Consider the following 57,671-nt stretch of genomic DNA (forward strand, 5'->3'; position numbering starts at 1 on the left):
CCGGACAACTCGCGCAGGTCACGGGTCCCGGCGCCGTGGTCGATGACGCCGACGACCAGGAACAGCGCCGCCTTGAACAGGGCGTGCGCCAGCAGCATCGCCGTGCCGGCCAGCGCGGCGTCCGGTGTACCCGAGCCGGTCACCGCGACCAGCAGGCCCAACTGGCTGACCGTTCCGTACGCGAGCAGCAGCTTGAGGTCGTTCTGTCGCAGCGCCGCCCAACCGGCGACGAGCATGGTCGCCACCCCGGCGATGAGGACCAGCGGTCGCCACGGACCCACCGTGGCGAGCACCGGCGCGAGCAGCCCGACCAGGTAGACGCCGGCCTTGACCATGGCCGCCGCGTGCAGGTACGCGCTGACCGGGGTGGGCGCCGCCATCGCGACCGGCAGCCAGGAGCTGAACGGGAGCACCGCCGACTTGGACAGCGCCCCGGCCAGGATCAGCAGCACCGCCGTGACGAGGTAGCCACCTCCGGGCAGCGGGTGGGCGGCGATCTCGGACCAGCGGTAACTCCCGGCGTGCTCGCCCAGCAGGATGAACCCGACCAGCATGGCGAGCCCGCCCAGCGTGGTGACGGTCAGCGCCTGCGCCGCCGCCCAGCGGCTGGCCCGGCGTTCGGTGCTGTGCCCGATCAGCAGGTACGAGAAGATCGTGGTCAACTCCCAGCCGACGTAGAGCAGCAGCAGATCGTCGGCGAACACCAGGACGAGCATCGCGCCGGCGAAGGCCACCAGGACGGCGGCGACCTGGGCCATCCCGGGGGAGCCGGCGTCGAAGTACCGGGCGCTGTAGACCAGCACGAGCGCGCCGACGCCGCCGACCAGCAGGGTCATGAGCCACGACAGCGTGGTGACGCGCAGCGCGATGTCGAGGCCCAACTGCCCGATCCACGGGTACGTCTCGACGACCGCGCCGCCGTGCGCGACGGCCGGGGTACGGGCCAGCGCCCAGCCGAACGCGGCGGCCGGCGCGAGCGCCAGCGGATAGCACGCGCGCGGACCCCACCACCGGACGAGAAGCGGCGCGACGAGGGCCGCCACGAGGTGGAGGATGAGCAGTACCAGCACTCGCGCTCCCGATCGAGGTGGCCGACACCCGTACAGCGGTGGTGTCTTCAGCGATCAGACGCCAGATCCCCGAGCCTCGGGCGGTTTTACCGGAATTGCCCCGCCATAGGGCTCAATGTGCGATCAACGGCGAGCGCCAGCGGCGGCGGTCAGCGCAGCAGAGCGTCGCCGACCGGCAGCGCGTCGTCGAGATCCTGGTGACCTCGGCGCAGGTCGGCCAGCAGGTCGACGCGACCGAGTTGGCGGGCGACCTTGGCGACGACCCGCTCCGCGACGGCGAGGGACCGCATCGAGAGCAGGCGGCCCCGGCTCTCCCGGCGCAGCACGAAGTAGTGCACCGCGACGCGGACCTGCCCCCGGTCGGCGGCGCTGGCCTGGGCGGTGGAGACGACCAGCTCCCGCAGGCAGCCGGCGAGACGCTCGGCGAGCTCCAGCTCGGGCCCGTGCAGACCGCCGCGGAGCGTGGCGAGGTGACTGTCGACCTTGCGGATCAGCACATCGGTGCCGGGCTCGACGTGTCGCGGCTCGCCGGTCATCCGATCCCTCCCACCCGATTCGCGTTGCGGGTGAAGTTACTTTATGTTGCTCCTTACAAGCAAGCAGTTAAGTGAGACTTAACGTATTAAAGGTGCATCACGCGCAATTTCCACACAGCGCGGCACGATCCGCCGTGGGTCGTTCGTTGTTGTCGTACCGACGGGGCACGATGGACCGGTGAGCGGGGCAGACACGGGCAAGGGCGAGGTGTTGGACGGGTTCGGTCCCGCCACTCGCGCCTGGTTCGACGCCGCCTTCGCCGCGCCCACCGCCGCCCAGACCGGCGCCTGGAAGTCGGTCTCGGCCGGCCGTAACGCCCTGGTCGTGGCGCCCACCGGCTCCGGCAAGACGCTCGCGGCCTTCCTCTGGTCGCTGGACCGGCTGGCCCGCGAGCCCGCGCCGACCGAGGCTCGCCAGCGGTGCCGCGTGCTCTACGTCAGCCCGCTCAAGGCCCTCGCCGTCGACGTCGAACGCAACCTACGCGCGCCGCTGGCCGGCATCCGGCAGGCGGCCACCCGGCTCGGCGTCCCACCACCCGACATCACCGTCGGGATGCGCACCGGTGACACGCCGGCCGACGAGCGACGGGCCTTCGCCCGCACCCCACCCGACATCCTCATCACCACACCCGAGTCACTGTTCCTGCTGCTCACCTCGGCCGCTCGGGATTCGCTGCGCGGCGTCCAGACGGTGATCGTCGACGAGGTCCACGCGGTGGCCGGCAGCAAGCGCGGGGCCCACCTCGCCCTCTCCCTGGAACGCCTCGACGAGCTGCTGCCCACGCCGGCACAACGGATCGGCCTCTCCGCCACCGTCCGGCCGATCGACGCCTGCGCTCGGTTCCTCGGCGGCGCCCGGCCGGTCGACGTCGTGCAGCCGCGCACGGCGAAGACGATCGAGGTCAGCGTGCAGGTGCCGGTGGAGGACATGACCCGCCTCGACGAGCAGGAGCAGCCTCCCGAGGACTCCCTCGGCGGGCCTGGGCCACGCCGCGCCTCGATCTGGCCGGCCGTCGAGGAGCGGGTCTTCTCGCTGATCGGGCAGCACCGCTCCACCATCGTCTTCACCAACTCCCGCCGCAGCGCCGAGCGCCTGTGCGCACGGCTCAACGAGCTGGCCGCCGAGGAGGTGGCCACCGCCGCGATCGCCTCCGCGTCGGGCGAGGGCGCGATCGTCGTACCCCCGGGGTCGTCGTCGGGCGATAAGCCGGCGGCCGACGACGGCCCGGCGAGCGGCGCGCAGCGGTGGGGTGGCCCCGCCGGCCCGGGCAGCAGTCGCGCGCCGGCCGAGGTGATGGCCCAGTCCGGCGCGGCGGCCGGGGCAGCGCCGGTGATCGCCCGCGCGCACCACGGCAGCGTCTCGCGGGAGGAGCGCAAGCACATCGAGGAGGCGCTCAAGTCCGGCCAGCTCCCGGCGGTGGTGGCGACCTCCAGCCTGGAGCTGGGCATCGACATGGGCGCGGTCGACCTCGTGGTGCAGATCGAGGCCCCGCCGAGCGTCGCCGCCGGCCTGCAACGCGTCGGGCGGGCCGGGCACCAGGTGGGCGCGGTCTCCCGGGGCGTGGTCTTCCCCAAGCACCGGGGCGACCTGCTGTCCTGCGCGGTTGTCGCCGAGCGGATGACCGACGGCGCGATCGAGGAGTTGCACTACCCGCGTAACCCGCTGGACGTCCTGGCCCAGCAGATCGTCGCGATGGTGGCCCTGGAGCCGTGGCAGGTCGGCGACCTGGCGGTGCTGGTCCGGCGGGCGGCGCCCTTCGCGGAGCTTCCCGATTCGGCCCTGCACGCCGTGCTGGACATGCTCTCCGGCCGCTACCCGTCCACGGCATTCGCCGAGTTGCGTCCCCGACTGGTCTGGGATCGGGCCAGCGACCAGCTCACCGGCCGTCCCGGCGCGCAACGGTTGGCGGTGACCAGCGGCGGCACGATCCCGGACCGGGGTCTGTTCGGGGTCTTCCTGGCCGGTGCGGAGCGGGCCGCCCGGGTCGGCGAGCTGGACGAGGAGATGGTCTACGAGTCGCGCGTCGGCGACGTCTTCCTGCTCGGCTCGTCCTCGTGGCGCATCGAGGAGATCACCCCCGACCGGGTGCTGGTCTCCCCCGCGCCGGGTCAGGCCGCGCGGATGCCGTTCTGGAAGGGCGACCAGCTCGGCCGCCCGGTGGAGCTGGGCCGGGCCATCGGCGCGCGGGTCCGCGCCCTGCTGCGCCAGAGCGACGAGGCGGCGCTGGCCACGCTGCGCGAGGGCGGCCTGGACGACTGGGCCGCCACCAACCTGATGGCCTACCTGCGCGACCAGCGGGCGGCCACCCGCTCCCTGCCCGACGACCGGACCGTCGTCGTCGAGCGCTTCCGTGACGAGCTGGGCGACTGGCGACTCGCCGTGCACAGCGTCCTCGGCGCGCGGGTCAACGGGCCCTGGGCTCTCGCCGTGGGTCGCCGGCTGGCCGAGCGGTACGGGGTGGACGCCCAGGTCATGCCCTCCGACGACGGGATCGTGGTACGCCTCCCGGACACCGCCGACGAGCCACCCGGCGCCGACGTGGTCGTCTTCGAACCCGACGAGATCGCCCAGCTCGTGCAGGAGTCGGTCGGCACCTCGGCGCTCTTCGCCGCCCGCTTCCGGGAGTGCGCCGCCCGGTCGCTGCTGCTGCCCCGCCGCGACCCGCGCCGCCGCCAGCCGCTCTGGCAGCAGCGGCAACGCGCCGCGCAACTGCTCGACGTCGCCCGCGAGTACGCCGACTTCCCGGTCACCCTGGAGGCCGCCCGGGAGTGCCTACAGGACGTCTTCGACCAACCGGCGCTGGCCGAGCTGATGCGCGACCTCGCGGCTCGCAAGGTCCGCCTCGTCGAGGTGGAGACCAGCGCGCCGTCGCCGTTCGCCCGGTCGCTGCTCTTCGGCTACGTGGGCGCGTTCCTCTACGAGGGCGACGCCCCGCTCGCCGAGCGCCGGGCCGCCGCCCTGGCCCTGGACTCCACGCTCCTCGGTGAGCTGCTCGGCCGGGTCGACCTGCGCGAGCTGCTGGATCCGGAGGTGCTCGCCGAGACCGACCGGCAACTGCGCTGGCTGACCGAGCAGCGCCGCCCGCGCGACGCGGAGGACGTGGTCGAGCTGCTGCGGGTGCTGGGCGACCTCAGCGACGTCGAGTTGACCGAGCGGGGCGTGCCGGAGGGCTGGCTGAGCGAGCTGGAGGCCGCCCGCCGGGTGCTGCGGGTACGGATCGCCGGCGAGCAGCGCTGGGTCGGCATCGAGGACGCCGCCCGACTGCGCGACGCGCTCGGCGTGGCGCTGCCCGTCGGGGTGGCCGAGGCGTACCTCGCGCCGGTGGCCGACCCGCTGGGCGACCTGGTGGCCCGGTACGCCCGCACCCACGGCCCGTTCGCCGCCGCGACCTGCGCGGCTCGCTTCGGGCTCGGCGTCTTCGTGGTCGAGCAGACGCTGCGCAGCCTGGCCGCCACCGGCCGCGTCGTCTCCGGCGAGTTCACGCCCGACACGGCCGGCGCGCAGTGGTGCGACGCCGAGGTGTTGCGGATGCTGCGCCGCCGCTCGCTCGCGGCGCTGCGCCGGGAGATCGAGCCGGTGCCACCGCGGGCCCTCGCCACGTTCCTGCCCCGCTGGCAGCAGGTCGGCTCGTCCGCCCGGGGTGTGGAGGCGCTCGCCGCCACGGTGGAGCAGTTGCAGGGCGCTGCCGTGCCCGCGTCCGCGCTGGAACGGCTGGTGTTGCCCGGCCGGGTCGCCGACTACTCCCCCGCCCAGCTCGACGAGCTGTGTGCCAGCGGGGAGGTGCTCTGGGCCGGTTCCGGGGCGATCTCCGGAGGCGACGGCTGGGTCACCCTGGCGTACGCGGACGCCGCGCCGCTGCTGCTTCCGCCGCCTGATGAGGCGTTGACGCGTACCCCGCTGCACGACGCGGTGCTCGACGCCCTCGGCGACGGGCAGGCGCTGTTCTTCCGCGCGCTCGCCGACCGGGTCGGCGCCACCGACGATGCCGCGCTGACCGGTGTCATCTGGGATCTGGTCTGGGCCGGGCACCTCACCAACGACACCCTCGCCCCGCTGCGGGCGGTGCTCGGCGCGGGTGGAGCGCACCGGTCGCGCCCGTCCGCGCCGCGCACCCGCTACCGGCGGCCCGGCCGGGTGGCGCTGCCCACCCGCAGCGGCCCACCGACCGTCGCCGGCCGCTGGTCGCGGCTTCCGGATCGGGATCTCGACCCGACCAGGCGGGCCGCCGCCCTCGCCGACGTCCTGCTGGAACGGCACGGGGTCGTCACCCGGGGCGCGGTCATGGCCGAGCAGGTCGTCGGTGGGTTCTCGGCGGTCTACCCGGTGCTGTCGGCGCTGGAGGAGCGTGGCGCGGCTCGCCGGGGTTACTTCGTCGAAGGTCTCGGCGCGGCACAGTTCGCGGTTCCCGGCGCGGTGGACCGGCTACGCGCCCTGGCGGAGCCCGCCGACGGCGCCCGGGGTCGGGGCGGGCCGGCCACCGTCCTGGCGGCCACCGATCCGGCCAACCCGTACGGTGCGGCACTCCCCTGGCCGGACCGCGTCGTCGACTCCGGCGACGGGGCCACCGCCGCGACCGGGCACCGGGCGGGCCGTAAGGCCGGTGCCCTGGTGGTGCAGGTCGGCGGCGACCTCGTGCTGTACGTGGAACGCGGTGGCCGAACCCTGCTCTCCTTCACCGACGACACCGAGACGCTCGCGGCGGCCGGTAAGGCGCTGGCCGACGCCGTCCACTCCGGAGCGTTGGGCGCGATGTCGGTCGAACGGGCCGACGGCGAGGCGGTGCACTCGTCGCCACTGCGTGACGCGCTGACCGCCGCCGGCTTCCGGGCCACCCCGCGCGGCCTACGCCTACGCGGCTGACCCGACCCGCGCGGCCTACGTCTGCCGGTCGCTCAACCCGTGGAAGCGTCCGCCTGCGCACGCGTGGCTCAGCCCCTGCCTGCGCGCCTGGCCGACCGCGCGTCCGGCCTCCGAAGGTGTCGCGGGCTGTCCTGCGTGACGACCACTGGTGGGGCCGATCCGCCCTCGCGCGGTATCCACACGCGATCTGGTAGCTCTCCCGTGCCAGGCACCGTCGACCACCTCTGCGACGTTGATGCCTGTGAGTCATCTTGATGACTCACAGGCATCACAGCCAAAGGTTGTGCCCCGGCCGCCACCTGATGGACAACGCGGCCGCGAGGCAGCGGGAGCAGCGGGAGCAGCCTCAGCGGAGGCCGTTGAGAACCTTCTCGTAGCGCACGCGGTCGGCTGCCGGGGTCTTCGCGTCGAGGTAGTTGAGCACCACTGCCCCACGCCGGTACGACTGGCCGCCCCACGTCTCGGCGATGTCGCCGGCGCTGGTCTCGTCGGGGAACACGAAGACGGTGACGCCGTCCGTGGTGACGATCTCGGAGCAGCCCAGCCCAAGACCGTCCGGACCACAGTCGACCGAGCGGTCCTTCGGGTGCGTGACCCGCAGACCGGCGGCCCGGAACGCGTCGATGACCTGCCGGGCGCTGGGAGCGCCCGCCGGACGCTGGGGCAGTATCACCGGCGGCGGACTTGCCGGCCGGCGTTCGACCGGTCCCTGCGGGGGCGCCGACGGCACGGTGGACGGCGCGACGGACCGTGGTGGCGGCGGTGCAGCGCCGTCGGTGCGGGACGGGCCCGCCGAGGTGCTCGGCACGCTCGGCAGATCCGTGGCCTGGACGGTCGAGGACGTAACACCGGGGACGGCACTCGACGGCGCGGGATCGTCACCACGGCCGCAGCCGGCGACGACGGCAGCGGCGACCAGCAGGACCCCGACGGCGGGCAGGCTCCGAAGTGTCACAGGCGAAGTCTGCCCAACCACGCTGGGTGGCGGGAGGGGCCGGTCGGCCAGCACGCTGTCCGCTATCTGCCAGCAGGGTCAGCCGGGTTGCCAGTCGCCCGCACCGATACGGCCCGATCCGACCACCACCCGCGGGACGCGCGGGGGGCGTTGGGCGCGGGACGCGCGGGGGGCGGGGGCGCTAGCCTGCGGGGGTGTCCGGCACACCGTGGATCTCGTTGACCACCGACTACGGCCTCGACGACGGCTTCGTGGCCGCCTGCCACGGGGTGATCGCCCGGATCGCTCCCGCCGCCCGGGTCATCGACGTGACGCACCTGGTGCCGCCGGCGGACGTCCGGCGCGGTGCCGCCGTGCTGGCGCAGACCGTGCCGTACCTGCCGGTGGGCGTGCACGTGGCCGTGGTCGATCCGGGGGTCGGCACCGCCCGACGGGGCATCGCGCTGGCCACCCCGGGAGGGCTGCTGGTCGGCCCGGACAACGGGTTGCTGCTCGACGCGGCCACCGCGCTCGGCGGGGTCAGCGCCGCCGTGGAGCTGACCGCGCCACGATGGCTGGCGGCCCGGGTGTCCGGCACGTTCCACGGCCGGGACGTCTTCGCCCCGGTGGCGGCACGCCTGGCGCTCGGGGCGTCACTCGCCGAAGCCGGTCCAGCCGTAGACCCGGGCGAACTGGTCCGGCTGCCAGCACCGGTCATGACCCGTGACGCCGACGGCTTCACCGCCGAGGTGCTGACCGTCGACCACTTCGGCAACGTGCAGCTGGCCGCGCCCGGCGAGGTGCTCGGCGCGCTCGCGGCCACCGTCCGGGTCGGCCCGCCCGGGCCGACGCCGTCCCACGCGGCGGTACACGGACGGACGTTCGGCGACGCGCCGCAGCAGGCCCTGGTGGTGTACGTGGACTCGGCCGACCTGGTGGCGGTTGCGGTCAACGGCGGTCGGGCCGTGGACGTCCTCGGCGTACGCCCGGGTGACCTCCTGCGGGTGGCCGGGTGACATTCGACTGTGGAATGCTGCCCCGGTGGGTGAACCGGTGGGTGAACACGTAGTTCCCGTGGGCTGTCCCTGTTGTGCCTCCCGGACCGGCGGCGGGACCTGTCCGGTCTGCTTCTGGACGGACGACGGCCAGAGCGACGCCGACGCGGACGCGGTGCGGGGCGGCGCCAACGGCGACCTGAGCCTGTCGCACGCCCGGCTCAACTACGCCGTCTACGGGGCCAGCCACCCGCGTTACCAGGACATGGTGCGTCCCGCCCGCCCCGACGAGCGCCCCTGACGCGGCGCCCGCCGAAGCGAGGTCGTCTCAGCAGACCGGTACGGTACCGCCGTAGACGGTGGCGACGTACGCGTGGCTGACGTACTGCCCGGTGGCCAGGCGGTTCCACCTGGTGGTGGTGCGGTACGGGCCGGCGACCGACTGGCCGGTGACGTAGCACTGGACCGGCACGTTGGCGAACCGCGCGGCGAGGCCACGGATCGCGTACGACGTGCCGGGCCCGCTGCGGATGTTGAGCGGGCCGTCGCCCACCACGGCGCGCGGACCGCCGCCGGTCCACAGGTACGCGACGTCCACCCAGGCGTTGGTGGTGAGTTGCAGACCGTCCCAGAAGGTGCCGTCGGCCAGGTCGATGCCGGCCGGGTTGAGCACGGTACGCCCAAACTGGTCCCGCCCACCGTTGTAGCCGGACTGGTAGGCGGCCTGCGCCTCGGGCCGACCCTGCGGCAGGTTCTTCCAGTTCTCGCGTACGGCGGACGGGTTCCAGTAGTCGTCCCGGGTGTTCCAGGGCCCGACGTCCCAGACCGGGGCGTACTCGCAGCGCGCGCCCGTCGTGGTGCAGACCCGCACGGTGTAGTCGCCGCTGTTGAGTGGCGAGAGGCCCCGGCGCGACGGTAGGGCCACGAAGTGGTCGCGCGGCTGTACGGTGCGGCCGTTGGCGGTCAGTTCGCCGACCAGTCCGATCCGGGTGGCGTACACCCGGTAGGTGAGGCCGGGTGTGGCGGCGGAGACGGCGGCGGTCGCGTCGGCGGTGAGCTGGACGGCGCGTACCGTCGCGGTGGCCCCGCCGGCCCGCGCGGTCAGCACCACCCGGGTCTGTACGCGGCTGACCGGGCGGTCGAAGGTCGCGCCGGCGGTCGCGGCCCGCCACTCGGTCCAGCCGTTGAGCCGCCATCCGCGCACCTGCGCCTCCGCGCTCGCGCCGGCGGGGACGTCCGCGTCGATCTCGGCGCGGACCCGGGTGGCCGGGCGGGCGAGGGTGCGTGGGGCGCTGAGGAGCATGCCTTCGGCGAGCGCGCTGTGCGGGCTGCGAGGGCTGCGTCCGCCCGCGCGGGCCTCGCGCAGCCGCAGTCCGGCGGCGGTACGGCGGACGTTGACATCGTCCCGGTCGACGACCGACAGGTCGGCGCTCCACCGTTCCCCGGCCGGTGCGGCGGCGGTCAGGGTGAGCGATCCCGCGGTCGCGGGGACGGTGGTCCGGGCGGCGCTGGTGACGGGCACCAGGGCTGCGATGAGCGCGAGAGCGAGGATGGCGGCGAGCGTGGAGGGTCGGATAAGACAATGAGGTCGTCTCATGGGCATTCTCCTCAGAACCCCCTGACCATCGCATGTCCGGAGATCATGAGGAACCTGGCTACAAATAGCGACACATGCGAATCATGCTCGAAAGAGGGAGGATGGCAGCGTGCCCGAAGGTGACACCGTCTGGAACACCGCCCGCGTGCTGCACCGCGCGCTGGCCGGCGCGCGGCTGTCCGGCTCCGACTTCCGGGTGCCCCGGCTGGCCACCACCGACCTCACCGGCTGGACCGTCCGCGAGTCGGCCAGCCGGGGCAAGCACCTGCTGCTCCGCCTCTCCGCCCCGGACGACGCGCCGTGGACGCTGCACTCCCACCTGCGGATGGACGGCGCCTGGCGGGCGTACGCGCCGGGCGAACGGTGGAGCGGCCGGCCCGCGCACCTGATCCGGGTGGTGCTGCGCAGCCCCGGCGCGGTGGCGGTGGGCTACCACCTGCACGAGCTGACCCTGGTGCCCACCGTCGAGGAGGACGCCCTGGTGGGCCACCTCGGGCCGGACCTGCTCGGCGTGGACTGGGACCCGGCCGAGGCGACCCAGCGCCTCGCCGCACATCCCGAGCAGACCATCGGCGAGGCCCTGCTCGACCAGCGCAACCTGGCCGGGGTGGGCAACCTCTACAAGTGCGAGGTGCTGTTCCTGCGAGGCGTGTCACCGTGGACGTCCGTGCGGGCGGTGCCCGATCTGCCGGGTATGGTCGCCCTCGCGCAGCGGCTGCTGGCCGCCAACCGTGGACGCTGGACGCAGAGCACCACCGGCTCGCTGCACCGGGGGCAGACCAGCTACGTGTACGGCCGCCGCGCCCAGCCGTGCCGCCGCTGCGGCACCGCCATCAGCAAGGAGGAGCTGGGCGAGCGCGTCACCTACTGGTGCCCGGTGTGCCAGCCCGAGCGGCCGGGAAGCCCGCCACCGGGCTGACCGGGCGTTGTGGATCGAGGTCATCCCAGATACGGACGATTGGGTAATTCCTAACCGACCCCTCGACGTCGCATGCTGCGGTTGGGTGCTCACCGCCTGTCAGCAGAGTGCCGAGGGCCGCCACGCCGGGGTGGTGTTCTTCCTCGTGCCCCGACCCCGGGGAGAGTCATGGCGATCTTCCGCAGACTCCGCTCCACCTTCTTCTACCGGACCGCCCCTGACGGCCTCGGTCGGACGGCGTCCGTTCCCACGGCGCGTACCGCCGAGGAGGCCGCGCCCACGGCGAGTCTGGATCCGTCCGCCGAGCCACGCTGCTTCGGAACGGTGCCGAACGTCGCGTACAGTCCCCGCCCGACGCGTGACCCCGATGGCCGGCCGGTGCCGGGCACGGGCCTGCGCAAGTTCGTCGACGCGCTGCCCGTACCCGGCGAGCAGGCGCTGCCGGTGGCGGTGCCCGACACGATCAGCTACCCGGGCTGCGACTACTACGAGATCGGGCTCCAGGAGTACGCGCAACGCCTGCACCGGGATCTGCCGGTCACCCGGCTGCGCGGCTACCGACAGCTCAACCTGGGCACCGACCCGTCGGGCCACAACACGGTGGCGCCACCGGAGCGGCCCTGGCACCTCGGCCCGATGATCCGCGCTCGGCGCGGCCGACCGGTCCGGGTGAAGTTCATCAACCAGCTTCCCACCGGCCGGGCCGGCGAGTTGTTCCTGCCGGTCGACGAGACGGTCGAGGGTGCCGGTCTCGGGCCGCTGGACGGCCCGGCGCCGTACCCGCAGAACCGGGCGGTGCTGCACCTGGCCGGGGCGCAGACCGGGTGGACCAGCGCGGGCAACCCGGGACACTGGATCACCCCGGCCGGGGAGATCACCCCGTACCCGACGGGGACCGGCCTCACGCCCGTGCCGGACATGCCGGCGCCCGGCTCCGGCGCCACCACGCTCTACTTCCCCAACGAGCAGAGCGGCCGGCTGCTGTCGTTCCACGACAACACCCTCGGGCTGGCCCGGCTCACGGTCTACGGTGGGCAGCTCGCGCCGTACCTGCTCACCGACCCGGTCGAGGACGAACTCGTCGCCGAGGGGGTGCTGCCGGCCGAGCAGGTGCCCCTGGTGATCGAGGACAAGACGTTCGTGCCGGACGACACCCAGCTGGCCGCCGAGGATCCGACCTGGGACCGGGAACGCTGGGGGGCTCGCGGCAGCCTGTGGTACCCCCACGTCTACCAGCCCCGGCAGAACCCGTACCGGTCCGGCGGACGCAACCCCACCGGTCGGTGGGACTACGGCCCCTGGTCGCGCCGTCCGGCGCCGGACGGCGGTCGGGACGACAGCGGACCCACCGTGGACGGTTGGCCGATGGCCGAACGGATCGCGGGCGAGCCGCCGCTGACCGGTCCGGGGCCGGTGCCGAACCCGCACCACGACCCCGTCGGCGGTGGCGCCGAACCACCGCTGCGCCCCGGGGTGCCGCACCCGTCGGCGGTGCCCGCGGCGTACGGGGACACCCCGCTGGTCAACGGTGTCGCATACCCGTACCTGCGGGTACGCCCCACGGTGTACCGCCTGCGCATCCTCAACGCCTGCCTGGACCGCAGCCTCAACCTCCAGCTCTACCGGGCCTGCTCGGACGCGCCGATGTGGGCCGACGACGGCAGCCTGGCCGACGCGGACGCCGGCGAGGTGCCGATGGTGCCCGCCGTGCGGTCGGCGGACCGGCCGGCCGGTTGGCCGAGCGACGGGCGTGACGGCGGTGTGCCCGACCCGCGCGCCGCCGGCCCGGAGTTCGTCCAGATCGGCAACGAGGCCGGTCTGCTGCCCGCCCCGGTGGTGCTGCCGAACCGGCCGATCGGCTACCGCTACGACCGGCTCGACCCGACCGTGCTGAACGTCGACGGGCACACGCTCCTGCTCGCCCCGGGTGAGGCAGCCGACGTGCTCGTCGACTTCTCCAGCGTGGAACCGGGCAGCACGCTGATCCTCTACAACGACGCCCCGGCGCCGCTGCCCGGCTTCGATGAGCGCTACGACCAGCACACCGACGCGCCGGACCGCACGGCCGGGGGCGGTCCGCCGCCCACCGAACCGGGGTACGGCCCGAACACCCGTACCCTGCTGCAGTTCCGGGTGGCCGGCACGCCCGACGGGCCGTACGACGTGGACCGGCTGCGGGAGCGGCTGCCGGCGGCGTACGCGGCCAGCCAGCGCCCGCCGATCGTGCCGCAGCCGGCGTACGACCCGGCGTTCGGCAGCCGGACCACGGCCGAGACGGTCGTCTCCGCGCACGCCGACACGGTGACGTTCACGCCGCTCGCGGGCACCGGTCCGGTGACGCTGCCGATCGAGGTCAAGGCCGCGCAGCAGGTCTTCGAGCCCGGTCACGGCCGGCTGGCCGGGCGTCTCGGGGTCGGTCATCCGCACATCGGGCCGCTCGCCCCGGCGACCCTGCCGCTCGGGTCGACCGATCCGGTGACCGAGGTGCTGTTCGCGGCCGACCCGGCCATACCGGTGGGCGCCCCGACCGACGGCACGCAGCTCTGGCGGATCAGCGGCAACGTACGGCAGACCGAGCCGCTGCGCTTCGGCGGCTGCGACGTGCAGATCGTCAACCGGGTGGGCTGGGACGGCACGCAGCGCCCCCCGCACCCGGCGGAGCTGGGCTGGAAGCAGATCGTCCGGGTCAACCCCCGCGAGGACGTGGTGGTGGCGCTGCGTCCGGTGGCCCCGGCCCTGCCGTTCAAGCTGGGCGACAGCGTGCGGCTGCTCGACCCCGGACGTCCGGCCGGCGCGCGGACCGGGTCGACGCCGGTCAGCCCGACCGACGGGCGACCGGCCGTGGTCGTCAACCAGATGGTCAACCTGGGTTGGGAGTACCGCTGGCACAGCCAGCTCGCCGGCCATCGCGACCTGGGGATGAGCCGACCGTTGGTGCTGCGGGTGACGCCGCGGGCGCCCACCGGACTCACCGCCACACCCGTGCCCGGCTCGGCCACCGCCCTACCGGCGATCGCCCTGACCTGGACCGGCAACGGCGGTCGCCCGCCCGCGACGAGTCACCTGCTGCAACGGGCCACCGACGGGTCCTTCGGCGGCGACGTCACCACGATCACCGTCGCGGCCACCGCGACCCGCTACATCGACGCGACGGTCACCCCCGGCGTCACGTACCACTACCGGATCCGGGCGGAGAACGAGGTGAGCTACTCGTCCTGGTCGAACAGCGTGCCCGCCTCGGTGCACCTCGCCGCGCCGGGCGGCCTGATCGCGGCGATCCCACCCGCCGCGCCGCTGCGGGTGGCGCTGCGCTGGACGAACCGCTCCTTCGCCACCGGCATCGACGTACAGCGGGCCACCAACCCGACCTTCACCAGCGGGCCGGGCACCACCGCGATCGGGGTCGGCGACAACCACCTGGACACCACGGCCGCGCCGGACACCACGTACTACTACCGGGTCCGCACCACGTACCTGGGCGCCGCCTCGGCGTGGTCGACGGTGGCCGCGGCGAGCACTCCGCCCGCGCCGAGCACCCCCGGCGAGGTGAACGCCACCGCGAGCGCGCCGGGCCCGGACACCGCCACGGTGGTGCTGGTCTGGACGGCGAACACCCCCGTCGGCCCGGGCTCCGGGTTCATCGTGCAGCGGGCGCTGGACCCGACGTTCGCGCACGAGGTGGCGACCTTCACGGTGACCGGTCGCGGCTTCACCAACACGGGTCTGGCCCGGGGCGTGACCTACCACTACCGGATCCGGTCGTTCAACGTGGTGGGCAGCTCGCCGTACACCGGTCCGATCCCGGTCACGACGCCACCGTGACGGGCGGGCGCGGCGCGTGGGGTGCGGCTCAGCGGGTGGGCGCGCGCAGGCCGGCGCCGCCGGCGCGCAGCTCGGCCAGGGCCGAGGCCACGCCGTGCAGAAGGTCGGTGGCCTCGGTGAGCCGGTCGGCGGCCGGGTGGGTGGGCTCCGGGCGGGCGTCCTCGGCGAGGTAGCCGGCGGCGGCGACCACCAACCGCTCGTATGCCGCCACCCCGCTCTCCAACTGGGCGGTCAACGCGGCGTGCGCGTCGGCCAGCGGCGGCCGGGCGTCGGTCGGCGCGAGCCGCAGGGCCCGTTCGACGCTGGCCACCCGGTTGGCGAGTTCCCGCAGCGACCGGTCGGCGGCAGCGGCCTCCAGCACGGCCGGCTCGGCCAGCCCGGTGAGCCGGGGCGCCATCCCCGCCAGGGTGAGCGAGGCACGGTCCAGTCGCGCCCACTGCTGGCCGGCGGTGGTGCCACGCAGCGCGACCCGGCCGCGCACCCGGCGTACCTCGGCCAGCACGCCCGAGCCGACCGGCAGTCGCTCCACGGCGGCCACCAGCCGGGCCCGGGACCGGGCGGCGGCCTCGGCCGGGTCCAGCGCCGGGGGCGCGGGCCGGGCGGCCAGCGCCCGCAGGTCGATCCAGCGCCAGGCGGCCAACGCCAGCGCGCTGCCCGCGGCGCCGGCCCAGGCCGCATCCGGCAGACCGAGCCCGGCGTACGGCGTCAGCACCGCCGTGGCCCCGCCGAGCCCACCGGCCAGTACGCTCCACCGCCGGGCGGACCGGCGCAGCCGACCCAATTGACGGAAGTAGCGTGTCCGCTCGTCTGCCACCGAAAGACCCCCTCGGACCGGTCGTTCAGCCGGCGGCGGTCGGGTCGCCGGTGCCCCGCTCGCGGGCCATGCTCGCGCGCAGCTCGTCCAGCCGGGCGGCGGCGGCCGGGTCGCTGCCCGAGCCCGCCTGCTCGCCCTGTGGGACCGCCGGGCGCTGCGCCGTGCCGCCGAGCTGCTCCCCCACCATGCTGGAACGGATCTGCTCCAGCCGGGCCGAGCCCGCCGAGTCGATGGTCGCCTTCTGGATCTCCAGCATCCGACCCTCGACGGAGTTGCCGGCCAGTTCGGCGCGGCCCATCGCGTTGGCGTACCGCCGCTCGATCCGGTCCCGCACCTCGTCCAGGGACGGGGTGGTGCCGGGTGCGGTGAGCGTCGACATCGACTCCAACGAGCGGGCCACGGTCTCCTGCATCTTGGCCTGCTCCAGCTGGCTGAGCAGCTTGGTGCGCTCGGCGAGCTTCTGCTGGAGGATCATCGAGTTGTTCTCGACGGCGCGGCGGGCCTGCGCGGCCGCGCCGAGCGCCTGGTCGTGCAGGGTCTTCAGGTCCTCGGTGGCCTGCTCGGCGGAGACCAGCTGGGTGGCCAGGGCCTGCGCGGACTGCTCGAACCGCACCGCTTCGGCCTCGTCGCCCTTGGCGCGGGCCTGGTCGGACAGCACCAGGGCCTGCCGGGCGTTGCCCTGGAGCCGCTCGACCTCGGACATCTGCCGGGACAGCTTCATCTCCAGCTGACGCTGGTTGCCGATGACGGCGGCCGCCTGCTGGACCAGCGCCTGGTGCTGCCGCTGGGCATCCTCGATGGCCTGCTGGATCTGCACCTTCGGGTCGGCGTGCTCGTCGATCTTCGCGCCGAAGAGCGCCATCAGGTAGTTCCAGCCCTTGACGAACGGGTTCGCCATCTCCGCGGTATCCCCTCAGTAGCGTCGCTGCACCGCGGTCGGGCCGGATTGCGCCGACCGACCGCGACCCGGCCGGTCTCCATCGTCCCAGCCGAACGCCAGCGCGGCATCCGTACCGGGCGCACGACGGGCACCGTCGGCTCCTGCGGGCAACCCTACGCGGCCGGGGCCACCTCGCCCATGGGCAACGGACGCACGGTGCTCAGGCGGCGCAGACCACGTCCCGGTCGCGCTCGGTGGGCCGGACCCGGGTGCTGCGCAGCGTCGCCCGCAGCGGGGAATCCTGCCGGACCGACACCGCGACCTTGCCGTCGGAGGTGACCTGGCGGACGCCCCGGTTGGCGGCCTTGCGCACGGCGGCCGGCGCGACGGGCGCGGCCTCGGCCGGCTCGTCCTGCATGCCGACGAGCACCCCGGCGGGCATCTGCTCGGCGAGCGCCACGGTGTCGCTCACCTCGCGGAGAAGTTCGGAAAGGCGGGCGCCGAGCGCGTCACAGATCGCGGCCAGCAGCTCGCTGGACGGCTCCTTGTGCCCCCGCTCGATCTCGGAGAGGTAACCGAGGCTGACGTTGGCGGCGGTGGACACCTCACGCAGTGTGCGCTGCTGTCCCTGCCGGCGCGCCCGCAGTGCGTCACCGATCACCCGGCGTAGCAGGACCATCGCACCTCCCCCTGAGGGATACCTCACGCCCGGCGTCGGGCAGCCGGCCGCGGCGGACCGCGCCGGCTCCGAGCGTCGGAGCCTTCCCGCAACCGTACCCGCTGCGCGCCCCGGCGACATCCCACCCCGCCCGTCGGATCCTGGCGGGACGGCTCACGGACGCCCCAGGCCGGCCGCGCCCAGACCGTCCCGGACGCTTTCGGCGGCCGCTCCCGAGCCGTTCCCGGCGACCCCGGCGGCCGTCTTCTCGCCAGCGGGGGCAGCCACGTCCGTTGTCTCCAGGCCCTCGATGGCGGCCTCGTCGGCGGCGTGGATGTGTTCGGCGAGCAGCCGCAACGCCTCGATCACGGCAGCCGAGCGTACGTGGTCCCGCCCCCCGTCGAGGTCGAGTTCGCGGACCTCGACGCCGGTCGGGCCGGCGACCGCGACGTAGACCAGGCCGACGGGCTTGCCGTCCTGCGGCTCCGGGCCGGCGACCCCGGTGGTGGCGAGCCCCCAGTCCGCCCCGCAGCGCCGCCGACCGCCCTCGGCGAGCGCCGCCGCCACGTCGGGGTCGACGGGTCCGCGCTCGGCCAGCAGGTCGGACGGCACGTCGGCGAGCGTGGCCTTCAGTTCGGTGGCGTAGACGACCAGCCCGCCCCGGTAGATCCGGCTGACCCCGGCGATCTCCACGATCGACGCGGCCAGCAGCCCGCCGGTGAGCGATTCGACGGTGGCGAGGGTCTCGTGCCGCTGCGAAAGGCTGTGCACGACAGCCGCCGCCGCGCTCCCCGTCGCGTTCTCGTCCCGCTGCATGATCCCGTCCTTCCCCACCCGCCAACCCCCAACCCTCCCGGCCGGACCCCGTGGATCATGAAGTTATCGCCTCGACACGCCGGCCCGAACCGCAACAACGTCATGATCACGCGCCGGGGCGACGGGCTCGGGGCGGGTTAGGGGTGGGGGCGGCGGAGGCGGAGGGCCTGGAGGATGTAGTCGAAGCCGGTTGCCACCGTGACCAGGACGGCGGCAACCATGATCCAGGGGCCGACGGCGGCGAGGGCGGCCGGCATCGGCCAGAGGTACCAGGCGATGGCCAGGATCTGCAGCGCGGTCTTGATCTTGCCGCCACGGCTGGCCGCGATCACCCCGTGCCGGATCACCCAGAACCGCAGCCCGGTGATGCCCAGCTCGCGGACCAGGATCAGCGCCGTCACCCACCAGGGCAGCCGGTCGTACCAGGAGAGCAGCACCAGAGCCGCGCCGGTGAGCGCCTTGTCGGCGATCGGGTCGGCCACCTTGCCGACCGAGGTGACCAGCCCGAACCGGCGGGCGATCCAACCGTCCACCAGGTCGGTCGCCGAGGCCACCGCGAAGATCAGGCAGGCGGCCATCCGCCAGCCGGCGTGGGTCATCCCCGACACGATCACCGAGGCGGCGAAGACCGGCACCAGCACCAGCCGCAGGGCGGTCAGCGCGTTGGCGGCGTTGAGCACGGGCACCCGCGCGACCACCCGGGCCGGCGTCGACTCCGTCGCCCCGGTCACCGTCTCGCTCCGCTCGGGCCGCCGTGGCGTTCCCGACACCGCACCACCTGGCTCCCCCGCTCCGTCCGGACCCGCCGTCACCGTGCCGCGCCGGGCGCCGCCGAGATCATCTCATCCGGCACCGCGAGCAGATCCACCCCTTCGGTGCCGGTCACCGTGGCCCGCACCAGGTCACCCGGGCGCAGTGCGCTCAGGTCGACCCCGCCGTCGACCGGCGCGACCAGGGTGGTCGATCCGTCCACCTCCGGCGCCTGGTGCGCGGCCCGGCCCTCCACCACGCCGTCCACGATCGCGTCGACCAGCACCTCGACGGTCGAGCCGAGCCGGTCCTCGGCCCGCTGGGAGCAGAGCTCGTCGGCGAGCGCGCTCAGCCGGTCGTACCGCCGCTTGATGGTCGCGGCGGACACCTTGCCGGGCAGTCCGGCGGCCTCGGTGCCGTCCTCGTCGCTGTAGTCGAACATGCCGATCGCGTCGAGCCGGGCCTCGGTCAGGAACCGGGTCAGCTCGTCGATGTCGGCGCGGGTCTCGCCGGGGAAGCCGACGATGAAGTTGCTCCGCGCGCCCGCCTCCGGAGCCAGCGCCCGGGCGCTGGCCAGCAGCTCCAGGAACCGGTCGGTGGAGCCGAAACGCCGCATCCGGCGCAGCACGGGCTCGCTGGAGTGCTGGAACGACAGGTCGAAGTACGGGGCCACCCCGGGGGTACCGGCGATCGCCTCGACCAGCCCGGGCCGCGTCTCGGCCGGCTGGAGATAGCTCACCCGCACCCGGACGATGCCGGACACCGCGGCGAGCTGCGGCAGCAGCTTCTCCAGCGCGCGCGGGTCGCCCAGGTCCTTGCCGTACGAGGTCGAGTTCTCGCTGACCAGCACCAGCTCCCGTACGCCGGTCTTGGCCAGCCACTCCGCCTCGGCGAGCAGCTCGTCCGGGGTTCGCGAGACGAACGCCCCACGGAACGCCGGGATGGCACAGAACGCGCAGCGCCGGTCACAGCCACTGGCGAGCTTCAACGACGCGACCGGGCCGGTGTCGAGTCGACGGCGCAGCACCTGACGCAGGTGCGCCGGGGTGTGCTCGTCGGTCTCGACGGCGGCACGCGCCACGGTGCCGTGCCCGGGCAGGGACACCCCGCTGTCGCGGCGCTTCACCGGCGTCAGGGGCAGCAGCTCCCGGCGGTCCCGCGGGGTGTGCGCGGTGACCTGTTCACCGGCGACCACGGCGTTGAGCCGGGCGGCGATGTCCGGGTAGTCGTCGAAGCTCAGCACCGCCTGCGCCTCGGGCAGACTGTCGGCCAGCTCCTTGCCGTACCGCTCGGCCATGCAGCCGGCGGCCACCACCTTCGCGCCCGTCCCGGCGGCGGCGAGCAGCGTCTGGATGGAATCCTGCTTGGCCTTCTCCACGAAGCCGCAGGTGTTCACGACCACCACGTCGGCACCCTCGCCGTCGGTGCTCACCTGCCAGCCGTCGGCGTGCAGCCGGGCGGCCAACTCCTCCGAGTCGACCTCGTTACGGGCGCAGCCCAGGGTGAGCAGGGCGACGCGACGGCCCTCGGCGTTGTCGGAAGCGGAAGGAGAGGTGGCAGACACCATCCGAGGGTACCGGGCCGCTCGCGGTAGCCCGCGCACGCGGGCACGGCGGCCGGCGGGATCACACCACGTGCGGGCGTCGGTCACCGGGTCACGGCGGTCGCCCGGGTCAGGGCGTCGAGCAGGAAGACCTCGGTACCGGCCAGGCCCGTGCAGCAGAAGACGGAGACCTGGTCCGCCGTGGTCCGGCCGGGAACCGCGCCCGCCAGGATGCCGCCCAGGTCCCGCAGCCGTCCGGCGTACGCGGGCAGCGCCGCGAGCATCGGCGGTTGGTAGTCCGCCGCCTGGGCCGGCGAGTCGGTGACCAGCAGGTCGGCGGCGTCCAGCAGGTCGGTGCCGAACTCGCTGCGGTCGTGCTGCTTGAAGCCGACCGTGTTGACGTGCGTGCCGGGGCTCACGTCGGCGGCGCGCAGCACCGGCGTGGGGCTCGTGGTGGCGAGCACCACGATGTCCCGGCCGGTGACGGCCGCGCCGGGGTCGGCGACCGCGCGGGCCGGCACGCCCAGTTCGGCGCGTACCCGGCTGGCGAAGGCGTCCCGGCGCGCGGTCGAACGGCTGTGCACCACCACCTCGCGCAGCGGGCGCACGGCCGCGGCGGCCCACACCTGGGTCCAGGCCTGCCGCCCGGAGCCGATCACGCCGAGGGTGGTCGCGTCCGGCCGGGCCAGCGCGTCCACCGCGACGCCGCCCAGTCCACCGGTGCGACGGGAGCCCAGCTCCTCGCCGACGGCGACCGCCCGCACCGCCCCGGTGGCGGCGTCGTGCAACACGACCAGTTGCTCGCCCTGAGGGTGGCCGAACGTGTCGTACGAGCGGTAGCCGTACCACTGGCCGACCAGGTGCCCGGCGGTGAGCACCATCCGCCCGCCACCGAGCGGGGCGGCGGCCCGGGGCGGGGCGACCAGGCGCCCCTCGTACGCGGCCACCAGGGCGGCCCGCATGGCGTCGACGGTGGTGGCGGCGTCCAGGGCGGCGGCGACCTCGGGGTCGGCATAGAGCAGGGCCATGCCCGCCATAGTGCAAGTTGAAGCGAAGTAGAGGTCAATGCGTGGTGGCGTGGGTCACCGTCCGGGGCCGCCAGCCGGTGCTAGCGTCGGCCGTGGTGGCCCCGGACGCGGTGGTCACTCCGGACGAGCGGTGGGCGTACCCGGTCAGGCCAAGACGCCCCAGCAGACTGACCCGACTCGTCCTCGTGAGGTGAACGATGGCCTGGCTCGTACTCGTGATCTCCGGGCTGCTGGAGACGGCCTGGGCCGTCGCCCTGGACCGCAGCGCCGGCTTCAGCCGGCTGCTCCCCTCGGTGGTGTTCGTGGTGGCCCTGGCGCTGAGCATGGGCGGCCTGGCGTACGCGCTGCGCGACATCCCGGTCGGCACCGGCTACGCCGTCTGGGTCGGTATCGGCGCGGTGGGCACGGCGCTGGTCGGAATGGTGGCGCTCGGCGAGTCGGTGAGCCTGCCCCGGGTCTTCTGCCTGCTGCTGGTGGTCGCCGGCGTGGTCGGCCTGAAGATCTTCCATTGACGATCACGCGTGGCGAGCGCCCACAGTGGGTAGTGATCGGTTCGTCACGACAGGCTCTCATCCGGAGGACGACATGGCCGACATCCCCACCACCGCCCGCCCGCGCAGCAACGCCGCCCGCATCCTCACCATCGTGGGTTTCGTGTTCGCGGTGCTCGCCCTGCTGCTCAACCCGATCATCTTCGGCGTGCTCGGCATCATCGCCGGCATCGTCGGCGCGGTCCTGGGTGACAAGCCGCTGGGCTGGTACGCCGCCGCGGCCAGCGGCGTGGCCGCGATCATCGGCCTGGTGGTCGTCGCGGCTCTGATCAACAACTGACCCACCCCGACGTCACGGGCCCGCCGGTATCCGGCGGGCCCGTCGGGTGTCCGGGGTCGCGAGTGGTCAGTCGACGTCGCCGCGCAGACCGACCAGGACCTCCTCCAGCTCGTCCGGCTTGACCAGCACGTCGCGCGCCTTCGACCCCTCGGACGGCCCGACGACCCCACGGGTCTCCATGAGATCCATGAGCCGGCCCGCCTTGGCGAAACCGACCCGCAGCTTGCGCTGGAGCATCGAGGTGGAGCCGAACTGCGAGGTGACCACCAGCTCCACCGCCTGCACCAGCAGGTCGAGGTCGTCGCCGATGTCCTCGTCGATCTTCTTCTGATTGTCCTTGGCGGGGGCCAGCACGTCCGGCCGGAACTCCGGCTCACGCTGGTCCTTGCAGAACTTCACCACGTCGGCGATCTCGCGCTCGGTGACCCAGGCGCCCTGGATGCGGACCGGCTTCGACGCGCCCATCGGCAGGAAGAGCCCGTCACCCCGGCCGAGCAGCTTCTCCGCGCCCGGCTGGTCGAGAATGACCCGCGAGTCCGCGAGGGACGAGGTGGCGAACGCCAGCCGGGACGGCACGTTCGCCTTGATCAGACCGGTCACCACGTCGACCGAGGGCCGCTGGGTGGCCAGCACCAGGTGGATACCGGCGGCCCGCGCCAGCTGGGTGATCCGGACGACCGAGTCCTCCACGTCACGCGGCGCGACCATCATCAGGTCGGCCAGCTCGTCCACGATCACCAGCAGGTACGGGTACGGGCGCATCTCCCGCTCGCTGCCCGGCGGCGCCTTGATCTCGCCGTTGCGCACCTTGCGGTTGAAGTCGTCGATGTGCCGGACGCCGTTGGCCGCGAGGTCGTCGTAGCGCATGTCCATCTCGCGGACGACCCAGTCCAGCGAGTCGGCCGCCTTCTTGGCGTTCGTGACGATCGGCGTGACCAGGTGCGGGATGCCCTCGTAGCCGGTCATCTCGACCCGCTTCGGGTCGATCAGCAGCAGCCGCACCTCGTCCGGGGTGGCCCGGGTGAGCACGGAGACCAGCAGGGTGTTGAGGCAGGACGACTTGCCCGCGCCGGTGGCCCCGGCGATCAGGATGTGCGGCATCTTCGCGAGGTTGGCCACCACGTAGCCGCCCTCGATGTCCTTGCCGAGCGCCACCACCATCGGATGGTGGTCGCTCGTCGCCGCCCGCGAACGCAGCACGTCGCCGAGGGCCACGTTCTCCGGGTCGGTGTTCGGGATCTCCACGCCGACCGCGCTCTTGCCCGGGATCGGGCTGAGGATCCGTACGTCCGGCGACTTCACCGCGTAGGCGATGTTGCGGGAGAGCTGGGTGATCCGCTCGACCTTGACGCCGTGCCCCAACTCCACCTCGTAGCGGGTGACCGTCGGACCCCGGGTGAAGCCGGTGACGGCGGCGTCCACGTCGAACTGGTCGAAGACGCCGGTCAGCGCGGCGATCACCTCGTCGTTGGCCTTGCTGCGGGTCTTCGCGGCAGCACCGGCGCTGAGCATGTTCGCCGGCGGCAGGGTGTAGTCGCCGGCCAGCCCGGTCAACGCGAGCTGCTCGGCGCGGGTGGGCGCGGGCGAGTGCTCGGGCGGCTCGGCCGGCTTGCGGCTGGCCGGCACCTTCGCCGGGGCCTTGCGCGGCAACACCATGGTCTCCTGGAGGTCCGCGCCCTCGGTGTCCTCGAAGTCGTCCGGGTCGATCGGTGGCGGCATCCGCTTCGACGGACGCCTGCGCGCGGGCCGCGCGACCGGCTCGTCGTCCTCCTCGGTGGTCTCCGGAGACGCGACCAGCCCTCCGGCGAGCAGGCCCAGCCGCTCCGGGATCTTGTTGATCGGCGTCGCCGTCACCACGAGCAGGCCGAAGAGCAGGAGCAGGACCAGCAGGGGTACGGCCACCCAGGCGGTGACCGCCCGTTCCAGCAGCCCGCCCACGCCGGCGCCGACGAGGCCACCGGCGAAGTCACGCTCCACGGTGTCCACCGGGTCCTGGCCGATCTGGAGCAGCGCCGCGGTCGACACCAGCAGCGAACCCCACCCGATCAGCCCTCGACCCCGGTGCTCCGGATCGATCGGCTGACGCATGAGCCGCCACGCCCCGATCATCAGCAGCACCGGCACCACGACGGAGATCGCGCCGAGGAACAGCCGGACCGTGTCGGCCAGGCGGGCGCCCACCGGGCCCGCGCCGGAGAACCACAGCGCCACGGCGCTGAGCAGGGCCAGCCCGAACAGCAGCAGTCCGGCCCCGTCACGGCGGTGCTCCGGGTCCAGGTCGCGGGCGGAGGCGGCCTGCCGGCCGGCGGCCCGCACCGCCCACCCCATCCCGTGCGCCAGCCCCATCCACAGTGCACCGACAGCGCGGCCCACGTAGACGGCGGGGCCCGGACGGGCGGGTGTGGTGCGTCGCCGTACCGGTGCCCGGGTCTTCTTCGCCGGTTGACGGGCACGGCTGTTGGTGCCACCGCGCGGCGACGCGCCGCGTCGCCGGCTCGCCTGAGAGGTACGGCCCGCCATAGAGTCACGGTAACGGTGGGGCCGGGCAGATCGCCGCTTTTCCGGGTCGTGTCCGCGCGTCGCAGCACGGACCCCGCCGCCGGTCGTGATATCCGCCTCAGAAGGGATGCCCGATGGCGTCGCCGGGAATCGAGGACGATCCGCTGGCCGGGCACCCCGGTGCGGTACGCCCGCTGACCGGCGAGCTGATCGCCGCGGTGCTCGCCGCGCGCGGCCGCCCGTTCGGCCGTGCCCCCGACGGTGACCTCGTGGGACGCTTCGACGACAACCTGATCTGGTTCCTGCGCCTCGGCGCCGATGGCGAGCTGCTCCAGGTCCGCACGATGGTCGCGCCGACCTTCGGGATCGAACGGGTGCCCGACCTGTACGCCTTCTGCAACGCGTGGAACCACGACCGGCTCTGGCCGAAGGCGTTCGTGCACGTCGACGACGCCGGCCGGGCCCGGATCCACGGTGAGGTGATCACCGACCTGGAACGTGGCGTCACGCCCCACCAGCTCGACCGACTGCTCGACTGCGGCATCACGACCGGCTGCCAACTCGCCGTGGCGGTCGGTCGCCTGCCCGGCGCGGTGTCGACGTGACCGGCCGGGAGGAGACCACGGGCAGCCGTACCGACCGGGCGCACGCGCCCGCCAGCGGAGACGGCGGCCGGGGTGTCGGGCAGCGCGTCCCGGCATTGGTGTCCGCGCTCGCCGACGCCCGGGACCTGCCCGACGGGTCCGGCCGGCTGGCCGCGCTGGAACGGGTCGCCGAGCGCGCCGACGCCGCCGCGGACGCCCGGTCCGCGCTGGACGCGAGGTTCGCGCTCATCGAGGCGTACCTGCTGCACGGCGAGCGGTGGCGGATCGTCGAGCCGGTACGGCGCTGCCGGGCCGCCGCCGACCGGTGGCCCACGCTGCTCGGCGACCCCGAGACCGTGCTGCTGACGCGCTACCAGCGGTACGCGGTGGAGGCGCTGCTCGGCACCCCCCGGGTGGGGCTGGACCAGACCCGACTACTCCTGACCGATTTGGCCGAGCGGGTGGGGACGGGCGGGCTCGACGGGCCGACCGTCGCCGAACTGCGCTGCCGGATCGCCGACCAACTGGGCGACGAACCCACCGCCCGGCACTTCTACCGGCAGTGGGCGGGTACGCGTGGCGGTCCGGCCGGCGGGTGCCCCGGCTGCGCCCCGGCCCGCCGCGCGGAACTGCTGGCCGGCTGGGGCGAGTGGCGGGAGGCCCGCGCCGAGCTGGAGGCGTACGACACCGACGCCCCGGCCTGCACCGACCAGCCCGAGCGGGCGCTGGTCGCCGGACTGCTGCCACGGTTACGGCTCGGCGCGGCCGAGGAGGCCGCGGCGGCGCACGTGCGGGCGTACCGGCGGCACCGGCGCGAGCGCGCCGCGTTCGGGCATCTCGCGACCCACCTGCGGTTCTGCGCGCTCGGCGGGCATCTGGAGCGCGGGCTGGCCATCCTGACCGAGCAGCTGCCCCGGCTGGACCGGCCCACCGACGACCTCGCCGCCATGGAGTTCGCCGCGGCGGGGGCGCTGGTCTGCGGGCTGGCCGACGAGACGGGGCTGGGCGAGCGACGGGTGCGCCGCCCGGCGTACGGCGAGCGTCCGGCCACCGAACTGGACGTGTCGACGCTCGGCGCGCTGCTGCTCGGCCTCGCCACCGACCTGGCCGGCAGCTTCGACGCCCGCAACGGCACCGGTCACCAGTCCGGCAGGATCGCGGCCTGGCTGGCCGAACGTCCCGCCGCGGCGGCGGTGCCGCTGCCGGATGGCGGCGACGTCGCCGACGAGGAGGACGACGCCGGTCCCGGGCCGGACGGGGAGTCCGAGCGGGAGCTGATGGCGCTCACCGCCGACCTCATCACCGCGACCCTGGACCGGCGCGGCGACCGGTACCTGATCGACGACGACGGCACGGTGGTCGGCCGGTGGGGCGCCGCGGTGATCCAGTTCCGACGGGCTGGCGAGCGGGGCGAGGTGCTGCACACCCGGGCGATGGCCGACCGGCGGCTGCCGGCCACGCGGCGGTCCGAGGCGTACGCCTTCTGCAACGCGTGGAACCACGACCGGCTGCTGCCCAAGGCGTACGCGCACGACCTCGACAGCGAGATCGTGCTCGCCGGGGACGCGGCCACCGACCTGGCGCACGGGGTCGCGCCGGCGCAGTTGCGGGTGCTGGTGGACGCCGCCATCGCCACCGGCGTCGCGTACGCGGAGGCCGTCGCCGCCCTGCCCTGACCCGCGAGCGGGCCCGAAGGTTGCGGCCCGACGGGTGACTGTGCGACATCCGACAGCGCGCAACCGGACGTGCGCAACGGCTGTGGTACCGCCGTGGTCCGCAACAGAATCCGGGCCGGCCACCGACATCCACGGGGGACGTCGGCGACCGGCCCGGTCACGCGTGCGTCAGACCTCGACGACGGTGGGCACGATCATGGGCCGCCGTCGGTACGCGTCGTTGACCCACCGCCCCACGGTCCGCCGGACGATCTGCTGAAGCTGGTGCGGGTCGGTGATGCCGTCCGAGGCGGCACGGTTGAGCGCCTCGGTGACCAGCGGGATCACCGGGTTGAACGCCTCCGGGTCCTCGGAGAAGCCCTTCGCGGACAACGTCGGACCGGCGACCACCTTGCCGGTGACCGAGTCGACGACGACGGTCGTGGCGATGAACCCGCCGTCACCGAGGATCCGCCGTTCGGTGAGCAGCGACTCGCTGACGTCACCGACGGCGAGGCCGTCGACGTAGACGTACCGGCTCTTCACGTGCCCGACCAGGCTGGCGCGGCCCTCGACCAGGTCGACGACGTCGCCGTCCTCGCAGATCACCACCCGGTCGGGGGCGACCCCGGACTCGATGCCCAGCCGGGCGTGCGCCCGCAGGTGGCGCCACTCGCCGTGCACGGGCATCAGGTTGCTGGGCCGGACCACGTTGAGCAGGTAGAGCAGTTCGCCGGCCGGCGCGTGCCCGGAGACGTGCACCTTCGCGACGTCCTTGTGCACGACCACCGCCCCGGCGCGGGCGAGCCGGTTGATGACCCGGTAGACCGAGGTCTCGTTACCCGGCACCAGCGAGGAGGCCAGCACCACGGTGTCCCCCGGGGCGATGGTGATGTGCCGGTGGTCGCCGCTGGCCATCCGACCGAGCGCGCTCATCGGCTCGCCCTGCGACCCGGTGGACATCAGCACGATCTGGTCCGGAGGCAGCGTCGTCGCCTCCTCGATCCCGATGACCAGGCCGGCCGGGATGTTGAGCAGGCCGAGGTCGCGGGCGATACCCATGTTGCGGACCATGGACCGGCCGATCAGGGCGACCTTGCGACCGTGCTCCAGCGCGGAGTCGAAGACCTGCTGCACCCGGTGGACGTGCGAGGCGAACGAGGCCACGATGATCCGACCCTTCGCCTTCGCGAAGATCGAGTCGAGCACCGGCCCGATCTCCCGCTCCGGGGTGACGAAGCCGGGGATCTCCGCGTTGGTGGAGTCGGAGAGCAGCAGGTCGACGCCCTCGGCGCCGAGCCGCGCGAAACCGGCCAGGTCGGTGATCCGGCCGTCCAGCGGGAGCTGGTCCATCTTGAAGTCGCCGGTGTGCAGCACCAGGCCGGCCGGGGTACGGATGGCCACCGCGAGCGCGTCCGGGATGGAGTGGTTGACCGCGAAGAACTCGCACTCGAACGGCCCGAGCCGCTCGCGGCCACCCTCGCGCACGGTCAGCGTGTAGGGCTGGATCCGCCGCTCGGCCAGCTTCGCCTCGACCAGGGCGAGGGTGAACTGCGAGCCGACCAGCGGGATGTCGGGTTTGTGGGCCAGCAGGTACGGCACCGCGCCGATGTGGTCCTCGTGGCCATGGGTCAGCACGATCGCCTGCACGTCGGCCAGCCGGTCCAGGATCGGGCCGAAATCGGGCAGGATCAGGTCCACGCCCGGTTGCTCGACGTCGGGGAAGAGCACCCCGCAGTCGACGATCAGCAACTTGCCGTCGTACTCGAAGACGGTCATGTTCCGACCGATGGCGCCGAGCCCGCCGAGCGGGATGATCCGCAGGCCACCTTCCGGCAGCGGCGGGGGTAGTTCCGCCTCGATGTGCGCCTCGGTCACGCGTCCACCTCATTCTGCGACGCCGTCACTCGGCGTCCGTCGTGTCGTTCGATCATTCGGGTAGCTCCAGGCCCGCTGCCGCGAAGTCCGCGCGCAGCTGGGCGATCTCGTCGTTGGTGGCGTGCACGAGCGGGGGTCGCACCGGACCGGCCGGCAGGCCCAGCGATGCCAGACCTGCCTTCACCAGGATGGTGCCCTGGGTGCGGAAGATGCCGGTGAACAGCGGCAGCAGCCGCCGGTGCAGGGCCAGCGCGGTGGGCATGTCCCCCGCGTCGTACGCCTGGATCATCTGTGCGGTCAGCGCCCCGGTGAAGTGCGTGGAGGTGCCGACCACGCCCACGCATCCGACGGCCAGCGCCGGCAGGGTGAGCGCGTCCTCGCCACTGTAGTAGGCGAGGCCGGTCCGGCTGGTCACCCAGCTGGTGGCGATCAGGTCGCCCTTGGCGTCCTTGACCGCGACGATGCGGCCGTGGTCGGCGAGTCGGACCAGTGTCTCGGTGTCGATCGGCACACCGGAGCGGTGCGGGATGTCGTACAGCATCACCGGCAGTCCGCTGGCGTCGGCCACGGCGGTGAAGTGCCGCAGCAACCCGCTCTGCGGCGGCTTGTTGTAGTACGGCGTGACCACCAGCAGACCGTGCGCGCCGGCCTTCTCGGCGGCGGCAGCCAGCTCGATGGTGTGCCGGGTGTCGTTGGTGCCGACACCGGCCACGACCCGGGCACGGTCACCGACGGCCTCGACCACGGCCCGGATCAGGCGTTCCTTCTCCGCGTCGGTGGTGGTCGGCGACTCGCCGGTGGTGCCGTTGACCACCAGCGCGTCGTTGCCCTGTTCGTCGACCAGGTGGCTCGCCAGCCGGGCGGCGCCGTCGAGGTCGAGTGAGCCGTCGGCGGTGAAGGGGCTCACCATGGCCGTGAGCACCCGCCCGAAGGGGCGGGACACCGGTCGGGCGGCGGCGTCGGGGTGGTCCTGCGTCATACCCTCCAACCTAGCGGACGACCAGCCGGAGCCCGCCGGGGAAGGGCTCAGGACGCCTCGTGCGGGCTGGCCGCCACCTCGGTGCCGTCCGGCAGCGTGGTGATCACGAAGTCGGCGAAGACGTTCGGGGCGACCCCCTGGAGCTGACGCAGACACTCCACGGCCAGCTCGCGGATCTCCACGTCGGCGTGCTCGGTGGCCCGCATCGCGACGAAGTGCCGCCAGGCCCGGTAGTTGCCGGAGACCACGATCCGGGTCTCGGTGGCGTTCGGCAGCACCGCGCGGGCGGCCTGCCGGGCCTGCTTGCGGCGCAGCGTCGGGTTCGGCTCGTCGGAGAAGCGCTGCTCCAGACCCTCCAACAGCTCCGTGTACGCCCGCACGCTCGCCTCGGCGGCCTCGACGAACTTCTTGTGCAGCTCCGGGTCGTCGGCGATGACCGCCGGCTCGACCATGGCCGCGTCCCGCTCGGGGACGTACCGCTGCGAGAGCTGGGAGTACGAGAAGTGCCGGTGCCGGATCAGCTCGTGCGTGAAGGAGCGGGACACCCCGGTGAAGTAGAAGGTGACCGAGCCGTGCTCCAGCACGCTCAGGTGGCCCACCTCGAGAATGTGCGCCAGGTAGCCGGCGTTGGTGGCCGTGGCCGGGTTCGGCTTCTTCCAGGACTGGTAGCAGGCCCGCCCGGCGAACTCAGCCAGCGCCTGGCCGCCCTCGGCGTCGGTCGACCACGGCACGTCGTCCGGGGCCGCGAACTGGGTCCACGCGATCAACTTGACCTGGGGCTGCACCATCTCCGGCATGCCTGGGACTGTAGTGGCCGGCGGCCCCTTCCCGAATCACCGGGTACCGTTGGTGTCCAAGATCTCGACAGCCGTGCCAGGGCTCCGCGGAACCGTGGGTCTCCCTCGTAGCCTGTCGAGCTGCCCCAAATCTGGGGCAGGAGCCGCACGGCCAAGGGCTCTCTCCCGCCGACGGAACCGGCACCCACAGCGCACCGGCCCCACCCCACCGACCCCGGAGCAGCCCCACCCCACAGCGCCCGCCCGCAGCACGCACGCAGCGCACACCCCGCAGCGCCCACGCCCTCGCTTGGGGTGCCGCCGCTACCGTCCTCTGGCGCCCCACATCTGGGGCAGCTCGACAGGGACACGCCACCACGTCCTGCCTCCCGCTGGCGAACGGGTCGGGGCAGGGCCGCGTCAGGCAGCAGCGGCGCCAGACGTGAGAGCAGCCCGGTCACACGAAGAGCAGGCCGGTCAGACGAAGAGCAGCCCGGTCAGACGAAGAGCCCTGCGGTCAGACGCAAGAGCCCTGCGGTCAGACGTAGAGCGAGGTGAACGGCGCCCAGGGCAGGTTGCGCACCACCGTGAACGCCAGCCACGCGGCCATGAAGCCGCCGATGACCTTGGGGCTGATCCGCAGCTCGGGCAGCCGCCAGCCGAACGCCTGGTTGCCCGCCCAGGCCACGAAGAGGTACGCCAGGAAGGGCAGCGAGAAGACGAACAGGAAGTGGTGTCGGGCGGCGGCCGGCAGGTCGGCGTGCAGCACGTACCAGAGCGCGCGGGTGCCGCCGCAGCCCGGGCAGTCGAACCCGGTGGTCAGCTTGAGAATGCAGGTGGGCGCGGCGTCCGGGTCGGCGTGGGTCGGGTTGCTCACCAGCGCGTAGGCCATGCCGAGCCCGACGCAGCCGACCGCGGCCAGTGGCACGGCCCAGCGCGGCGAACGTTCGTGGATCCGCAGGACGAGCCGGGTGAGCCGGTCGGGTTCGGGCGTCGGGTAGTGGTAACCGACGGGCGGCTCCGCCGACCATCCGTTCTGCGCAGCATCGGGGGCGGGCACCGTGTGGACGGCGCCGACGGTGGGCGGTGACTGGTCGACCGGTCCGGGAACGCTCGTCACGCGTTCACGGTACACCCGACACGCTCGCCAGGGCGGCCGTGAGCGGACCGGCCAGGTCACCGGCGGCGGGTGGGGCGACCGCGTCCAGCCCGAGCCAGCCGGCCAGCCGGTACAGCTCGGCGGCGAGCGCCACGGCGGTGTCCCCCGCGTCGGCGCCGGGCTCGAGCCAGGCGGCCGGCACCAGCAGCACCCCGGCCCTGCGGTCGGCCTTCAGGTCGACCCGGGCGGTGAACCGGTCGCCCTGCAGGAACGGCAGCACGTAGTAGCCGTAGACCCGCTGCGGCGCCGGCACGTAGATCTCGATCCGGTAGCTGAAGCCGAACAGCCGCTCGGTGCGGGCACGTTCCCAGATCAGCGGGTCGAACGGGCTGACCAGCGTGTTGCCCCGGACCCAGCGGGGCAGCCGTGCCGACGCGTGCAGCCAGGCCGGCTGCCGCCAGCCCGCCACGGTGACCGGCACCAGCTCGCCGGCCTCAGCCAGCTCGGCGACCGCCTGGCGGGCGCCGGCGACCGGCAGCCGGAAGTAGTCGCGCAGCTCCGGCTCGGCGGCCACCCCGAGCGACCGCGCGGCCAGGGCCACCAGACCGCGGTACGCCTCGGCGGCGGTCGGTGTGGGCGCGGCCAGCGCGGACGCCGGCAGCACCCGCTCGGGCAGGTCGTAGCGGCGGGCGAAGGACGTGCTGCGCTCGGCGGCGGTCACCTCACCCGCCCAGAACAGGAACTCCAGCGCCTGCTTGACGGCCGACCAGTTCCACCCCCAGTTGCCGGTCTGCCGGGGCGCGTCGTGCTCGATCTCGGCGGCGGTCAGCGGACCCCGGGCGGCCACCTCGTCGCGCACCCAGGCGACCAGGTCCGGCTGTTCCTGGGCGATGCGCCGCATGCCACCCCAGGCCTCGCTGCGAGCCCGGGCCATCCGCCAGCGCAGCAGCGGGTGCAGCCCGACCGGCACGAGGGACGCCTCGTGGCCCCAGTACTCGAACAGGTCGCGCGGGCGGCGGTAGGCGGCCTGGTCGAGCAGGGTCGTCGGGTAGGGACCGAGTCGGCTGTAGAGCGGCAGGTAGTGCGCCCGTTGCAGCACGTTGACCGAGTCCATCTGGATCAGGGCGACCCGGTCGAGGACCCGGCGCAGGTGCCGGCGGGTGGGCACGCCGGTCGGCGGCGGGTCGGCGAAGCCCTGGGCGGCGAGCGCCACCCGCCGGGCCTGCGCGAGCGAGAGTGAATCCGGTGCGGCCATCGTCGGCGACGATAAATCATCGGTACGACGTCGGTGCGGGAAGCTGGACTCCGACCGTCACGGGGGCATAGAACGGTGCAATGCTGACCATCCGCCGGGAGGAGCCGGACGACGCCGAGGCGATCGCCCGGGTGCACGTGCACGGCTGGCAGTCGGGTTACGCCGGTTTCATGCCGGACGAGGTGCTCGGCCGGCTCAACGTGGCGGCCTGGGCGCAGCGCCGCCGTGAGGTGGGCACCGCCGACCCGGAGCACCCGTTCACCACGCTCCTCGGCGAGGTGGACGGGCTGGCCATCGGCTTCACCACTTTCGGGCCGTACCGCCGCAACCAGGACCGGGACGACCTGGACCCGAGCGTCGGCGAGGTGCTGGCGCTCTACGTCGAGCCGGCGTTCTGGGGTGACGGGACAGCCACCGCGCTGCTCGCGGCCGCCCGCGCCGGTCTCGTCGAGCGCGGCTGGACCGGCTACCGGCTGTGGGTGCTGGCCGACAACGGGCGGGCCCGCCGGTTCTACGAACGGGCCGGGCTGTCACCGGACGGTGAGCGGTCGACCTACCAGGTGCCGCTCGCCGGCGGGCGCGGGCCGGTCGGGCTCGTCGAGCTGCGGTACGCCGGACGCCTCGACGACTGACCCGCCCGGCGTCAGCCACCGGCGGATCGGCAGGAAGGCCAGCAGAGCCAGGCTGATCCAGACGTACGCGTTGCTGCCGAGGAAGCCGTCCGCGCCGGTGAAGTCCTTCTCCCAGAACCAGACGGTCCGGCTGATCAGCAGGACGTACCCGATGGTCGCGGCGATCAGCAGGACGCGCCGGCGGCGGCCGGCCGGCGCGGCCATCGCGTTGTCGACCAGCAGGATCAGCGCGGGCAGCAGCCAGACCAGGTGGTGTACCCAGGTGACCGGGCTGACCAGGCACATCACCGCGCCGGTCAGGGCCAGGCCGGTCGCCTCGTCGCCGGCCGCGACGGCCGCGCGGGAACGCCAGGCCCACAGCGCCAGGGTGCCGAGCACCAGCAGCAGCCAGAGCAGGGTGCTCGGGTGCCGCGGGTCGAGGCGGGCGACCACGCCGCGCAGCGACTGGTTGGAGACGAAGGCCAACTCACCGACCCGAGCGGTGTTCCACAGCGCCTCGGTCCAGAACTCCCGGGACGCGTCCGGGAAGAGCGCGCCGGCCAGCACGGTCACCGCGGCGGCGGCGCCGCTGGCGGTGAGCGCCGCCCGCCACCGCCCGGTGACCAGCAGGTAGACGATGAAGATGCCCGGGGTCAGCTTGATCGCGGTGGCGAGCCCGATGCCCACGCCCGCCCACCGGTTGCCGGCGGGCAGCAGCCGGAGCAGGTCCACCGCGACCAGGAAGAGCAGCAGCGTGTTGACCTGCCCGAAGTTGATCGTCTCGCGCATCGGTTCGAAGGCGGCGGCCAGGCAGAGCGCCACGGCGAGGGCGAACCAGCGGGTCCACCCGGCCCGCCGGGCGATCGGGTCGACGAACCACCAGATCAGCACGGTGGTGGTGGCCACGCTGGCGAGCACGCTCACCACGATCGCGGCCGTCCACGGCAGGTACGCCATCGGCAGCATGACCAGCGCGGCGAACGGCGGGTAGGTGAAGCCGTACTGGGTGCTGGGCTTGAGGTAGTCGTAGATCTCGCCACCGTCGTGCACCCACCACGTCAACGCGCCGTAGTAGACCTTCAGGTCGAAGAAGCCGTGCCGTACGGCCGCGACGGAGAGGAACGCGGTGACCGCCACGGCGAGCACCACCACCCCGACGACCTGCACGGCCGTCCTGTTGGCACCCTGCGCCACCGCCGCCTCCCCCGCCCTGCGTAGGCTTCCGTCCCATGGCTCTCGGGTACGTCCGCCCGGCGCGTCCCGAGGACGCCGGCGAAATCGCACGCATCCAGCTCGCGACCTGGCGGGTCGCGTACCGCCGGATCCTGCCTCGGCATGTGCTCGACAACCTGGACGAGGCGTTCCTCGCCCGGCGGTGGAGCGCCGCGGTGCTGGAGCCGCCCTCGGGCGCGCACCGGGTGCTGGTCGCCGTCGAACAGGCCGAGCAATCGTATCTGGTGGGGTTCGCCGCCTCCGGCCCGGCCGACGGCGAGGCGTTGGCGCCGGGTGAGCCGGCCGACGCCCTGGGCCCGGACGTGGCAGCGGTGACCGACCTGCTGGTCGAACCGCGCTGGGGTCGGCGTGGGCACGGCAGCCGGCTGCTCGCCGCCACCGTCGACCTGTGGCGCGAAGACGGGATGGCTCGGGCGGTGGCCTGGGCGTTCGACGGCGACGAGGCGACCCGCAAGTTCCTCACCAGCACCGGCTGGGAACCCGACGGCGCCGCGCGGGCGCTGGACGTCGACGACATGCTGGTGCCTCAGGTGCGCCTGCACGTGGCCGTACCGGCCGAGCCACTTGCCGAGGACAGCCCCGGCGAGTGACCCGGCCGGGTCAGCCCTTGTCCGAACCGTCGTTGGCGTCGCGGACGAAGTAGCGCTGGAACACCACGAAGATGATCGCCACGGGAATGGTGGCGAGCAGCGCCGCGCCCAGCTTCAGCGGGTACTGGTTGCCGCTGCCCAGCGAGCCGCTGACCAGGTCGGCGAGGCCACGCGGCAGGGTGAACAGGTCCGGGTCCTGCACCGACACGAGGCTGTGCGGGAACTCGTTCCAGGAGCCCTGGAACGACAGGATGGTCAGGGTGATCAGCGCCGGTTTCGCCATCGGCAGCACCACCGACCAGAAGGTGCGGAAGATGCTCGCCCCGTCGATGCGGGCGGCCTCCTCCACACTCACCGGGATCGACTCGAAGAACTGCTTCATGATGAACACGCCCGCCGCGTCGGCCAGCAGCGGCACCACGAGCCCGGCGTAGCTGTTGTAGATGCCGAGCTGGTTGAGCACCAGGAACTTCGGGATCAGCAGGACCACACCGGGGACCGCCATCACCGCGATGACGGCCGCGAACAACCCGCCGCGCCCGGCGAACCGCAGCCGGGCCAGGGCGTACCCGGCGAGCGAGTCGAAGAACACCCGCCCGACGGTGACCAGCACGGTCACCAGCAGCGAGTTGCCCAGCCAGAGCGGGAAGTTGGTGCCCGCGAAGATCCGCTCGAAGCCGGCCAGGGTGAGCGGGTCCGGGAACGGCGAGAGCGGGTTGGCCGCCGCGTCCGGCTCGGTCTTGAGCGAGCTGGCGATCTGGATGACGAACGGGTAGAGGAACACCAACCCGAAGAAGACCAGCGTCGCGTACCCCAGGAAGCGGGTGGCCAGCGTGCGGGCCCCGCGCTGGTCACCGCGCGCGGGCCCCGCCGGGCGGTCGGTGAGCACGGCCATCTCAGGACCTCTCCGGTACGCGCCGACGCCACCGGCCGCGACGCGGCCGGTCGGTGTCCCGCTCGGCCAGCACGCGGCGCTGGACCAGCGTGAGCACGATGATGATCAGGAACAACACGAACGAGATCGCCGCGCCGGAGCCGTAGTCGAAGTCCCGGAAGGCGGTCCGGTACGACAGGTACGCCGGGGTGAGGGTGGTCTTGGCCGGGTCGCCCTGGCTCATGACGTACACCTGGTCGAAGACCTGCCAGGAGCCGATCAGGCCGAGGGTGAGCACCAGGAAGGTGGTCGGCCTGATCATCGGCAGCGTCACGTGACGGAAGCGCTGCCAGCGGGACGCGCCGTCGAGGGTGCTCGCCTCGTCGAGGGTCACCGGGACGTTCTGCAGTCCGGCCAGGAACATCAACATGAACGTGCCGGAGGTGGACCAGACGACCAGCGTGATGATCGAGGTCATCGCGACGCTCGGGCCGGCCAGCCAGTCCCACCAGCTCAGCCCGAACGGGCCGCCGCCGGTCAGCGCCGTCGGGGGCGTGTCGACGCCGACCGCGCCGAACAGCAGGTGCAGGACGCCCCGGGAGTCGGCGAACCACTCCGGTCCGTCGATCCCGACGAAGCCGAGCAGCGCGTTAACCGCGCCCGAGTTGGCGAACAGGAACAGGAACACCACGCTGATCGCGACCGAGCTGGTGACCGAGGGAAAGTAGAAGGCGCTGCGGAAGAAGCTCTTGCCCCGGAGCATCCGGTTGTTGACGATCAGCGCCAACCCGAGCGCGAGCACGGTCTGCGCCGGCACCACGATCGCCACGTAGTAGATGGTGTTGCGGATGCTGGTCATGAAGTCGCGGCGAGCCAGCCCGTCCTCGGTGAACAACCGGGTGTAGTTGTGCCCCCCGACGAACGGGACGTCGCCGGTGAACGGGCTGCCCTGGCCGTTCCAGTCGGTCAGGCTGACCCAGAACGCCATCAGGATCGGCAGCAGCAGGAACAGCCCCAGGATGACGATCACCGGCGCGACGAACAGCCAGCCGGCGAGGTTCTCGTTGCCGCGAACGCCACGACGGCGTCGGCGGCGGCCCGCGCCGGGCGCGGTGACCGCGGCGGTCAGTGTCTCGGTTGCCATCGTCCTCACCCCCTTTCCTGAAGGAAGGGCCCCTTGTTATCGCCTAGTGCATAGGAAGGGGCCCTTCCTAACGAGTCAGCTGCCGCCGAGCGCGGCCTTGGCGTTCTTGTCGAAGTTCTGCAGCACGGTCTTCGGGTCACCGTTGGCGAGGCCCTGCAGGCCGGTGTCGAGGTCCTTGAGGACGCTGTCCATCTTCGGCGCGTTCACCGGGCCCTGGGCGTACGCGGCGCCGTCGATGAAGACCTTGTCGGCCGGGAAGGCAGCCGTGTACTGGTCGCGCACCGACTGCCGGGACGGCATGACGCCGACCGCCTTGGCGAACGTCAGCTGCTGCTCGCCGCTGGTCATCGCCTCGACGAACTTGATCGCCTGGTCCTTGTACTTGCTCTTCGCGGCGATGCCCCAGCACTGCGTGAAGGAGAGGGTGCCCTGACCACCCGGCCCGGCCGGCAGCGCCACCACCTTGTACTTCACGTTCGGGAAGTCGTTCTGCATGGCGCCCTTGATCCAGTTGCCCTCGATCGTCATCACGGCCTTGCCCTTGCCGAACGCCTCGCCGGACCAGCCGGAGTCGAGCTGCTTCGGGTACTTGGCCAGACCCGAGGTGAGCAGGGTCTTGACGTACTCAAGGGCGGCCAGGTTCTTCGCGCTGTCGGCGGTGGGCTGCTTGCCGTCCTCGCTCATCAGCCAGCCACCGTTCTGCACCAGGAAGGCACCGATCCGGTCCCGGGTGTCGCCGAGCGCCAGGGCCACCTGCCCCTTCGCCTTGATCTTCTGGGCGGTCACGGTGAGCTGGTCCCAGGTGGTCGGCACGTCGGCGTCGGTCAGCCCGGCCTTGGCCCACAGGTCGGTGTTGATCTGCAGGGCGAGGGTGGAGAAGTCCTTCGGAGCGCAGTAGAGCTTGCCGTCGTACGTGAAGGTGGTGCGCAGGCTCTCGTAGAAGTCGCCCTTGTCCGCGAGCTTGTCGCCGTACGGCTCGAGCGCGCCCACGCTCGCGTAGTCGGCGAAGCGGGCCGCGTCGACGTAGAAGACGTCCGGCGGGGTGCCGCCGGCGAGGGACTGGCCGAGCTGTTGGGTGAGGTCCTGCGCCGGGGTGACCGTCGCGCTGTTGCCGGAGCTGCTGGCCCACTTCGCGGCGGCGTCCTGCACGGCCTTGGTCTCGGCGTCGCCGGAGGAGCCGATGAGGATCTGCAGGTTGGCCGGGCCGCTGGACTGGGCGGCGTCGCCGGAGTCGTCGAAGCCGCTGCCGCAGGCCGCGGAGCCGAGCAGCGCGACGGCGGCGAGGCCGGCGACCGCTGCCCGGGTGAGGGTTCTGGGTGCCATGGGTTTCTCCTGGTGGGGGGGTGGGTTACGCGGTGTGCCGCAGGGCCAGCGAGGGCGCGAGCAGCACAGGGGTGGGTGTCTGGTTGCCGTCGAGGACGCCGGTGAGCAGGTCCACGCAGCGGGCGGCGGCTTCGCCGAGTGGTTGGCTGACGCTGGACAGGCCGATGGCGGCGGCCACCGGCGTGTCGTCGAAGCCGATCACCGACACCGGCGGGTCGAGGTCGCGGATCGCCTGCAGGGCACCGAGCGCGAGCGAGTCGCTGGCACAGACCACGGCGGTCGGCGTCTCGGCGGCGAGCAGGTCGCGCATGAGGCGTTCCCCCTCGGCGACACCGTCCTCGGTCTCCCGGTGCAGTCCGGTGTGGTCGACGCCGTCGGCGTGCAGCGTGTCGCGCCAGCCGGCACGCCGGTCGTCGCCGACGCCGGAACCGGTCGGCCAGCCGATGAAGGCGATCCGCCGGTGCCCGGCGTCCAGCAGGTGCCGGGTGGCCGCGGCGGTGCCGGCCGCGCCGTCCACGTCGACCCAGGGATGCACGTCGAGCGCGTCCCATGGCCGACCGAACGTCACGAAGGGCACCTCCCGCTCGGCGAGCCAGGCGGTACGCGGGTCGCCGTACTTGGTGCCGACCAGCACGAACGCGTCCAGCTCGTACGTGCCGAGCAGGTCGTCGTAGGTGGCGATCTCCCGCTCGTCGTCGGTGGCGGTGTAGAGCAGCACCCGGTAGCCGGCGGCGTCGGCGGTCTCGGTGAGGCCGTGCAGGAAGCGGTCGAGCACGGAGCCGTTGATGCCGTCGCGGGTGGGTTCGATGCGGGCGGCGATGAGTCGGGACCGGCCGGTGCGCATCTGCCGGGCGGCCTGGTTGGCCCGGTAGCCGAGCGCGGCGATCGCGTCCTCGACCCGTTGCCGGGTCTCCTGGCGCACGATGTGCGGGGTGTTGAGCACGTTGGAGACCGTCTGGCGGCTCACTCGGGCGTGCCGGGCCACCGTCGCGATGGTTACCTTTTCAGGCACTTAATCCCTCTCGCCGTCTTGAACGATCCAATTCGGATAGTGCAGGATTAGATCGTTCAAGTTTCTGGAATGTTTCGCACTTTGCACCGCCCGGGGCGCGTTGTCAAGACATCCGCCCCGCACCCCGATGATCTGGAGCCGCACCGTGACCGACCGCCAGCTGCAACCCCTTCTGCACGAGTTGGTGGGGGTGGTGCTCGCCCCCACCAGCGCGCTGGGGGACGCGACCGGACAGATCCGCCCGACCGGCGTCCAGGGGGTCTTCCACGCCGACGCCCGCGTGCTCTCCCGGGCCGAGCTGCGCGTGGACGACCAGGAGTTGGAGGGGCTCACCCACGGCGAGGACGGCCCACACGGCGCCCGCTTCGTGGCTCTGGCCCGCTGGCTCGGCGATCCCACTCCCGACCCCACCGTCCGCGTCGACCGCTCCCGCCGGGCCACCCACAACGGCCTCACCGAGGAGCTGCGGATCGTCTCGACCGCCACGGTCGGCGTACGGGCCACCGTCAGCGTCGACCTCGCCTGCGACCTGGCGCCCATCGAGGTGGTCAAGTCCGGTGGCGCCGCCGCGCCACTGGAGGCCAAGACCGGCCAGCCGGGCCTGCTCACCTGGGCCGCCGACGGGATCACCGTCACCGTCACCGCGCCGGACGCCGACGTGCTCGCCACCGACGAGCGGGCCACCGCGCCCCGGCTGACCTGGCCGATCGACCTGCCTCCGCGCGGCGAGACGGTGCTGCGCTGGCGGCTGGCCGTCGCGGACCCCCGCGCCGTGGTGGTCGGCCCGACCGGCGAGCCGGAGTGGGCCCGACCGGAGGTGACCGCCGACGACCGACGGCTGGTCCGTCTCCTCGACCGCGGCCTCGACGACCTGCGCGGGCTACGACTGGCCGAGACCGGCGCTCCCGGGGACGTCTTCCTCGGCGCTGGCGTCCCCTGGTTCCTCACCCTGTTCGGCCGGGACAGCCTCTGGGCCGCCCGGATGATGCTGCCGCTCGGCACCGACCTGGCCGCCGGCACCCTGCGCGTCCTGGCCCGCCGCCAGGGCACCCGCGTCGACCCGAGCACCGGGGAGGCGCCCGGCAAGATCCTGCACGAGCTGCGCCGCCACGAGTTCACGCTGCCCGACGACGGGCTCCGGCTGCCGCCGGCCTACTACGGCACCGTCGACGCCACCATGCTCTGGATCAACCTGCTGCACGACGCGTGGCGCTGGGGCCTGCCCGCCGAGCAGGTCACACCGCTGCTGCCGCACCTTGAGGCGGCCCTGCGCTGGCTCGGCGACCACGCCGACCCGGACGGCGACGGCCTGGTCGAGTACATCGACACCACCGGGCACGGACTGTCCAACCAGGGCTGGAAGGACTCGGGCGACGCCGTACGCTTCCACGACGGCAGCCTGGCCACCGCGCCGATCGTGCTCGCCGAGGTGCAGGCGTACGCGCACGAGGCGGCGGTGAACGGCGCGGCACTGTTGGACGCCTTCGGCCGCCCCGGCGCGGACCGCTGGCGCGAACACGCCGCCGCCCTGGCCCGCCGGTTCCGGGAGAGCTTCTGGGTCGACGGCCGGTACGGCCCGCAGCCCGCCCTGGCCCTCGACCGGGACAAGCGCCCTGTCGACTCGCTGACCAGCAACATCGGTCACCTGCTCGGCACCGGTCTGCTCGACGCCGACGAGGAGGCGCAGATCGCCCGCCTGCTCACCACGGACACGCTGGCCGGCGGTTTCGGGCTACGGACGATGTCCACCGACGACGCCGGCTTCAGCCCGCTGTCGTACCACTGCGGTTCGATCTGGACCCACGACACCGCGATCGTGCTCGCCGGGCTGGCTCGCGGCGGGCATCGGGACGCCGCGCTCGGCCTGGCCGAAGGGCTGCTCTCGGCGGCCGAGGCGTTCGACTACCGGATGCCCGAACTGTACGGCGGCGACGACCGGACGCTGCTGCGCCGCCCGGTGCCGTACCCGGCGGCCTGCCGTCCACAGGCGTGGGCCGCGGCCGGCGCGGTCCTGCTCCTTCAGGCCGCGACGGGCCTCTACCCGGACGTGCCGGGCGGCACGGTCCGCGTAGCCCCCCTGGCCGGCCCCGACTTCGGCGCGGTGCGCGCCACCAACCTCCGGGTAGCCGGCACCCCGGTGAGTGTCACCGTCAACCACGTCGGCGAAGCCGAGGTAACCGGCCTCCCCACCCCCCTAACCGCCCCAATCCTCCCCACCCAACGCACCCCCCGATCCCCCCTCCCGAGATAACCTCGCCCCTCCCAGCCCGTCGATCATGGAGTCGTGGCGAGCGAAAGCTCCACACCTGCCCCAAATACGGGGCACCACAACTCCATGATCGACGCTGACGGGGCGGCGAGGCCCGCCCCCAGTCCTGCGCGATCTTGCGGTTTGTGTTGCCGAGATGGGCGAGGATGCCGCCTTTGTCGCGACAGGAACTGCAAGATCGCGGAGGAGCGTCGGCGCTGGGGGGTTAGGCGAGGAGGGGGTCCAGGCCGATGGTCAGGCCGGGGCGGGTGCGGACGGCGCGGACGGCCAGGAGCACGCCGGGCATGAAGGACACCCGGTCGTACGAGTCGTGCCGGATCGTCAGCGTCTCGCCGGTGCCGCCGAACAGCACCTCCTGGTGGGCGACCAGACCGGTGGCGCGTACCGCGTGCACGCGTACCCCGTCGATGTCGGCACCCCGCGCGCCCGGCACCTCGTCCTTCGTCGCGTCCGGAACCGGGCCGAGGCCAGCCTCGGCGCGGGCCTGAGCGATCTGCCGGGCGGTGTGCGTGGCGGTGCCGCTCGGGGCGTCCAGCTTGCCGGGGTGGTGCAGCTCGATGATCTCAACGGACTCGAAGTGCCGGGCGGCCCGCGCGGCGAACTGCATCATCAGCACCGCGCCGATACCGAAGTTCGGGGCGATGACCACGCCCACCTCGGGTTTGTCGGCCAGCCAGCCACGCACCTGCGCCAGCCGCTGCTCGGTGAAGCCGGTGGTGCCCACGACCGCGTGGATGCCCTGCGCGATGCACCACCGGAGGTTGTCCATGACGACGTCCGGCGTGGTGAAGTCGACGACCACCCGAGCGGCGGACGCGGCGTCGAGATCGTCGCCCTGGTCGACCGCGGCGGTCAGTTCGAGATCGTCAGCGGCGTCCACGGCCTTGCAGACCTCGACGCCCATCCGACCACGGGCACCGAACACGCCGACCCGGGTCTTCTCCTGCTCGTCAGTCACGGGGCACAACCTATCCCAATCGGGACGTGTCCTTCCGGCCGGGACAGATCCCGACCGGCCTCAGCCGGAGAAGTCGCCCTCGCCGAACGGACCGACGACGGCCAGCGACATCGGCCGGCTCAGCAACTCGGCGGCGAGGGTGTTCACGTCCTCGACGGTGACCTCGTCGACCCGGCGGAGCAGCTCGTCCACCGGCATCAGGTCGCCGTAGAGCAGCTCCCCCTTGGCCAGTCGACTCATCCGCGAGCCGGTGTCCTCCAGGCCGAGCACGAACGACCCCTTGCTCATCCCCTTGCCCCGGGCCACCTCGGCCTCGGTCAACCCGTCGGCGGCCACCCGGGCCAGCTCGGCGCGGGTCAGGGCCAGCACCTCGTCCACCTTGCCCGGGGCGCACCCGGCGTAGACGGCGAACAGGCCGCTGTCGGCGTACTGGCTGGCGTAGGAGTAGACGGAGTACGCGAGGCCGCGCTGCTCGCGGATCTCCTGGAAGAGGCGGCTGGACATGCCGCCGCCGAGCACGTTGTTGAGCACCCCGAGGGCGAAACGTCGATCGTCGAGCCGGTCGATGCCGGGGCAGCCGAGGATGACGTGCGCCTGCTCGGTCTCCTTCGGCTCGACCACGGTGGTGGCCGGCTTGGTGCGTACCGCCGGGGTCGCCGCGCGGTGTGCGGCCGGCGCGGCCGGGTCGCTGTCCAGTGGGGTGCCCCGCACTGCCTGCCGGACCAGCTTGACCACGGCGGCGTGGTCGAGGTTGCCGGCGGCGGCGATGACGATCTGCGGCGCCGTGTAGCGACCCCGGTAGAAGGTCTGGATCTGCCGGCGGGTCATCGGCGTGACGGTCTCCTCGGTACCGGAGATCAGCCGACCCAGCGGGTGGTCACCGTAGACGGCCTGGGCGAAGAGGTCGTGCACCTCGTCACCGGGCTCGTCGTCGTGCATGGCGATCTCCTCGAGGATCACGCCACGCTCGGTCTCCACGTCGGCCGGCTCCAGCAGGGAGTCGGCGACCAGGTCGCACATCACGTCGATCGCCAGCGGCAGGTCCTCGTCCAGCACGCGGGCGTAGTAGCAGGTGTATTCCTTCGTGGTGAAGGCGTTCGTCTCACCACCGACCGCCTCGATCTGCGAGGAGATCTCCAGCGCGGTCCGCTTGTGGGTGCCCTTGAAGAGCAGGTGCTCCAGGAAGTGCGCGGCGCCGGCCTGCGGACGGGTCTCGTCCCGCGAGCCCACCGCCACCCAGATGCCGAACGAGACGCTGCGCATCGCCGGGATCGCCTCGGTGAGCACGCGCAGGCCGCTGGGCAGCACGGTACGTCGTATCGTGCCGCCCAGCGGGTCGTCGCTGAGCGTCCGCGTGACCGCGCGGGCGGTGCCGCCGGAGCGGCCCGCCGCGGTGTCCCGAGACGGTGCCACCCCCCGTCGATCCGGTGGAAACGGCGCACTGAAGGCCCGACTCACGTGGTGCTCCCGGTTCGACGAGGGGTGGGTGTTACAGGTGCTGGTGGTCAGCTGTGCCGGGTCCGGCGACGCGGACGCTCGCCGCCGTCGCCACCACCCTCGCCGCCGCCGTTGCCGCCCTCGCCGCCACGCTCCGGGCCACGCCCGCCCCGGTCGCCGCCACGCTCGCGGTCACCCCGGTCACGCGGACCCCGGTCGCCCCGGTCCCGGCCGGACGGGCGGTCGCCACCCGCGGCCTCACCAGCGGCCGGCGCCTCGGCGCCCTCCGGGCGGACCTTGTCCAGGTAGATCTTGCCGCGGGCGTCGATGTCCGCGATCTCGACCTCGACCCGGTCGCCGACGTTGAGGAAGTCCTCAACCCGCTCGACCCGCTTGCCGTCGCCCACCTTGGAGATGTGCAGCAGGCCGTCGCGGCCCGGCAGCAGCGAGATGAACGCGCCGAACGCGGCGGTCTTGACCACCGTGCCGAGGAAGCGCTCGCCCTGCTTCGGCAGCGTCGGGTTGGCGATCCCGTTGATCCGGTCGACAGCCGCCTGGGCCGACGGGCCGTTGGTGGCGCCGACGTAGATCGTGCCGTCGTCCTCGATGGAGATCTCGGCGCCGGTCTCGTCCTGGATCGCGTTGATGGTCTGACCCTTCGGGCCGATCACCATGCCGATCTTGTCGACCGGGATCTTGACGGTGGTGACCCGCGGCGCGTAGTCGGACATCTCGGCCGGAGCCTCGATCGCCGCCTTCATGACACCGAGGATGACCTGCCGGGCCTCGTTGGCCTGCTGCAACGCGGCGGCCAACACGTCCGACGGAATGCCGTTGAGCTTGGTGTCGAGCTGCAGCGCGGTGACGAACTCCGGGGTGCCGGCGACCTTGAAGTCCATGTCACCGAACGCGTCCTCGGCACCGAGGATGTCGGTCAGCGTCACGTACTGGGTCTTGCCGTCCACCTCGTCGGAGATGAGCCCCATCGCGATGCCGGCGACCGGCGCCTTCAGCGGGACACCCGCGGAGAGCAGGCCCAGCGTCGACGCGCAGACCGAGCCCATCGAGGTGGAGCCGTTGGAGCCGAGCGCCTCGGAGACCTGCCGGATGGCGTACGGGAACTCCTCGCGCGACGGCAGCACCGGGATCAGCGCCCGCTCGGCGAGCGCCCCGTGGCCGATCTCGCGCCGCTTCGGCGAGCCGACCCGGCCGGTCTCACCGGTCGAGTACGGCGGGAAGTTGTAGTTGTGCATGTAGCGCTTGCGGTTCTCCGGGGACAGCGTGTCCACCATCTGCTCCATGCGGAGCATGTTCAGCGTGGTGACGCCCAGGATCTGGGTCTCGCCGCGCTCGAACAGCGCCGAACCGTGCACCCGGGGCAGCACGCCGACCTCGGCGGTCAGCGCCCGGATGTCGCGCGGGCCACGCCCGTCCATGCGGACCTGCTCGCGCAGCACGCGATTGCGCACCTCGGACTTGGTGAGCGACCGGAAGGCAGCGGACAGCTCCTTCTCCCGACCCTCGAACCGAGCGCCCAGCTCCTCGGCGACCCGAGCCTTGACCCGGTCCAGGGCCTCCTCGCGGTCGGCCTTGCCGGCGATGGTGATCGCCTCGGCGACCTCGGCGCGGGCCACGTCGGCGACCGCGTCGAACACGTCGTCCTGGTAGTCCAGGAAGACCGGGAACTCGGCGACCGGCTTGGCGGCGACCTCGGCCAGCTCGGCCTGCGCCCGGCACAGCTCGCGGATGGCCGGCTTGGCGGCCTCCAGGCCGCTGGCGACGACCTCCTCGGTCGGCGCGGTGGCGCCGCCCGCGATCAGGGTCACGGCGTTCGGGGTGGCCTCGGCCTCGACCATCATGATCGCGACGTCGCCGTCCTCCAGGGTGCGGCCGGCCACGACCATGTCGAAGGTGGCGCGAGCCAGCTCCTCCAGGGTCGGGAAGGCGACCCACTGGCCGTCGATGTGCGCGACGCGGGTCGCGCCGATCGGGCCCGAGAACGGCAGACCGGAGAGCTTGGTCGACATCGAGGCGGCGTTGATCGCCACGACGTCGTACGGGTGCGCCGGGTCGAGCGCGAGGATGGTCTCGACGACCTGGACCTCGTTGCGCAGGCCCTTGACGAACGACGGGCGCAGCGGCCGGTCGATCAGGCGGCAGGTGAGGATGGCGTCCTCGCTGGGCCGGCCCTCGCGGCGGAAGAACGAGCCGGGAATGCGGCCCGCGGCGTACATCCGCTCCTCGACGTCGACGGTCAGCGGGAAGAAGTCGAACTGCTCCTTCGGCTGCTTGCCGGCGGTGGTGGCGGAGAGGACGACCGTCTCGCCCAGTTGGGCGATGACGGAACCGGCGGCCTGGCGAGCCAGCCGACCGGTGGAGAAGGTGATCTCGCGGGTGCCGAAGGCCCCGTTGTCGATCACGGCGGTGCGGGATTCGGTGCCGAGTTTGGTCTCGGTCATGTGCTGTCGTGCTCCTTCGCGTCGTGGGCCCACGACGTCGGGGAGCTGCTCAGCCGGCCGGTCTTCGATCGAAGCGCCCGGGTGGCCGGCGTGCTGCCGGGTTCCCGGGGGCCACTACCGGAGACCGGTACGCTGACCGGCTCCCTCTCGGGTGGTCGCGCGGCCCGTTTTCTTTCAGGTGGGACGCGGGTCGGGGGAGCCGCCGTACGGCCGCTCCCCCGTCACGTCACCGGCGCAGACCGAGCCGCTCGATGAGCGTCCGGTAGCGGGCGATGTCCTTCTTCTGGACGTAGTTGAGCAGCCGACGGCGACGGCCGACCAGCAGCAGCAGCCCTCGGCGGCTGTGGTGGTCGTGCTTGTGCACCTTCAGGTGCTCGGTCAGCTCGGCGATCCGCTTGGTGAGGACCGCGACCTGGACCTCCGGCGAACCGGTGTCGCCCTCGGCGGTCGCGTACTCCGCGCGGATGCTGGCCTTGGCTTCCTGGTCGAGCGCCATGTTCTCCCTGTTTCGGTGGGTTGATCAAGTAGGTGTCCGTCGTCCCGATGAGACCGGGAACGGACCGGTTCCTCGCACCCGCGGCGTCGAGCAGGCACGCGAGGCCCCACGCCGGTCACCCGACGTCTCCGCAAGACTACCAGCACCCGCCGGTAACACCCGGCCAAGGCCCGCGTGGCCCCCCGGATGGTCAGCCCAGCGCGCGTCGGGTGCGCTCGACGTCCTCTTCGATCTGGGCGATCAGCGGCTCGATCGAGTCGTACCGGACCTGACCGCGCAGGTGCGTCACGAAGTCCAGCGCCAGTCGCTCGCCGTAGAGATCACCGGAGAAGTCCAGCGCGTACGCCTCGACCCGCCGCTCCCGGCCGGAGAAGGTCGGGTTGGTGCCCACCGACACCGCGGCCATCAGTGGCTCGGGCTGGCCCCGGCGGATCATGCGGGCCGCGTACACCCCGTCGGCGGGCACCGCCGCGTACCGGTGGCAGAGCAGGTTCGCGGTGGGGAAGCCCAGCACCCGGCCGCGCTGGTCACCACGGACCACCACGCCCTCCACCCGGTGCGCGCGCCCCAGCGCGTCCGCCGCCGTGCCCACGTCGCCCGCGTCGACGCAGGAGCGGATGTACGTGGAGGAGAAGACCGTGCCGGCCGCGGCGATCAGCGGACTGCCCTCCACACCGAAGCCGAAGGTCTGGCCCAGCCGCTCCAGCAGTGCCACGTCGCCGGCCGCGCGGTGCCCGAAGCGGAAGTTGTCGCCGACCACCACCAGCGCCGCGTGCAGGTGTTCGACCAGGATGTCGTGCACGAACTGCTCGGGCGGCAGCCGCGAGAACTCGGGAGTGAACGGCACCACACACAGCACGTCCACGCCGAGGGCCTCGATCAACTCGGCCTTGCGGCCCGGCTCGGTGAGGATCGCGGGATGTGAGCCGGGGCGGACCACCTCGGCCGGGTGCGGATCGAACGTGACCACCACGGACTGCACGCCCAGCTCCCGGGCACGGGCCACGGCGTGTCCGATGGTCGCCTGGTGCCCCTTGTGCACGCCGTCGAAGACGCCGATGGTGACGACCGAGCGCCCCCATCCTCCGGGCGCCGCGTCGTACCCCCGCCACCGCTGCATGCCGTTCCTCTCCGTAAGGAAGGGCCCCCTCCTAACGCCTGGTGCATAGGAAGGGCACCTTGTTAACGCTGATCGACGCGCGCCGTGCGCAGAGCGATGCGCCAGCGCCGGCTGTCAGGCCGGGGCGAGCACGATTTCCGCGCGGGCTCGGCCGTCCCGCTCGCTGACGATAGCGATCAGACCTCCGGTGGGGCCGAACACGGCGTACGGCCCGGCGATGCCGGCCGGGTCCAGCGGCCCGCCGTGGCCGAGCACCTTCGCCTCGTCGGGGGTCGCGTCACGGCGGGGAAAGAACCGGTCGGCCGCCGCGTCGAGCGGCAGGTTCACCACCTCCGGGGCGCGCTCCTCGAGCTGTTCGAGGGTGGCCGCCTCGGCGAGGGCGAAGCCACCCACCGCGGTCCGGCGCAGCGCGGTGAGGTGCCCGCCGACACCGAGGGCCAGGCCCGCGTCCCGGGCGATGGCCCGGATGTACGTGCCCGAGGAGCAGGTCACGTCGATGTCCACGTCCACCACGTCCGGCTCGCCGCGGCGGATCGCCAGCACCTCCAGCCGGGAGATGGTCACCCGACGCGCGGGCAGGTCGACGCTCTCACCGTCGCGGACCCGCTTGTACGCCCGCTGCCCGTCGATCTTGATGGCGCTGACGGCGCTCGGCACCTGGTCGACCTCGCCGCTCAGCGCGGTCAGCGCGGCGTGGACGGCCTCGTCGGTGACGTGACCGGCCGGGGTCGTGGCGATCACGTCGCCCTCGGCGTCGTCGGTGACGGTGGCCTGCCCCAGCCGGATGGTGCCGGTATAGCTCTTGCCCGCACCGATCACGTAGGTCAGCAGCCGGGTGGCACGGCCGACGCCGATCACCAGTACGCCGGTGGCCATCGGGTCGAGGGTGCCGCCGTGTCCCACCCGCCGGGTCTTCGCCAGTCGGCGGATCCGCGCCACCACGTCGTGCGACGTCATGCCGCCGGGCTTGTCGACGACGATCAGACCATCGGTGCTCACGTCGGCCAAGCCTGCCAGACGACCCGGACCGCGCGCTGCGTGGGCACGCCCGCCGTGACCGGAGCCTCCGCTTGCGCAGGTCCGGCCGATTCGCTGGTTCGGTCGGTTTGTCCCACGGGTCGGCCAACGTCCTCTCGAAGATGCGAAGATCATCCGCCCGCACCCGTAGACGAGGACCAGGACTCCGATGACCCCCGACCGCCGTCCGGCCCACGAGCACCGCGCTCGGGTCGATCTGCCGCAGTGGATGCGGCAGCCGACACCGAAGCGGCGAACCCCGGCACGCTACGTCGACGATCTGATCGAACGGTCGCCGCCGCTGCGCACGGCCCGCCGCGCGATGTGGCACCGGCGCGACCGGGCTCGGTGGAGCGAGACGCATCCACACCTCGTCGCCGTGCTGTCCTTCATCGCGGCTGGTGTCCTCGGCACCGCTCTGGTGACGGGCGCCTACTATCTGCTCGCGCTGGCCGCCAGCGGCGATTACTGACGGGAAGAGCCATGACGCAGACTGCGCCGAACGAGCCCACACCCCCGGGCCCGACCGATCCGCCCTCGCCGCCGGCCGCCGTCGCGGAGGTCAACCCGGTGGCGCTCCCGGAGTGGATGAACTCGGCGCGGACCGAGCACCAGCCCGCCGGCTGGGATCGGGTCCGCTTCTTCTCCGCCCGGCACAACGGCGCGCTGATGCTGGGACTTGGACTCCTGCTGGCTGTGGCGATGGTCGGCGGAGGCCTGGTGATCGTCGACCGGCTGGCCGACAACGTCCGCACGTCCACCTCGGCGACTCCCACCCCGAGCGGCACCGCAGCGGTGAGCAGAGTGGGCGAACCGCGGGACCTGTTCGCCGGCTCACCGGCAGCCTCCTTCGCCCCCGGTGAACAGGCCGTGCGGATGCCGACGGCGAAGGCCACCGGGCCCTTCACCGAGGCCCAGGTAGGGGCGGCGTTGGAGACGGTGCGTAAAGGGTTGATCGAGAGCCGACTGGACACGTCCATGCTCTCGGGCGACCCGGAACCGTTCCTCCGGCTGCTCGCCCCGGACATTCGTGAGCACCTCAGGTCGGACTTCACCGGCAACGCCTTCCTGCGGTACGCGACCCGGATGGCGTCGCCCTCGGACTGGGAGCTCGGTATCCGGGCCGACGGACGGGTCAGTTACCGGGCCACCACGGAGAACGGCACCCGGATGCTGGAGGTCTCCACGGAGTTCGTGTGGGCGTACCCCTTCGACGTGGACCTGCGAGCGCCGGCCGGCGCCAGTGTGGTGGCGCTGCGTGACCGTGTGGTGTGGCAGGTGCCGCACCCGGAGGACGTGCCGGCTTCCACTCGAGGCCTGCGGATCGTCTCAGCGAAGCTGGTGACCTGGAACGCGGACTGCGGCAAGCTCCGTGAGGGCTGGGTGCAGGAGCAGTTCTGGGTGGCCGACACGCACGGGGATCGGATACCCGCGGGCGACCCGGGCACGATCTTCGACCTCGACGCGCCCCCGCCGACCACCGTCCGCTGTTGACCGGCGGGCGGGTCAGCGAACCGCCCCGACGACCGCCCAGCCGCCGGAGCGGACCCGCAGCAACAGGGCGACGAGTCGGATCACCACGAACAGGGTGAGTCCCGCCCAGATGCCACCGAGTCCCAGGTTGAGCACGTACGCCAGCCAGATGGCCGGCAGGAAGCCGCCGAGCGCCGCCACGATGGTGAGATTGCGCAGGTAACGGACGTCACCGGCGCCGATCAACACGCCGTCGAGCGCGAACACGACACCGGCCAGCGGCAGCATGGCGACGAACCAGGGCCAGGCGACCATTGCCTGCTCCCGTACCTGCCCGTCGGAGCTGAACCAGGACGGCACGACGCCCGCGCCGGCGGCGATGACCACGGCGAAGGCGACGCCGCAGACGCCGCCGAGCAGTCCGATCCGGCGGGCCAACGCCCGCGCGCCCGCCGCGTCGCCCGACCCGAGCGCGGCGCCGATGAGGGACTGCGCGGCGATGGCGAGCGCGTCGAGCACCAGCGCGGTGAAGAACCACAGTTGCAGGGCGATCTGGTGGGCGCCGACGGCGGCGGCGCCGAAGCGGGCGGCGACCGCCGTCGCGGAGAGGAAGCTCGCCTGGAACGCCAGACCCCGGATCAGCAGGTCCCGGCTGAGCACCAACTGGTCGCGGATCAGGCGCGGCCGGGGCCGCAGCGACACCCGCTCGGCGACCAGCGCCCCGGCGAAGAGCACGCCGGAGAGGGTCTGCGCGACCGCGTTGGCGACCGCCGAGCCGGTCAGCCCCAGGCCGGCGGGGTAGACCAGCAGCGGGCAGAGCAGGGCGGAGACCAGATTGGGGCCGAGCACGAAGTACAGCGGGCGACGGGTGTCCTGCACGCCGCGCAGCCAGCCGTTGCCGGCCGCGGCGAGCAGCAGGCCAGGGGCGCCGAGCGCCGCGACGCGCAGCCACGCGGCGGCGGCGCCGGCCACGTCGCCACCACCTCCGGCGAGGGTACGCGCCAACGCGCCCCCGCCGATCTGCATGCCGATCGCCACCAGCAGTCCGACGCCGAGCGCCAGCCAGGACGACTGGACTCCCTCGGCGACCGCCGCCGCTCGGTCGCCGGCGCCGAAGCGACGGGCCGAACGCCCCGTGGTGCCGTACGCGACGACCGTTCCGAGCCAGGCGGTGAGCGTCATCACCGTGCCGCCGACGGCGAGCGCGGCGAGCGGTACGCGACCGAGGTGCCCGACGACGGCCGTGTCGACGAGCACGTAGAGCGGCTCGGCGGCGAGCACCACGAGCGCCGGCAGGGCGAGGCTCGCGATCCGACGTGGCGAGGCGGATCGGTCGACGGTGGCGGTCTGGCTCATCGCCGACGATCCTGACACGAGCGCGGTAAGGATCACAAGCGCGTCAGAGGCTTACCCCCCGCACCGAGCCAGCAGCGGTGCCCAACCTCGTCGATCTTGCACTTTGTGCTGGCGAAATGCGCCTTTCGACCAGCTTTGTCGCCACCGCAAGTGCAAGATCGGCAGACCGGGTGGGTGTTTGAGTGCGCTGGTCTACCAGGGGGTCACTGACGGGTGTCCATCGACGTCTGCAGCGCGCGGCGGGCCTGCTCGCGGGCGTCGTCGGTGGTCTCGGGCTTGGGCTTGTTCGGCATGGTGGCGCTCCTTCCAGGGTGCGAGCCACCGGCACGCGGCGGCCCTCACGGGCGGTCGTGCTGAGCGCCCCACGGCGGTCCGGGGTTACCGGAGCAGCCGACTGGGCAGCGAGCCCGGGTCGGTCCGACCCTGGAGGGAGGCGGCGCGAGGTGTGGCACCACCACCCACGACCTGCACCACACCGTGATGCCGGCCACTTCCCAAGTTATCGTTCAGGTCCATATGCTGCCCACGGTTCCCGCCATTTGGAATCTCGGCAACCCGCCTCACCGGGCCAGGAAGTGCCAGCCCAACCACCACCAGAAGCCGAACAGACCGATCCTGCCCACCGGCACCGGGCCGACCTCGTAGCGCATCACGTACGCGCACACGTCGCTCATCGTGGGGATCCGGGAGCCCTCCCGGCGGGCCAGCACCTCGATGACGGCGAAGAGCACGAGCGCGGCCAGGAAACCGCCGATCGCGAGGGCCCGCATCATCGCCGCACCAACCCCCAGAACGCGGCCAACCAGGCGAACCACGCCACCGACCGAGTCAGATGATCTTCCAGCAGGGGGTCGGCGAGCCGGGAGAAGGTGGGAAAGTCGTCGCCCACGGCGAGCACGAAGGTGGCGCCCTCGAAGACACCGAAGATCACGACGGGCAGGGCCCACCAGGCCGCCCCCGCGCCCAGCCGGGGCGGCGCCGGACGCCGGGGCACCCGGTTGCTCAGACCGAGCCAGATCAACACCCCGCCGGTGCCGAGCGTGTAGAGATTCGCCTCCGTGGAGAACGACGCGAACCGCCCCCCGACGAGGGACAGGCAGAGGAGAACCGGAACGGAGACGGCGGGCCGGTCCCAGGCTCGGGGGGCCTCCACGGTGAGGTCGTGCGGCTGCTCCATCCCGCAATTCTTCCCGGTCTCACCCAGCGCGGGAAGGCCAACACTCCCCGGAGCTGACCCTGAACTTGCCGTGCCGACCACCAGCGCCACCGCAGCGGGCGGGCCGCCGGGGATCAGCCGACGCCGGAGACCAGCGCCGCGCCCAACTCGCCGCGGATCGCCTCGACGACCTGCTCGGCGCTCCCCCGGCCGGTGAACCCGGCCGCGAACCGGTGGCCGCCCCCGCCCATCGCGACCGCCACGCGGCTGACGTCCACCGCGCCCTTGCTGCGCATCGACACGGCCCACTCGTCGGGCGCGGTCTGCTTCAGCACGCAGCTCACGTCCGCCTCGGCGGTGCACCGCACCGAGTCGATGAGCGCCTCCAGCACGTACGGCGGCTGGTCGTGGCGGGCCAAGTCATCGAGGGTGGCGGTAGTCCACACCAGGCCCCGACCGTCGGCGGCGGCCGGCTCCAGACGGGCACGGCCGAGCACCTCGCCGAAGAGCCGAACCGCTCCGAAGGGTCGGGTGTCGAAGACGCGCCGGGAGATGTCACCGGGCGAGATGCCGGTGGCGAGCAACCGGGCGGCCATCTGGTGTACGGCCGGAGTGGTCGCCTCGAAGCGGAACGAGCCGGTGTCCGTGGTCAGCGCCACGTACAGGCACTCGGCGATGGCCCGGTCCGTCGTCACGCCCAGCCGCGCCAGGAGCCGATCGGCGACCACCGACGTGGCGGCGGCACCCGGGTCGATCAGATTGACCGTGCCGAAGCCCGGATTCGAGGCGTGGTGGTCGAGCACCAGCGCCGCACCGGCCGTCGACAGCCGGTCGGCCAGCGCGCCGAGGCGCGACTCACTGGCCGCGTCGAAGCAGATCACCAGGTCCGGCGCGGGGTCGGCGTCGCCCGCCGGGACCAGGAGCTCCATCCCGGGCAGACCCCGCAACGGCTCGGGCACCTCCGGCGGCCCGGGAAAGGTCGCCTGCACCCGGTGTACGCCGAACTGACGCAGGCCCAGACCGAAGCCGAGCATGCTGCCCAGCGCGTCACCGTCCGGGTTGACGTGGCAGATCAGCAACACCCGGCCGGTCGACGGGAGAGCACGGATCAGCGCCTCGGCCGCCGCCCAGTCCGCCTCGGACGGGCCGCCGTCGACCGTCGCGGCGAGTTGGGCACCGGCGGCGCCCGTCACCGCGCCGCCCCACCCCGGGGGGTCTCCGTGGCGTCGGCGGCCGCGTCGGCCTCCTCGTCCGTCTCGTCCTCGTCCTCGTCCTCGACGCGGTACGGCTGCGCGTCGCCCGCGTACTCGGCGCGCGCGGCGAGCCGCTGCACCTCCGCGTCGGCGTTGCGCGCGGCGGCGAGCAGGTCGTCGATGTGCTTGACCTGGTCCTGCACGTCGTCGAGAACGAACGTCAGCGTGGGCGAGTGCCGCAGCCCGAGCGCCTTACCGACCGTGCTGCGCAGCAACCCCTTGGCGCTCTCCAGAGCCGCCGCGGTGTCCGCCTGGGCCACCGCGTCACCCAGCACCGTGTAGAAGACCGTCGCGTCGCGCAGGTCGGCGGTGATCCGGGCATCGGTGATGGTGATCATGCCCAGGCGCGGATCCTTGATCTGGCTCCGCACCACCGAAGCGACCAGCTCACGCACTCGTTCCGCGTGCCGGCGTACCTTAGCCGGATCAGACATCTCGCCACCTCCACGGCGTCCCGCTCCCGGCCGGCCCGGCGGCCCTGGAGGCCGCCGGCCGACCGGCCAACATCTCGAACACTACCTTCGCGGCGGCGCCGGTCGCCGGGCACCGCCGGCCCCGTGGGTCAGTCGTCGTCCACGCCGTACAGCCGGCGTCGAACCGACAGCAGTTCGACCTCGGGACGGGCGGCCATCAGGCGCTCGCAGGAGTCGAGCACCTCGCGGACGTGCGCCGCCTCGGCGGCGACCACGGCCACCGCAATCTGGGCTCGACCGTGTAGGTCGAGCGCTCCCACCTCGGCGGCCGACACCTCGAAGCGGCGCAGGGCCGCCACGATCGGCCGTACATATGATCTCTTGGCTTTGAGCGACCGGGAGTCGCCCGGCAGCAGCAGGTCGAAGACCGCGGTTCCGGTGAACATCGACCCGGACGATACCGCCACCCCACCCCGCATGATCAAGGGGTTTACGCCGGCCGGCGTAAACCCCTTGATCAGCGTGTCACTGCCGGATCAGGCGCGAACCTTCTCCCGCATCTCGAAGGTCTCGATGACGTCGCCGACCTGGACGTTGTTGTAACCACCCAGAGTCAGACCACACTCGAAGCCCTCGCGGACCTCGGTGGCGTCGTCCTTGAACCGCTTGAGCGAGGTGATCGTGAGGTTGTCCGCCACGACCGTCCCGTCCCGAAGCAGCCGAGCCTTCGCGTTGCGCCGGATGATGCCCGACCGGACGATGCAACCGGAGATGTTGCCGATCTTGGACGAGCGGAACACGTCGCGGATCTCCGCGGTGCCCAGCTCGGCCTCCTCGTACTCCGGCTTGAGCAGGCCCTTGAGCGCCGCCTCGATCTCCTCGATGGCCTGGTAGATGACGGTGTAGTACCGGATCTCCACGCCCTCGCGGTCGGCCATCTCGCGGACCTTGTTCGAGGCCCGCACGTTGAAGCCGATGATCGTGACCGGCTCGGACGACGCGCTGGCGAGCATGACGTTGCTCTCCGTGATCGCGCCGACGCCCCGGTCGAGGACCTTGAGCTGGACCTCCTCGGGGATGTCGAGGTTGAACAGCGCGTCCTCGAGGGCCTCCACCGAACCGGAGACATCGCCCTTGAGGATGAGGTTGAGCGAGGTCTTCTCGCCCTCCTTGAGCTGCTCCATGAGCGTCTCAAGAGTGGCCCGGCCACGGGAGTTGGCGAAGGACGCCGCCCGCCGCCGTGCCTGGCGCTGCTCGGCGATCTGCCGCACCGTACGGTCGTCCGCCGCGGCGAGGAACGTGTCACCCGCGCCGGGCGGCGCGGTCAGACCCAGCACCATGACCGGACGCGCCGGACCAGCCTCGGAGAGCTGGTTGCCGTTCTCGTCGAGCATGGCCCGGACCCGGCCGTGCGCCCCACCGGCGACGATCGAGTCGCCCGCCCGCAGGGTGCCCTTCTGCACCAGCACCGTCGCCACCGCACCGCGGCCCTTGTCCAGGTGCGCCTCGATGGCCACACCCTGCGCCGGCCCGTCGATCGGAGCGGTCAGCTCCAGCGACGCGTCGGCGGTGAGCAGGACGGCCTCGAGGAGTTCCTCGATGCCGATGCCCGGCTTCGCGGCCACGTTGACGAACATGGTGTCGCCGCCGTACTCCTCGGCGACCAGGCCGTACTCGGTCAGCTGCTGGCGGACCTTGTCCGGGTTGGCGTCCGGCTTGTCGACCTTGTTGACCGCGACCACGATCGGCACGTCGGCCGCCTTGGCGTGGTTCAACGCCTCGATGGTCTGCGGCATCACGCCGTCGTCGGCCGCGACGACCAGGATCACGATGTCCGTGACCTGGGCACCACGGGCACGCATGGCGGTGAACGCCTCGTGACCCGGGGTGTCGATGAACGTGACCGCCCGGTCCTCGCCCTCGTGCGGGACGTGGACCTGGTACGCACCGATGTGCTGGGTGATGCCACCCGCCTCACCGGCCACCACGTTCGCCTTACGGATGGCGTCGAGCAGCTTGGTCTTACCGTGGTCGACGTGACCCATGACGGTCACCACCGGCGCACGGCTGACCAGACGCTCCTCGGCCACCTCCGCGTCGAGGTCGATGTTGAACTGCGCGAGCAGCTCGCGGTCCTCGTCCTCCGGGCTGACGATCTGGATGTCGAAGCCCAGGTGCTCACCCAGCAGGTGCAGGGTGTCGTCAGAACAGGACTGGGTCGCGGTGACCATCTCGCCCAGGTTGAACATCTCCTGGACCAGCGAACCCGGGTTGGCGTTGATCTTGTCGGCGAAGTCCGACAGCGAGGCGCCACGGGAGAGCCGGACGACCTGACCCTGACCCCGGGGAGCACCCGAGCTCATGGTCGGAGCCGACAGGTTGTCGAACTCCTGTCTGCGCTGCTTCTTGGACTTGCGACCGCGCGTCGGCCGACCACCCGGACGCCCGAAGGCACCCGCGGCGCCGCCGCCACGGCCACGACCGCCCGCACCCGGACGACCGCCGCCACCGGCCGGACCACCCGGACGGAAACCGCCACCGGGAGCACCGCCACCGCCGCCGGGACCGCCACGGTAGCCACCGCCACCGCCGGCACCCGCACCGCCACCGGGGCCGCCGCGGTAACCACCGCCGCCACCACCGCCACCGCCGGGACCGCCACGGAACCCGCCGCCACCGCCACCGGGACGGCCCGCGC

49 protein-coding genes and 1 riboswitch (2 of these 50 cut by a window edge) are annotated in these 57,671 nt (G+C 72.9%); of the genes, 14 read left to right on the forward strand and 35 right to left on the reverse strand.

The annotated features are described in order from the left end of the window. Together AB0J36_RS10935 and AB0J36_RS10940 are read right to left on the reverse strand one after the other, a co-directional pair. On the reverse strand, window positions 1–1,070 hold the beginning of the coding sequence (locus AB0J36_RS10935; RefSeq protein ID WP_357122543.1) for a Na+/H+ antiporter subunit A. 1,765 nt of this gene lie to the left of the window's left edge; 1,070 of the gene's 2,835 nt are visible here — the first part of the coding sequence; its start codon is at window positions 1,068–1,070; the stop codon falls past the left edge of the window. A 149-nt stretch (window positions 1,071–1,219) separates the two neighbouring features. After that, a complete protein-coding gene (locus AB0J36_RS10940) occupies window positions 1,220–1,606 on the reverse strand; it encodes a hypothetical protein (protein ID WP_357122540.1) in 387 nt (128 codons plus the stop codon). 178 nt (window positions 1,607–1,784) lie between these two features. Between AB0J36_RS10940 and AB0J36_RS10945 the strand changes: the two genes are divergently transcribed. Then, window positions 1,785–6,467: a DEAD/DEAH box helicase gene (locus AB0J36_RS10945; protein WP_363660436.1), complete on the forward strand. Its 4,683-nt coding sequence runs from the start codon at window positions 1,785–1,787 to the stop codon at window positions 6,465–6,467. Between the two features lie 346 nt (window positions 6,468–6,813). Here the strand turns inward: AB0J36_RS10945 and AB0J36_RS10950 are convergent, their stop codons facing one another. Beyond that, entirely contained in the window at window positions 6,814–7,422 is a 609-nt protein-coding gene (locus tag AB0J36_RS10950; RefSeq protein WP_363660437.1) for a hypothetical protein, read from the reverse strand. Between the two features lie 194 nt (window positions 7,423–7,616). Here AB0J36_RS10950 and AB0J36_RS10955 point away from each other — a divergent pair, with 194 nt between their 5' ends. Continuing rightward, window positions 7,617–8,417 carry an SAM-dependent chlorinase/fluorinase gene (locus AB0J36_RS10955; protein WP_363660438.1) on the forward strand — a complete coding sequence of 267 codons (801 nt, stop codon included), beginning with the start codon at window positions 7,617–7,619 and terminating at the stop codon, window positions 8,415–8,417. A gap of 37 nt (window positions 8,418–8,454) precedes the next feature. After that, window positions 8,455–8,697 carry a CPCC family cysteine-rich protein gene (locus tag AB0J36_RS10960; protein ID WP_039905669.1) on the forward strand — a complete coding sequence of 81 codons (243 nt, stop codon included), beginning with the start codon at window positions 8,455–8,457 and terminating at the stop codon, window positions 8,695–8,697. Window positions 8,698–8,724: 27 nt separating this feature from the next. Here the strand turns inward: AB0J36_RS10960 and AB0J36_RS10965 are convergent, their stop codons facing one another. Next, complete coding sequence (locus AB0J36_RS10965) at window positions 8,725–9,993, reverse strand: hypothetical protein (RefSeq protein ID WP_357122527.1); 1,269 nt, start codon at window positions 9,991–9,993, stop codon at window positions 8,725–8,727. A gap of 109 nt (window positions 9,994–10,102) precedes the next feature. Between AB0J36_RS10965 and AB0J36_RS10970 the strand changes: the two genes are divergently transcribed. Beyond that, window positions 10,103–10,912, forward strand: a complete 810-nt coding sequence (locus tag AB0J36_RS10970) for a DNA-formamidopyrimidine glycosylase family protein (protein WP_357122523.1) — start codon at window positions 10,103–10,105, stop codon at window positions 10,910–10,912. A 168-nt stretch (window positions 10,913–11,080) separates the two neighbouring features. Further along, entirely contained in the window at window positions 11,081–14,734 is a 3,654-nt protein-coding gene (locus tag AB0J36_RS10975) for a hypothetical protein (protein ID WP_363660439.1), read from the forward strand. Window positions 14,735–14,762: 28 nt separating this feature from the next. Here the strand turns inward: AB0J36_RS10975 and AB0J36_RS10980 are convergent, their stop codons facing one another. From AB0J36_RS10980 to AB0J36_RS11010, 7 genes are all read right to left on the reverse strand, one after another. Continuing rightward, window positions 14,763–15,548 (reverse strand): hypothetical protein, encoded by a 786-nt coding sequence (locus AB0J36_RS10980; RefSeq protein ID WP_363660440.1) that lies wholly within the window; start codon window positions 15,546–15,548, stop codon window positions 14,763–14,765. A 25-nt stretch (window positions 15,549–15,573) separates the two neighbouring features. Then, the gene (locus AB0J36_RS10985; RefSeq protein ID WP_363660441.1) at window positions 15,574–16,446 is read right to left on the reverse strand and encodes a PspA/IM30 family protein; all 873 of its coding nucleotides are present in this window, start codon (window positions 16,444–16,446) and stop codon (window positions 15,574–15,576) included. 202 nt (window positions 16,447–16,648) lie between these two features. Next, on the reverse strand, window positions 16,649–17,107 hold the full coding sequence (locus AB0J36_RS10990; protein ID WP_357122511.1) for a helix-turn-helix transcriptional regulator: 459 nt from the start codon (window positions 17,105–17,107) through the stop codon (window positions 16,649–16,651). 153 nt (window positions 17,108–17,260) lie between these two features. Next, window positions 17,261–17,902, reverse strand: a complete 642-nt coding sequence (locus AB0J36_RS10995) for a CinA family protein (protein WP_363660442.1) — start codon at window positions 17,900–17,902, stop codon at window positions 17,261–17,263. Window positions 17,903–18,039: 137 nt separating this feature from the next. After that, window positions 18,040–18,633, reverse strand: coding sequence for a CDP-diacylglycerol--glycerol-3-phosphate 3-phosphatidyltransferase (gene pgsA / locus AB0J36_RS11000; RefSeq protein ID WP_357175170.1), 594 nt, complete (start codon window positions 18,631–18,633; stop codon window positions 18,040–18,042). 77 nt (window positions 18,634–18,710) lie between these two features. Continuing rightward, window positions 18,711–20,219 carry a 30S ribosomal protein S12 methylthiotransferase RimO gene (rimO, locus tag AB0J36_RS11005; RefSeq protein WP_357122502.1) on the reverse strand — a complete coding sequence of 503 codons (1,509 nt, stop codon included), beginning with the start codon at window positions 20,217–20,219 and terminating at the stop codon, window positions 18,711–18,713. Window positions 20,220–20,299: 80 nt separating this feature from the next. Beyond that, on the reverse strand, window positions 20,300–21,223 hold the full coding sequence (locus AB0J36_RS11010) for an ornithine cyclodeaminase family protein (protein ID WP_357122499.1): 924 nt from the start codon (window positions 21,221–21,223) through the stop codon (window positions 20,300–20,302). Between the two features lie 92 nt (window positions 21,224–21,315). After that, a riboswitch (guanidine-III (ykkC-III) riboswitch) is annotated at window positions 21,316–21,387 on the forward strand. Between the two features lie 33 nt (window positions 21,388–21,420). On the opposite strand from AB0J36_RS11010, the gene AB0J36_RS11015 reads away from it, so the two are divergent. Both AB0J36_RS11015 and AB0J36_RS11020 read left to right on the forward strand, forming a co-directional pair. Then, window positions 21,421–21,735: an SMR family transporter gene (locus AB0J36_RS11015; RefSeq protein WP_357122496.1), complete on the forward strand. Its 315-nt coding sequence runs from the start codon at window positions 21,421–21,423 to the stop codon at window positions 21,733–21,735. Between the two features lie 73 nt (window positions 21,736–21,808). Continuing rightward, entirely contained in the window at window positions 21,809–22,054 is a 246-nt protein-coding gene (locus AB0J36_RS11020) for a hypothetical protein (protein WP_357122493.1), read from the forward strand. A gap of 66 nt (window positions 22,055–22,120) precedes the next feature. On the opposite strand, the gene AB0J36_RS11025 is transcribed toward AB0J36_RS11020, so the two are convergent. Further along, window positions 22,121–24,574, reverse strand: coding sequence for a DNA translocase FtsK 4TM domain-containing protein (locus tag AB0J36_RS11025; RefSeq protein ID WP_357393723.1), 2,454 nt, complete (start codon window positions 24,572–24,574; stop codon window positions 22,121–22,123). Window positions 24,575–24,687: 113 nt separating this feature from the next. Here AB0J36_RS11025 and AB0J36_RS11030 point away from each other — a divergent pair, with 113 nt between their 5' ends. Beyond that, window positions 24,688–25,158, forward strand: a complete 471-nt coding sequence (locus AB0J36_RS11030; protein ID WP_357393721.1) for a YbjN domain-containing protein — start codon at window positions 24,688–24,690, stop codon at window positions 25,156–25,158. A 98-nt stretch (window positions 25,159–25,256) separates the two neighbouring features. Next, complete coding sequence (locus AB0J36_RS11035; RefSeq protein ID WP_357393747.1) at window positions 25,257–26,813, forward strand: YbjN domain-containing protein; 1,557 nt, start codon at window positions 25,257–25,259, stop codon at window positions 26,811–26,813. 168 nt (window positions 26,814–26,981) lie between these two features. Here the strand turns inward: AB0J36_RS11035 and AB0J36_RS11040 are convergent, their stop codons facing one another. From AB0J36_RS11040 to AB0J36_RS11060, 5 genes are all read right to left on the reverse strand, one after another. Continuing rightward, the gene (locus AB0J36_RS11040) at window positions 26,982–28,670 is read right to left on the reverse strand and encodes a ribonuclease J (protein WP_357122486.1); all 1,689 of its coding nucleotides are present in this window, start codon (window positions 28,668–28,670) and stop codon (window positions 26,982–26,984) included. A 52-nt stretch (window positions 28,671–28,722) separates the two neighbouring features. Continuing rightward, window positions 28,723–29,649 carry a 4-hydroxy-tetrahydrodipicolinate synthase gene (gene dapA / locus AB0J36_RS11045; protein WP_357122483.1) on the reverse strand — a complete coding sequence of 309 codons (927 nt, stop codon included), beginning with the start codon at window positions 29,647–29,649 and terminating at the stop codon, window positions 28,723–28,725. Window positions 29,650–29,696: 47 nt separating this feature from the next. Continuing rightward, entirely contained in the window at window positions 29,697–30,437 is a 741-nt protein-coding gene (gene thyX, locus AB0J36_RS11050; protein WP_210786506.1) for an FAD-dependent thymidylate synthase, read from the reverse strand. Window positions 30,438–30,963: 526 nt separating this feature from the next. Further along, entirely contained in the window at window positions 30,964–31,485 is a 522-nt protein-coding gene (locus tag AB0J36_RS11055; RefSeq protein ID WP_357175261.1) for a DUF2752 domain-containing protein, read from the reverse strand. Window positions 31,486–31,549: 64 nt separating this feature from the next. Continuing rightward, window positions 31,550–32,779, reverse strand: a complete 1,230-nt coding sequence (locus AB0J36_RS11060; protein ID WP_357122480.1) for a crosslink repair DNA glycosylase YcaQ family protein — start codon at window positions 32,777–32,779, stop codon at window positions 31,550–31,552. An 80-nt stretch (window positions 32,780–32,859) separates the two neighbouring features. Between AB0J36_RS11060 and AB0J36_RS11065 the strand changes: the two genes are divergently transcribed. After that, window positions 32,860–33,411 (forward strand): GNAT family N-acetyltransferase, encoded by a 552-nt coding sequence (locus AB0J36_RS11065; protein WP_357175164.1) that lies wholly within the window; start codon window positions 32,860–32,862, stop codon window positions 33,409–33,411. On the opposite strand, the gene AB0J36_RS11070 is transcribed toward AB0J36_RS11065, so the two are convergent. Then, on the reverse strand, window positions 33,310–34,584 hold the full coding sequence (locus tag AB0J36_RS11070) for a glycosyltransferase 87 family protein (protein ID WP_357122474.1): 1,275 nt from the start codon (window positions 34,582–34,584) through the stop codon (window positions 33,310–33,312). The genes AB0J36_RS11065 and AB0J36_RS11070 overlap by 102 nt on opposite strands. 35 nt (window positions 34,585–34,619) lie before the next feature. Here AB0J36_RS11070 and AB0J36_RS11075 point away from each other — a divergent pair, with 35 nt between their 5' ends. Further along, entirely contained in the window at window positions 34,620–35,213 is a 594-nt protein-coding gene (locus tag AB0J36_RS11075; protein WP_357122471.1) for a GNAT family N-acetyltransferase, read from the forward strand. Between the two features lie 10 nt (window positions 35,214–35,223). On the opposite strand, the gene AB0J36_RS11080 is transcribed toward AB0J36_RS11075, so the two are convergent. From AB0J36_RS11080 to AB0J36_RS11095, 4 genes are all read right to left on the reverse strand, one after another. Then, window positions 35,224–36,108 (reverse strand): carbohydrate ABC transporter permease, encoded by an 885-nt coding sequence (locus AB0J36_RS11080; RefSeq protein WP_357122468.1) that lies wholly within the window; start codon window positions 36,106–36,108, stop codon window positions 35,224–35,226. 1 nt (window position 36,109) lies between these two features. Then, the gene (locus AB0J36_RS11085; protein WP_357122465.1) at window positions 36,110–37,231 is read right to left on the reverse strand and encodes a sugar ABC transporter permease; all 1,122 of its coding nucleotides are present in this window, start codon (window positions 37,229–37,231) and stop codon (window positions 36,110–36,112) included. Between the two features lie 75 nt (window positions 37,232–37,306). Continuing rightward, complete coding sequence (locus AB0J36_RS11090; RefSeq protein ID WP_357175161.1) at window positions 37,307–38,554, reverse strand: extracellular solute-binding protein; 1,248 nt, start codon at window positions 38,552–38,554, stop codon at window positions 37,307–37,309. Window positions 38,555–38,579: 25 nt separating this feature from the next. Next, window positions 38,580–39,566 (reverse strand): substrate-binding domain-containing protein, encoded by a 987-nt coding sequence (locus AB0J36_RS11095; protein WP_357122459.1) that lies wholly within the window; start codon window positions 39,564–39,566, stop codon window positions 38,580–38,582. 145 nt (window positions 39,567–39,711) lie between these two features. Here AB0J36_RS11095 and AB0J36_RS11100 point away from each other — a divergent pair, with 145 nt between their 5' ends. Continuing rightward, window positions 39,712–41,817, forward strand: a complete 2,106-nt coding sequence (locus AB0J36_RS11100) for a glycogen debranching N-terminal domain-containing protein (RefSeq protein ID WP_363660443.1) — start codon at window positions 39,712–39,714, stop codon at window positions 41,815–41,817. Between the two features lie 223 nt (window positions 41,818–42,040). On the opposite strand, the gene dapB is transcribed toward AB0J36_RS11100, so the two are convergent. The 6 genes from dapB to truB form a co-directional block, all read right to left on the reverse strand. Then, entirely contained in the window at window positions 42,041–42,793 is a 753-nt protein-coding gene (gene dapB, locus AB0J36_RS11105; protein ID WP_357393707.1) for a 4-hydroxy-tetrahydrodipicolinate reductase, read from the reverse strand. 60 nt (window positions 42,794–42,853) lie between these two features. Next, on the reverse strand, window positions 42,854–44,251 hold the full coding sequence (locus tag AB0J36_RS11110) for a pitrilysin family protein (RefSeq protein WP_363660444.1): 1,398 nt from the start codon (window positions 44,249–44,251) through the stop codon (window positions 42,854–42,856). Between the two features lie 47 nt (window positions 44,252–44,298). After that, window positions 44,299–46,689 (reverse strand): polyribonucleotide nucleotidyltransferase, encoded by a 2,391-nt coding sequence (locus AB0J36_RS11115; RefSeq protein ID WP_357122447.1) that lies wholly within the window; start codon window positions 46,687–46,689, stop codon window positions 44,299–44,301. 226 nt (window positions 46,690–46,915) lie between these two features. Next, window positions 46,916–47,185 (reverse strand): 30S ribosomal protein S15, encoded by a 270-nt coding sequence (rpsO, locus tag AB0J36_RS11120; RefSeq protein WP_007456699.1) that lies wholly within the window; start codon window positions 47,183–47,185, stop codon window positions 46,916–46,918. Window positions 47,186–47,375: 190 nt separating this feature from the next. Beyond that, window positions 47,376–48,305, reverse strand: a complete 930-nt coding sequence (locus tag AB0J36_RS11125; RefSeq protein WP_357122443.1) for a bifunctional riboflavin kinase/FAD synthetase — start codon at window positions 48,303–48,305, stop codon at window positions 47,376–47,378. 114 nt (window positions 48,306–48,419) lie between these two features. Next, the gene (gene truB, locus AB0J36_RS11130) at window positions 48,420–49,304 is read right to left on the reverse strand and encodes a tRNA pseudouridine(55) synthase TruB (protein WP_357122440.1); all 885 of its coding nucleotides are present in this window, start codon (window positions 49,302–49,304) and stop codon (window positions 48,420–48,422) included. Window positions 49,305–49,491: 187 nt separating this feature from the next. Here truB and AB0J36_RS11135 point away from each other — a divergent pair, with 187 nt between their 5' ends. Together AB0J36_RS11135 and AB0J36_RS11140 are read left to right on the forward strand one after the other, a co-directional pair. After that, window positions 49,492–49,794 (forward strand): hypothetical protein, encoded by a 303-nt coding sequence (locus AB0J36_RS11135; RefSeq protein WP_357122437.1) that lies wholly within the window; start codon window positions 49,492–49,494, stop codon window positions 49,792–49,794. Between the two features lie 11 nt (window positions 49,795–49,805). Beyond that, complete coding sequence (locus AB0J36_RS11140; protein ID WP_357122434.1) at window positions 49,806–50,816, forward strand: hypothetical protein; 1,011 nt, start codon at window positions 49,806–49,808, stop codon at window positions 50,814–50,816. A 12-nt stretch (window positions 50,817–50,828) separates the two neighbouring features. Here the strand turns inward: AB0J36_RS11140 and AB0J36_RS11145 are convergent, their stop codons facing one another. The 7 genes from AB0J36_RS11145 to infB all read right to left on the reverse strand — a co-directional run. Continuing rightward, window positions 50,829–52,151, reverse strand: coding sequence for an MATE family efflux transporter (locus AB0J36_RS11145; protein ID WP_363660445.1), 1,323 nt, complete (start codon window positions 52,149–52,151; stop codon window positions 50,829–50,831). A gap of 560 nt (window positions 52,152–52,711) precedes the next feature. Continuing rightward, a complete protein-coding gene (locus AB0J36_RS11150; protein WP_357123344.1) occupies window positions 52,712–52,921 on the reverse strand; it encodes a DUF6186 family protein in 210 nt (69 codons plus the stop codon). Then, entirely contained in the window at window positions 52,921–53,328 is a 408-nt protein-coding gene (locus tag AB0J36_RS11155; protein WP_355051646.1) for a hypothetical protein, read from the reverse strand. The genes AB0J36_RS11150 and AB0J36_RS11155 overlap by 1 nt, the downstream gene beginning before the upstream one ends. A gap of 113 nt (window positions 53,329–53,441) precedes the next feature. Next, complete coding sequence (locus AB0J36_RS11160; RefSeq protein WP_357122425.1) at window positions 53,442–54,500, reverse strand: bifunctional oligoribonuclease/PAP phosphatase NrnA; 1,059 nt, start codon at window positions 54,498–54,500, stop codon at window positions 53,442–53,444. Next, entirely contained in the window at window positions 54,497–54,994 is a 498-nt protein-coding gene (rbfA, locus tag AB0J36_RS11165; protein WP_357122422.1) for a 30S ribosome-binding factor RbfA, read from the reverse strand. Before rbfA ends, AB0J36_RS11160 begins: the two co-directional genes overlap by 4 nt. Window positions 54,995–55,122: 128 nt before the next feature. Next, window positions 55,123–55,419, reverse strand: a complete 297-nt coding sequence (locus tag AB0J36_RS11170; protein WP_357175144.1) for a DUF503 domain-containing protein — start codon at window positions 55,417–55,419, stop codon at window positions 55,123–55,125. A 90-nt stretch (window positions 55,420–55,509) separates the two neighbouring features. Beyond that, a protein-coding gene (gene infB / locus AB0J36_RS11175; protein WP_357122416.1) for a translation initiation factor IF-2 crosses the window boundary here: on the reverse strand, window positions 55,510–57,671 show its 3' portion. Its footprint extends 856 nt past the window's final position; only the last 2,162 of its 3,018 coding nucleotides appear in the window; the start codon falls outside the window, past its right edge; the stop codon is at window positions 55,510–55,512.

The sequence above is a fragment of the Micromonospora sp. NPDC049662 genome, assembly GCF_040675055.1.
Taxonomy (GTDB): Bacteria; Actinomycetota; Actinomycetes; order Mycobacteriales; family Micromonosporaceae; genus Micromonospora.

Bases quoted from the DNA above. Each gene is read 5' to 3' on its own strand.
- AB0J36_RS11010 (WP_357122499.1), bottom strand. From the start codon at position 21,223: ATGGCCCTGCTCTATGCCGACCCCGAGGTCGCCGCCGCCCTGGACGCC.
- AB0J36_RS10990 (WP_357122511.1), bottom strand. From the start codon at position 17,107: ATGGTCCTGCTACGCCGGGTGATCGGTGACGCACTGCGGGCGCGCCGG.
- AB0J36_RS11020 (WP_357122493.1), top strand. From the start codon at position 21,809: ATGGCCGACATCCCCACCACCGCCCGCCCGCGCAGCAACGCCGCCCGC.
- AB0J36_RS11060 (WP_357122480.1), bottom strand. From the start codon at position 32,779: ATGGCCGCACCGGATTCACTCTCGCTCGCGCAGGCCCGGCGGGTGGCG.
- AB0J36_RS10975 (WP_363660439.1), top strand. From the start codon at position 11,081: ATGGCGATCTTCCGCAGACTCCGCTCCACCTTCTTCTACCGGACCGCC.
- AB0J36_RS11155 (WP_355051646.1), bottom strand. From the start codon at position 53,328: ATGGAGCAGCCGCACGACCTCACCGTGGAGGCCCCCCGAGCCTGGGAC.
- AB0J36_RS10940 (WP_357122540.1), bottom strand. From the start codon at position 1,606: ATGACCGGCGAGCCGCGACACGTCGAGCCCGGCACCGATGTGCTGATC.
- AB0J36_RS10985 (WP_363660441.1), bottom strand. From the start codon at position 16,446: ATGGCGAACCCGTTCGTCAAGGGCTGGAACTACCTGATGGCGCTCTTC.
- AB0J36_RS10965 (WP_357122527.1), bottom strand. From the start codon at position 9,993: ATGAGACGACCTCATTGTCTTATCCGACCCTCCACGCTCGCCGCCATC.
- AB0J36_RS11115 (WP_357122447.1), bottom strand. From the start codon at position 46,689: ATGACCGAGACCAAACTCGGCACCGAATCCCGCACCGCCGTGATCGAC.
- AB0J36_RS11125 (WP_357122443.1), bottom strand. From the start codon at position 48,305: ATGCAGCGGTGGCGGGGGTACGACGCGGCGCCCGGAGGATGGGGGCGC.
- AB0J36_RS10995 (WP_363660442.1), bottom strand. From the start codon at position 17,902: ATGCAGCGGGACGAGAACGCGACGGGGAGCGCGGCGGCGGCTGTCGTG.
- AB0J36_RS11150 (WP_357123344.1), bottom strand. From the start codon at position 52,921: ATGCGGGCCCTCGCGATCGGCGGTTTCCTGGCCGCGCTCGTGCTCTTC.
- rbfA (WP_357122422.1), bottom strand. From the start codon at position 54,994: ATGTCTGATCCGGCTAAGGTACGCCGGCACGCGGAACGAGTGCGTGAG.
- AB0J36_RS11025 (WP_357393723.1), bottom strand. From the start codon at position 24,574: ATGGCGGGCCGTACCTCTCAGGCGAGCCGGCGACGCGGCGCGTCGCCG.
- AB0J36_RS11085 (WP_357122465.1), bottom strand. From the start codon at position 37,231: ATGGCAACCGAGACACTGACCGCCGCGGTCACCGCGCCCGGCGCGGGC.
- AB0J36_RS11140 (WP_357122434.1), top strand. From the start codon at position 49,806: ATGACGCAGACTGCGCCGAACGAGCCCACACCCCCGGGCCCGACCGAT.
- AB0J36_RS11015 (WP_357122496.1), top strand. From the start codon at position 21,421: ATGGCCTGGCTCGTACTCGTGATCTCCGGGCTGCTGGAGACGGCCTGG.
- AB0J36_RS11075 (WP_357122471.1), top strand. From the start codon at position 34,620: ATGGCTCTCGGGTACGTCCGCCCGGCGCGTCCCGAGGACGCCGGCGAA.
- rpsO (WP_007456699.1), bottom strand. From the start codon at position 47,185: ATGGCGCTCGACCAGGAAGCCAAGGCCAGCATCCGCGCGGAGTACGCG.
- AB0J36_RS11080 (WP_357122468.1), bottom strand. From the start codon at position 36,108: ATGGCCGTGCTCACCGACCGCCCGGCGGGGCCCGCGCGCGGTGACCAG.
- AB0J36_RS11030 (WP_357393721.1), top strand. From the start codon at position 24,688: ATGGCGTCGCCGGGAATCGAGGACGATCCGCTGGCCGGGCACCCCGGT.
- AB0J36_RS11145 (WP_363660445.1), bottom strand. From the start codon at position 52,151: ATGAGCCAGACCGCCACCGTCGACCGATCCGCCTCGCCACGTCGGATC.
- rimO (WP_357122502.1), bottom strand. From the start codon at position 20,219: ATGGTGTCTGCCACCTCTCCTTCCGCTTCCGACAACGCCGAGGGCCGT.
- thyX (WP_210786506.1), bottom strand. From the start codon at position 30,437: ATGGTGCAGCCCCAGGTCAAGTTGATCGCGTGGACCCAGTTCGCGGCC.
- AB0J36_RS11135 (WP_357122437.1), top strand. From the start codon at position 49,492: ATGACCCCCGACCGCCGTCCGGCCCACGAGCACCGCGCTCGGGTCGAT.
- AB0J36_RS11065 (WP_357175164.1), top strand. From the start codon at position 32,860: ATGCTGACCATCCGCCGGGAGGAGCCGGACGACGCCGAGGCGATCGCC.
- AB0J36_RS11090 (WP_357175161.1), bottom strand. From the start codon at position 38,554: ATGGCACCCAGAACCCTCACCCGGGCAGCGGTCGCCGGCCTCGCCGCC.
- dapA (WP_357122483.1), bottom strand. From the start codon at position 29,649: ATGACGCAGGACCACCCCGACGCCGCCGCCCGACCGGTGTCCCGCCCC.
- AB0J36_RS11170 (WP_357175144.1), bottom strand. From the start codon at position 55,419: ATGTTCACCGGAACCGCGGTCTTCGACCTGCTGCTGCCGGGCGACTCC.